The organism is Pseudomonas sp. PONIH3 (assembly GCF_002934345.1).
Taxonomy (GTDB): domain Bacteria; phylum Pseudomonadota; class Gammaproteobacteria; order Pseudomonadales; family Pseudomonadaceae; genus Aquipseudomonas; species Aquipseudomonas soli.
Genome location: NZ_CP026386.1, coordinates 3,084,524 through 3,140,818 on the forward strand (window position 1 = coordinate 3,084,524; position 56,295 = coordinate 3,140,818).

Here is a 56,295-nt window from a genome sequence, read left to right on the forward strand (position 1 = left end):
GGGGCAACGCCCTGCATCAGCGAATCGCCGACCAGGAACACCTCGTCACCGGCGGCCAGGGAGGCCACGGTGCCGGGTTGCAGCAATGCCGGCGCCGGGACTGGTGCCGGAGTTGCCGCTGGCATTGGCGCTGACGCCGGCACTGCCGCGACGGGCTGGGCGACAGCGACGGGCGCGGGCACAGTAGCCGGCGCCGGCGTGTGTGCCGCACCGTGCGGCAGCGGCTTGGCCAGTGCCGCCGGGGTCTGCAGGTCGACCGTGACCACCGGTATCGGTGCGGGCAGCACCTCGGGCAGCGGCGCTTCGACCACCTGCGGCGCTGGCTGCAGGCGCTCGAGCAGGTCGTCGCGGCGCGCCTCGAGCAGTGCCGTCAGTTGCGCGCCCGTGCGCCAGGCCGGCATCTGGCCCAGCAGCGGGATTTCGCAGCTCTGGTGGTACTTCTGCTGGCAGTAGAGCTTGATCGAATCCTGGTTCAGCCAGAACAACAGCGCGGTTGTGACCACGATCGCGTACAGGCCACGGGCGGCGCCCATCTGCACCTGGAACAGCTGTTTGCTATCAGAAGCTTGCATAGATGAACCCCGGCACGCCCGACTGCGAAGCGAAAATCACCAGCGACACGCCGACCCCGAGCGGGATCGGGTACAGCTGCCACGGCAGGCGCTGGAAGGCCGCGCCGCTCTGGCGCAGCAGCACCAGCCATTGTGGATAACTGGCCACGAACAGCACGCAGGCCAGCAGCATCAGGCCCGTGGCACTGTTCAGGCCCGCCAGGCTCAGTTGGGCGATGTCACCGAGCATCTCCAGCGCGCCCTCCAGCGTCGGGCTGCGGAAGAAGATCCAGGCGAACGCCACGTAGTGGAAGGTCATCAACCGCGCCAGCAAGCCCGATCCCGGCAGGCGGGCAAACCCCGGGCACCACTGGCTGAACAGCTTGGAGATGGCCAGGCCCACGCCGTGCAGCGCGCCCCAGATGATGAAATTCACGCTCGCCCCGTGCCACAGCCCGGACACCAGCATCGCCAGCAGCATGTTCAGGTTGCCGCGCCATACCCCCTGGCGGTTACCGCCCAGCGGGATATAGACGTAGTCGCGGATGAAGCGTGACAGGCTGATATGCCAGCGCCCCCAGAATTCCTTGAGGTTGTGCGCGGCATATGGCGCGTCGAAGTTGTCCGGCAGACGGAACCCCAGCAACAGGGCGATGCCGGTGACCAGGTTGGTGTAGCCGCTGAAGTTGAAGTAGATCAGCAGGCTGTAGCCGTACACGCTCAGCAGCACCTGCTCGGGGGTGGCGCTGCCCGGGGTGTCGAACACCGGGTCCACCCACTCGCTGCCCAGCCAGGCACTGAGGAAGAACAGCTTGACCACCGCCATCGCGATCAACCCCAGTGCCCGCTGCGGCTCCAGCACCTGGCGCATGGCTGGCGGGCGGATCTGCGGCAGCATGTGCAGGGCGCGGTTGACCGGCCCGGCCACCAGGCTGGGGAAGAACGCCAGGTATAAGGCCAGGTCCAGCGGCGCCGACGGCGCCAGCTCGCGCCGGTTGATCGACACCAGGTAGCTGACCGAATGGAAGGTATAGAACGACAGCCCGATCGGCACCAGCACTTCCAGCAGCGGCAGCGCCACGTCGAACCCGGCGGTGGCCAGCGCGGCCTGCGCGCCTTCGACGAAGAACGCCTGGTACTTGAACAGGTAGAAACAGCCCAACACCAGCGTCAACAGCAGCACGCGGCTGAACCAGCGCCCGGGGTAGCGCCCCGCCAGCAGGCCGAGCAAGTACACCAACACGCTGTAGCCCAGCAGGATGTAGAGCGACTGCAGACTGAAACTGGCTACCAGGCCATAGCTGGCCGTCAGCAGCAGCAGGTTCTGCAGCCGGACACTCCAGCACAGGCTCCAATAAAGCAGGAAGAACAGCGTGAAACAGAGGCCGAATTCGATCGAGAGGAAGCTCACAACGTAGTCCATTACATGACGTCGGGGAGGGAAGCCGCTGGCCCGCGGGCCAGAGCGCGCGGATTATGGCAGAGGGCCGCCACCCCCACAATTCGATTGCTCCGCAGATTGCAAGACGGGCCGCTGGGGACAAGTGCAACAAAATGCGACGAACTCCCCCTGCAATTTGCTCCCCCTGCCCCGCTCTGCTAGTGTCGCGCCGTTCTGGACACCACCGAGACTGTCGCCATGGCCCGCAAAAAAGCCTCCATCGATTTCGAACAATCCCTCGCCGACCTGCAAGCCCTGGTCGAGCGCTTGGAGAACGGCGAACTGTCGCTGGAAGAGTCGCTGGCCGCCTTCGAGCAAGGCATTGCCCTGACCCGCGATTGCCAGGGCGCCCTGGCCCAGGCCGAGCAGAAGGTGCAGATCCTCCTGGAGCGTGACGGCGAGCTGGCCGCGCAGCCGTTCGACGCGGAGCCCGAGGCATGATCGCCCAGTACCAGGCAAGTGCCCAGGCTCGGGTCGACGCGGCCCTGGAACCCTTGTTCCAAGCCCCCTCCAAGGAGCTCGAGCGCCTCTACGCGGCCATGCGCTACAGCGTGATGAACGGCGGCAAGCGCGTGCGCCCGCTGCTGGCCTACGCCGCCTGCGAGGCCTTCGGCGTGCCGGCGGAGCAGGCCAACGGCGCTGCCTGCGCAGTGGAGCTGATCCACGCCTACTCGCTGGTACACGACGACCTGCCGGCCATGGACGACGACGACCTGCGCCGCGGCCAGCCCACCACTCACAAGGCCTTCGACGAAGCCTGCGCAATCCTCGCCGGCGACGGTTTGCAAAGCCTGGCCTTCAACGCCTTGCTCGACCCGCGCCTGAGCCCGCAGCCAGACGCCATCCGCCTGCAGATGGTCCAGGCCCTGGCCAAGGCGGCCGGCCCCGCGGGCATGGTCGGCGGCCAGGCCATCGACCTCGGCTCGGTGGGCCTGAAGCTCGACCAAAAAGCCCTGGAGTACATGCACCGGCACAAGACCGGCGCGCTGATCGAAGCCAGCGTGCGCCTCGGCGCCCTGGCCAGCGCCCGCGCCGGGCAGGTCCAACTCGATTTGCTGCAGACTTATGCACAGGCCATTGGTCTGGCGTTCCAGGTGCAGGACGATATCCTCGACGTGGAGAGCGACACCGCCACCCTGGGCAAGCGCCAGGGGGCCGATATCGCCCGCGACAAGCCAACCTACCCAGCGCTGCTCGGGATGGAGGCGGCCAAAGCCTATGCCTTGGAGCTGCGCGACCAGGCGCTGGCCGCGCTGGCAGGCTTTGGCGACAATGCCGAGCCACTGCGGGCGCTGGCTCGCTACATCGTCGAGCGCCGCCACTGAGGCACCCGTGGGAGCATTGGCGCACCGCCGCTCCCACGTTGATCAACGACACCTTCACCACACCCGACTGAATGGGCAGCTTTTCCTACAATGGGGTAAACTGCCGCGTCTTCACACCTATAACGACTCGCCTGATGCCCACGACGTTTCAAGAGATCCCCCGCGAACGCCCGGTCACGCCGTTGCTGGACCGCGCCGACACGCCCGCCGGCCTGCGCCGGCTGGCCGAAGCCGACCTGGAGACCCTGGCCGACGAGCTGCGCCAGGACCTGCTCTATACCGTTGGGCAGACCGGTGGGCATTTTGGTGCGGGCCTGGGCGTCATCGAGCTGACGATCGCCCTGCACTACGTCTTCGACACCCCGGATGACCGGCTGGTGTGGGACGTCGGCCACCAGGCCTACCCGCACAAGATCCTCACCGGCCGGCGCGAGCGAATGCTCAGCCTGCGCCAGAAAGACGGCATCGCCGCCTTCCCGCGCCGCAGCGAGAGCGAGTACGACACCTTCGGCGTCGGCCACTCCAGCACCTCGATCAGCGCCGCGCTGGGCATGGCCATCGCCGCCCGCCTGCAGAACGACCCGCGCAAGTCGATCGCGGTGATCGGCGACGGCGCGCTGACCGCCGGCATGGCCTTCGAGGCGCTGAACCACGCCCAGGAAGTCAACGCCGACATGCTGGTGATCCTCAACGACAACGACATGTCGATTTCGCGCAATGTCGGCGGCCTGTCCAACTACCTGGCCAAGATCCTTTCCAGCCGCACCTACGCGAGCATGCGCGAAGGCAGCAAGAAAGTGCTGTCGCGCCTGCCCGGTGCCTGGGAAATCGCCCGCCGCACCGAAGAGTACGCCAAGGGCATGCTGGTGCCGGGCACGCTGTTCGAGGAGCTGGGCTGGAACTACATCGGCCCGATCGACGGCCACGACCTGCCGACCCTGATCGCCACCCTGCGCAACATGCGCGACCTCAAGGGCCCGCAGTTCCTTCACGTGGTGACCAAGAAGGGCAAGGGCTTCGCCCCGGCCGAGGTCGACCCGATCGGCTACCACGCCATCACCAAGCTGGAGCCGGCCGACAAGCCGGTCGCGCCGAAGAAGGCCAGCGGCCCGAAATACGCCTCGGTGTTCGGCCAGTGGCTGTGCGACATGGCCGCCGCCGACAATCGCCTGGTGGGCATCACCCCGGCGATGAAGGAAGGCTCGGACCTGATCGACTTCAGCGAACGCTACCCGGAGCGCTACTTCGACGTCGCCATCGCCGAGCAGCACGCGGTCACCCTGGCCGCGGGCATGGCCTGCGAGGGTGCCAAGCCGGTGGTGGCGATCTACTCGACCTTCCTGCAGCGCGCCTATGACCAGCTGATCCATGACGTGGCGGTGCAGGACCTCGATGTGCTGTTTGCCATCGACCGCGCCGGCCTGGTCGGCGAGGACGGCCCGACCCACGCCGGTGCCTACGACCTGTCCTATCTGCGCTGCATCCCCGGCATGCTGGTGATGACCCCTAGCGACGAGAACGAGCTGCGCAAGATGCTCAGCACCGGCCACCACTACAAGGGCCCGGCCGCCGTGCGTTATCCACGCGGCACCGGCCCCAACGCGCCGATCAGCGGCGACCTGGAGCCACTGGAGATCGGCAAGGGCGTGGTCCGCCGCCAGGGTGGCAAGGTCGCCCTGCTGGTGTTCGGCGTACAGCTGGCCGAAGCCCTGCAGGTAGCCGAGCAGATCGATGCCACCGTGGTCGACATGCGTTTCGTCAAGCCTCTGGACGAGGCGCTGGTGCTGGAAATGGCCGCCAACCATGAGTTGCTGGTGACCATCGAAGAGAATGCCATCATGGGTGGCGCCGGCGCAGCGGTGGGCGAGTTCCTCGCCCGCGAAGCGGTGGTCAAGCCGCTGCTGCACCTGGGCCTGCCGGATATCTATGTCGAGCATGCCAAGCCTGCGCAGATGCTGGCCGAGTGCGGGCTCGATGTGGCAGGGATCGAAGCCTCCGTCAAAGCCCGAATGGCCAAGCTCGGCCTGTAATCCCTGGGACCGCTTTGCGGCCCATCGCCGCGGTTCGTCGCCACGACAAGCCGGCTCCCACAGGGATCGCAGTCCCTTGTGGGAGCCGGCTTGCCGGCGATTGCGCTGGAACTAGCCATGAAACTCCCAAGCCTCACCACCCTGCTCTGCCTGCCCCTCCCGCTAATGGCCGCTGAACGCGACAACGCCCTGAAGCTTCCCGACGTGCTGATCAGCGCCAATCGCCAGGTCGAGTCGCGTACCGCCACCAGTGCGGCCAATACGGTGTTCACCCGTGCCGACATCGACCGCCTGCAACCCAGCAGCGTCACCGATCTGCTCGCCCGCGTGCCCGGCGTGCAGGTCGCGCCCACCGGCGGTCGCGGCAGTCTGCCGGGCATCTTCGTGCGCGGCACCAAGGCCGCCCAGACCCTGGTGCTGGTTGATGGCGTGCGCATCGCCAACGCCACATCCGGCGACAGCGGCCTGCAGTTTCTCGGCATCGACCAGATCGAACGGGTGGAAGTGCTGCGCGGTTCGCGCTCGGCGATTTACGGCAGCGACGCCATCGGCGGGGTGATCCAGATCTTCACCCGGCGTGGCGAGGGCCAGGGCCTGCAACCGCGCCTGCGCCTGGCGGCCGGCAGCAACCAGACCTGGCAGCGCAGCCTGGGCCTGTCCGGTGGCGATGGCGCGACCCGCTTCAACCTCGGCGCCAGCCTGGACGAGACGGCCGGCATCGATTCGACCGGGCCGTCGTATGCCAGCGATGGCGACCATGACGCCTATCGCAACCGCTCGCTGAACCTGAGCTTGAGCCACAGCTTCAACGAGCGCTTCGAAGCGGGCCTGAACCTGCTCGACAGCCGTGGGCGTCGTGAGTTCGACGAACCTCGTGGTAGCAGCCCGCAAGTGCCCTACTCGAACTTCGCCGTCAGCAGCCTGGGCAGTTACTTCGATGCCCAACTTACCGATCTGTGGCATTCCCGACTGGAGATGGCCCACAGCGAGAACCGCGACGACAGCCGCGACAAGCTCACGCACCAAAGCTCGCCATTCAACACCTACCGCGACCAAGTCACCTGGCAGAACGATCTGACCATCGATGACGACAACAGCGTGCTACTGGGTGGCGAGTGGTACGAGGACCGGGTGCATTCGAGTACCGATTTCAATGAGGACAGCCGCTGGAACCGCGCAGTGTTCGCCCAGCATCGCTTCCACAACGAGCACTTCTCGACCGAACTGGGCGTACGCCACGACGAGAACCAGCAGTTCGGCGGCCAGACCACCTGGAGCGGCAGCCTGACCCTGCCATTGAACGCCCGTAATGACTTGCTGTTTTCCTACAGCGAGGGGTTCCGCGCCCCCACGTTCAACGACCTGTACTACCCCGGCTTCAGCAACCCCGATCTCAAGCCGGAACACTCGAAATCCTATGAGGTGCAATGGCGCAGTCAACTGACCGACAGCAGCCGCCTGGAGACCTCGCTCTATCGCACCGACTTGCGAGACGCCATCAGCTACGACGCAGATGCCAATACCATGGGCAACGTTGCCCAGGCCCGTATCAACGGCTTCGAGATGGCGCTGGACCAGCAATGGGGGGCCTGGACATCGACGTTGGGCCTGGCATTGATCGACCCGCGTGACCGGAAGAGTGGCCACACGTTGTCCCGGCGCGCGCGGCGTACGCTGAGCCTGGATATCGACCGTCAATACGACCGCTTCAATGTTGGCGCCAGCTGGCAGGCCGTGAGCAGCAGCTACAACGACGAAACCAACAACGCCCCCATCGGCGGCTACGGGCTGCTGGGCGTTCGCGGTGGCTGGGCTGCCACTCGCGAGCTGAGGCTCGACTTGAAGCTCGACAACCTGCTGGACAAGCGTTACAGCCGCAACCTCTACAACTACCAGGGCAATGACTACGGCTACCGCGAAGAAGGACGCACCTGGCTGTTGAGCCTTACCTGGACACCGGCGCTTTAGCATCGAGCAACGCGCACAGCCGAGCAGTCGCCTCGATCATCTGCCCGCTGGGCCGCTCCAGGCCTTTGTCCGGCACCACCAGTAAGCGCTCGCCCTTCACCGCGCTCAGCCGCGGCCAGTTGCGCCAACTCGCCAGTTGCGCCTCATCGCCCGCCAGGATCACCTCGGGGTCGCGCAGCAGCACCGACTCCACGCTGACCTGCGGGGCGGGCTGGGCCAGGTCGTCGAACACATTGCGTGCCCCACACACACGCAAGGCGTCGCTGACCACCTGGCGGCCACCCAAGGTGTACAGCGGCTTGTCCCAGACCTGGTAAAACACCCGTAGCGGCGCCTCCCGCCGGTAGCGGTCACGCAGCCCCTGCAACCGCTCACGCAGGCTGGCGGCATAGGCGCGGCCTTGCTGGTCACGGCCAATACGTTGGGCGATGGCTTCGATCTGGTCGATCAACTGGTCGAGGTTGCCGGGCTCGCCGCTGAACGTGGCGATGCCCAGGCGCCTGAGCTGGTCGCGCTGGGCCGGAGGCACGCTGCCGGGCCACAGCAGCAAGAGGTCGGGCTCGAGGCTTAACAGACGCTCCATGTCGAGCTGGCCATGACGGCCGACGGAAGGCAACCGGGCCAGCGCCGGCGGACGCTCGCCGCCATCGAGCACACCGACCAGCAACTCGCCGGCGTCCAGTTCCAGAACGATCTCGGTCATCGATGGCGCCAGGCTGACTACCCGCGGCGCAGCCTCGGCCAAAGCACCGAGGCACAACAGCGAAAAACCGGCGAGCAGCGCCCGCATCAACCGAGCTGGCGCGGGATGCGATAGAGGTACAGCAGCACCACGGTGGACAGGGCGAGGAGAATCTGCGGCACTGCCTCCAGCCCGACCAGCACCGACAGCGCGGCAACCCAGGCCGGGAAGCAGGCGAACAGCATGGCCAGGCGGCGCACCCGCGCCAGCTCGATCCAGGCGGCCGGCTCTTCGGCGCTGCCCAGCGCCTTGTCGGTGGCGATCAACGCCCGCTTGTACGCGCTGAAGCGCGGCAGGCTGAGGAACATGCTGGCGGCACCGGCGATGAACAGCGGCATGGCCAACACCGGGATCAGCGCCTCGCCGCCACCGAAGGCCCAGGCCATCACCGGCAGCGGCAGCAATCCCACGGCCAGGTACTGCCACCAGGCCAGCGCCAGCCGCCGCTTCACCTCTGTGCGCGTCACGCCTGGGGCACCTCGCCCTGGTGCTTGTTGCCCATCATGTGGCCGAGCTTGTCGGCCTTGGTGGCCAGGTACAGGCGGTTGTGCGGGTTGTGGCCAGTGTGCAGCGGCACGCGCTCGGCGACCTTGATGCTCATGTCGGTCAGGGCCTTTACCTTGCGCGGGTTGTTGGTCATCAGACGCAGCGACTTCACGCCCAGGTGCTCGAGCATCGGCAGGCACATGGCGTAGTCACGCTGATCAGCGGCGAAGCCCAGGCGCTCGTTGGCCTCGACGGTATCGGCACCGCCGTCCTGCAGCTCGTAGGCGCGGATCTTGTTCAGCAGGCCGATGCCACGGCCTTCCTGGCGCAGGTACAGCAGTACGCCACGGCCTTCACGGGCGATGGCCTGCAATGCAGCCTCCAGCTGCGAGCCGCAGTCGCAACGCTGGCTGAACAGCGCATCGCCGGTCAGGCATTCGGAGTGCAGACGCCCCAGCACCGGCTCGCCGTCGGCGATATCACCCAGGCTGAGCACCACGTGCTCGCGGCCAGTGGCTTCGTCGAGGAAGCCATGCATGGTGAAGGTCGCAAAGGGAGTCGGGAGTTTCGAGGCGGCAACAAAGACGACGGGCACGTTGTGCTCCTGGGCAGTAGGTTTTTTCAGATCGGCCGATTGTATCAGCAGCCCGGCGCAGGTGCGCAGGAGGAATATCGTGGCTTAAGATCGAAAAGTTAGATGCATATGGCCCCACACCGGCCCCTGCGGGAGCAGACTGCGGGTACTTACTGATGAGGCAGGTGATCAACCGTAAACGGGTAAGGCTGCTTCCAGCGCTCGAAGATCGGCTTCAGCTCGCCGCTGCGCACCAGTTGCTCCATGCGCCGGTCGAACAGGTCGCGCAGGACCTTGCCCTGTTCACTGTGGGTGAAGGCCAGGTACAACGGCAGCTCGGCGACGTGGGTGCGGCGAAAGCGCGTGGCATCGGGCGCCTGGCCAAGCACATAGTCGACCTCGGCGAGCGCATCGATGTAGAAGTCGACCCGGTCATGCTCGAGCATCGGCAGGATGCCCTCGCGACGCTGGATCTCGCGGAAGTTGTGGACCTCGGGCAGATAGCTGGCATAGTCGTACCCGCGCACCCAGGCCAGCCGGTACTGGCCGATGGTCTCGAGCGTTGGCACCGGCTTGTCGACCAGGCCCAGGGCATAGATATGGTCCTGGTCGAAGTACCACTGCGGATACAGGTTGTCGGCGTTCTCTTCCTTGTAGGAGCCGACCCAGGCATCCGCCTCGCCGCGCTTCACCAGCCCGACGGCGCGGCTGTAGGGCGCGCTCTTGACCACGACCTTGACCCCGGCCGGCTCGAACACCTTGCGCAACACGTCCCAGGCCAGCCCGGTGCCATCGGCATTGGTGTAGTCGACCCACGCCTCGCTGACCAGACGCACCTGCGCCGGCGCCTCCTGGGCCATCGCACCCGGCCCCGTGACCAACAGCATCGATGCCAGCACCACAGCCTTCAGGCCCATCGCAACGCTCCCTGTATCAGGCCACCGCCCACACCAGAACCTGCATGCCCAGCCAGGCGAACACGCCGGCCAGGATATCGTCGAGCATTATCCCGAACCCCCCATGCACATGGCGGTCGACCCAGCGGATCGGCCACGGCTTGAGGATGTCGAAGAAGCGGAACATCAGGAACCCCGCCAGCAGCCACTGCCAACCTTCCGGCACCAGCCACAGGGTGATCCACATGCCGACGATCTCGTCCCAGACAATGCCCTCATGGTCGTGCACGCGCAAGTCGTTGGCCACCTTGCCGCACAACCACACGCCGAACAGCATGCTGATGCCCAGCAACAGCCAATAGCCCCAGTCGGGCAGCATCTGCCACAGCGGGATGAACGGCAGCGCCACCAGCGAACCCCAGGTCCCCGGTGCCTTGGGCAGGGTGCCCGAGCCGAAGCCGAAGGCGATGAAGTGCCACGGGTTGCGCCAGACCGAAGGCGGAACGAACTCCGCAGGCACCTGGTTGGGGTGGTCGGTCACGGTGTCTCCCTGAAATGTTGATAGCCCCGTTGCACGGGGGTGATGTCCTGGCCTTGCGGGTCACGCAAGGTCACGCCCTGGCCTTCCAATACACGACCGATGACGTGCACCTCGCGGGCCAGGGTCGTCAGTGCACTTTCCGGCACGGTGAACGCCAGCACGTAGTCGTCACCACCAGTGAGCGCTGCATGCAAGGCCGCTTCTCGACCGAGGAAAGCCTGTAAAGGAGCAGACACGGGGACCTGCGCCAGGTTCACCTGCAGCGCCACGCCGGACGCCTTGGCGATATGCCCGCAGTCCGCCAGCAGGCCATCGGAAATATCCAGCGCCGCCGTGGCCAGGCCGCGCAAGCGCTCGCCCAGTTGCAGTTGCGGCACGGGCGACCAGTAATGCTCGAGCAATGGCCCGGCCACATCGGCTGCCGCCTCGCGTTCGCCCAGCACCAACGGCAAGGCCCCTGCCGCATTACCAAGGAAACCACCAACACACAGCAGGTCGCCCGGCTGCGCGCCGCTACGGCGCAGCGCCTGGCCGGTCGGCACCCGGCCGAACACGGTCACGGTAATGCTCAACGGGCCGCGTGTAGTATCGCCACCAATCAGGCTGATAGCGCAGCGCGCGGCCATGCGGCCGAGCCCGTCGGCAAAGCCGGCAAGCCATTGCGCGCCGACCTGGGGCAAGGTGAGGGCAAGGGTGAAGCCGATGGCCGTGGCGCCCATGGCCGCCAGGTCACTGACCGCCACGGCCAGCGCGCGCTGGCCGAGCAGCAACGGGTCGCAGACTGCGGGGAAATGCACACCGGCCACGAGCGTGTCGGTGGAGATCGCCAGCTGCTCGCCGGCAGGCAGGTCCAGCAGGGCACAGTCGTCGCCGATCCCCAGGGCCACACCCACGCCGCCCTGCGCACAGGGCGCGGCGGCGAAGTAGTGACGGATCAGCTCGAACTCACCCATGGCTGGTCAGCGCCGCGATCAGCGCTTGTTCGCCTTGACTTCCGCCTCACGCAGACGCGGAGCCAGCTTGTCGAGCACGCCGTTGACGAACTTGTGCCCGTCGGTGGCACCGAAGACTTTCGCCAGTTCCACACCTTCGTTGATGACCACGCGGTACGGTACGTCGACGCGCATCATGAACTCCCAGGTGGACAGGCGCAGCACGGCCAGTTCGACCGGGTCGAGCTCTTCCAGTGGCGTGTCCAGGCAAGGCTTGAGCGCCTCGTCGATCTCGGCCTTCTTCGCTGGGACCCCGTGCAGGATCTCGCGGAAGTAGGCGCCGTCGATATCGGTGAAATCGTTGTCGACCCGGAACTGCGCTTCGACCTCGTTCAGCGAATGCTTGGCCATGTGCCACTGGTAGAGCGCTTGCGTGGCGAGCTTGCGGGCTTCGCGACGCTTGGCGCTCTTCGAGGGCTTGCCGGCATCCGCGGGTTTTGGATCGCGCGGGTTGAAACGATCGCTTTCGTCGCTAATCACTTGGCCTCCAACTGCGCCAGCAGGCTGACCATTTCCAGAGCGGACAGGGCAGCTTCGGCACCTTTGTTGCCGGCCTTGGTGCCGGAACGCTCGATGGCCTGTTCGATGGAGTCGACGGTCAGTACGCCGAAGGCCACCGGAACACCGAACTCCATGGACACCTGGGCCAGGCCCTTGGTGCACTCGCCCGCCACGTATTCGAAGTGCGGGGTACCGCCACGGATCACCGCGCCCAGGGCGACGATCGCGTCATAAGCACCCTGCTGGGCGACTTTCTGTGCCACCAGCGGGATTTCGAACGCGCCCGGGGCACGGATGATGGTGATGTCGCTTTCGCTGACGCCGTGGCGTACCAGGGCATCGACTGCACCGCTTACCAGGCTTTCGACGACGAAGCTGTTGAAGCGGCCAACCACCAAAGCATAGCGACCTTTGGGGGCGATGAAGGTACCTTCGATGGTCTTCAGGGTCATTCCGGAGTTCTCATCTTCAAGAGCGAGGCCGCGCTGTGGCGGCCTCGGGAGGGTTTTGACTCGAGCTTAGGGGCGATCAGGCCGCCTCAAGTCACTCGGAGGGCACGTATTCTACAACTTCCAGATCGAATCCGGATATCGCATTGAACTTCATCGGCGAACTCATCAGGCGCATCTTGCGCACACCGAGGTCGCGCAGGATCTGCGAACCGGCACCGACGGTGCTGTAGGTGGTGGGTGCCTTGGGCTGCGCATCGCCCGCGCTTTCGCGGATGTGCGCCAGCAGCACGTCGCCGTCCAGCGGGTGGCCCAGCAGCAGGACCACGCCGCTGCCGGCCTCGGCCACCGCGGCCATGGCCGCGCGCAGGCTCCAGCGCCCCGGCTGCTTGACCAGCAGCAGGTCGCGCAGCGGGTCCATGTTGTGCACCCGCACCAGCGTCGGCTCTTCGGCGCAGATCTTGCCCAGTGTCAGGGCCATGTGCACGTCGCCTTCCACCGCGTCACGGTAGGTGACCAGGTTGAATTCGCCCAGCTCGCTCTCGATCGGCTGCTCGGAAACGCGCTGCACGGTGCGCTCGTGGATCATGCGGTAGTGGATCAGGTCGGCGATGGTGCCGATCTTCAAGCCATGCTCGGCAGCGAACACTTCCAGCTCGGCGCGGCGCGACATGGTGCCGTCGTCGTTCATCACCTCGCAGATCACTCCGCTCGGCTCGAAACCGGCCATGCGCGCCAGGTCGCAGGCGGCCTCGGTATGGCCGGCGCGGGCCAGTGTGCCGCCGGGCTGGGCCATCAGCGGGAAGATATGCCCAGGGCTGACGATGTCTTCGGCCTTGGCGTCCTTGGCCGCGGCGGCCTGCACGGTGCGGGCGCGGTCGGCGGCGGAGATGCCGGTGGTGACGCCTTCGGCGGCTTCGATCGACACGGTGAACTTGGTGCCGAAGCCCGAACCGTTGCGCGGCGCCATCAGCGGCAGCTTCAGGGTTTCGCAGCGCTCGCGGGTCATCGGCATGCAGATCAGGCCGCGGGCGTGCTTGGCCATGAAATTGATGTGCTCGGGCAGGCAGCACTCGGCCGCCATGATGATGTCGCCTTCGTTCTCGCGGTCTTCGTCATCCATGAGGATGACCATTTTGCCCTGGCGGATGTCTTCGACCAGTTCTTCGATGCTGTTGAGCGCCACGCGGCACCCCCTTCTCAATCAGGATTTCAAGAAGCCGTTGGCGGCCAGGAAGCTTTCGGTGATGCCACTGCCTTTGCTCGGCTCGGCGGCCTTGTCGCCCAGCAGCAGACGCTCCAGGTAACGGGCCAGCAGGTCGACCTCAAGGTTCACCCGACGCCCTGCGCGGTAGTCGGCCATGATGGTTTCAGACAGGGTGTGCGGGACGATGGTCAGCTCGAACTCGGCGCCATCGACTTCGTTGACCGTCAGGCTGGTGCCGTCGACGGTGATCGAGCCCTTGTGGGCGATGTACTTGGCCAGCTCCTTGGGCGCACGCACGCGGAACTGGATGGCGCGGGCGTTATCAGCGCGCGAAACGATTTCGCCGACACCGTCGACGTGGCCGCTGACCAGGTGTCCGCCCAGGCGAGTGGTCGGGGTCAGGGCCTTTTCCAGGTTGACCCGGCTGCCGCTCTTGAGGTCGACCATGGCGGTACGCTTGAGGGTCTCGACGCTGACGTCGGCCCAGAAGCCGTCGCCAGGCAGCTCGACGGCGGTCAGGCACACGCCGTTGACCGCGATGCTGTCGCCAAGCTTGACGTCGGCCAGGTCGAGCTTGCCGGTTTCAACGTAGACGCGCACATCACCGCCCTTGGGGGTGAGGCTGCGGATGGTGCCGATGGATTCGATGATGCCGGTGAACATACTGTTCTCCTCAAGTACGGGCTGCGCGAAGCAAGCCAGGCATTATACGCCGGGGGCCGGCAGGGGGATGGCAGTGACTCGCCAGTCATCGCCGACCGCGCGCATGTCGGTGATCTTCAGCCGCGGTGCCTCGCTCATTTTCGACAGCGGCCAGTCCAGCAGCGGACGGGCGTCGGAACCGAGGAAGGTGCCGGCGACGAACAACTGGTACTCGTCGACCAGGCCCTGGCGGGCGAAGGCGCCGACCAGACCGGCGCCGGCTTCCAGGAGAATTTCGTTGACGCCCCGCCCGGCCAGCACCCGCAGCAGGGCCGGCAAGTCGACGCGGCCGTCGCTGCCGGGCAGGTCAAGCAACTCATGGCCGGCGGCGGCATAACGAGGGTCCTCGCCGGTGGCGGTCACCACCAGCGCCGGGCCGGCCTGGAAGAACGGCGCGTCCAGTGGCAGGCGCAGGCGCCCGTCGATCAGCACGCGCAGCGGCGGGCGCGACACGGCCAGGGCGGTGAGCGCCTCATCCAGGCCAAGTTCCTCGCCACGCACGGTCATGCGGGCGTTGTCGAACAGCACGCTCTCGGCGCTGGTCAGCACCACGCTGGACCGGGCGCGCAAGCGCTGGACCGCGGCACGAGCGGCGGGGCCGGTGATCCACTGGCTCTCGCCGCTGGCCATGGCGGTGCGACCGTCCAGGCTCATCGCCAGCTTGGCGCGCACGAATGGCAGGCCGTGCTCCATACGCTTGAAGAAGCCTGTGTTGAGGGCGCGAGCCTCGGCTTCGAGCACCCCGCTGGCGACCTCGATGCCGGCCTCGCGCAGACGGCGCAGGCCATTGCCGGCCACTTGCGGGTTGGGGTCCTGCATGGCCGCGACCACCCGCGCCACCCCGGCGTTGACCAGGGCTTCGGCGCACGGCGGCGTGCGGCCATGGTGGCTGCAGGGTTCGAGGGTGACGTAGGCACAGGCGCCTCGGGCGCGCTCGCCGGCCTGGCGCAGGGCATGGACCTCGGCGTGCGGCTCGCCGGCACGCACATGCCAGCCCTCGCCGACCACCTCGCCATCGCGCACGATCACGCAGCCCACGCGGGGGTTTGGGTGGGTGCTGTACAGGCCCTTGCGGGCCAGTTCCACGGCCCGGGCCATGTAGTGGGCATCGAGAATGGCTTGGCTGGACATGCTTACTCTTTGGCTGGCTCGCGGGCCAGGCGGTCGATTTCTTCGCGGAATTCGTCGAGGTCTTGGAAACGTCGGTAGACCGAGGCGAATCGGATGTAGGCCACTTCGTCGAGCTTGCGCAGCTCGGCCATCACCATCTCGCCGACCACCAGCGATTTCACTTCGCGCTCGCCGGTGGCACGCAGGCGGCTCTTGATGTGCGCCAACGCCGCTTCCAGGCGCTCGACGCTGACCGGGCGCTTTTCCAGCGCGCGCTGCATGCCGGCGCGCAGCTTGTCTTCATCGAAGGGCTGGCGCGTGCCGTCCTGCTTGATCAGCCGCGGCAGCACCAGCTCGGCGGTTTCGAAGGTGGTGAAACGTTCGCCGCAGGCGACGCACTCGCGACGGCGACGCACCTGTTCGCCCTCGGCGACCAGGCGCGAGTCGATGACCTTGGTGTCGTTGGCCCCGCAAAACGGACAGTGCATGGTGACAGGCAACAAAAAAAGGGAGGGCCATGGTAGCGCATTGCACTGGCAAGACAAGCCAAAGGGGTTACCATCCATGCAAATCTGCCCGTGAAGGACGACCCCATGTACCCTCGAGCGCTCGTCGTGCTGTGTTGCGCCGCCCTGCTCGCCGCCTGCGGCAGCGACCGCCCAAATCCGGAGCAAGCCCCGGCCCCGGTGCCGGCCAAGGTGGCAAAGAAGACCGAACCCCTGGGCCCGCTGCCGGCCTACCAGCGCGAGCTGAGCGGTACCCTGATGGAAATCCCGGCAGGTGCCGATGTGGAGCTGGCCCTGCTGGTAATCGACGAGCGTGGCCGCCCGCAGCAACTGCTGGCCAGCAGCACCCTGAGCGGCACCGGCCAGGCCTTGCCCTACCGACTGCGCTTCAACCCCGAAGCCTTCCCGGCCGGCGCGCGGGTCGAACTGCGCGGCCGCGCCAGCCGCTCCGGCCAGTTGATCCTGCACCTGCCTCCGGTACCCATCGCCCAGGCCCAGACCCAGGCCACCGGCCCGCTGCGTTTCGAAAAGGCACCATAGATGGCCCCGCTGGCCCTGCAACAGGCCTTGAGCGGCCTGATCGGCGAAGCACGCCTGATCGTCAGTGAACTGCCCGAGTGCGACCTGAAACTCTGGTTGATCGACGACCAGAACATGGATCGCGCATTCAGCAGCGAGGAAACCCGGCGCATTCTCGAAGAGCCTCCCTACTGGAGCTTCTGCTGGGCCAGCGGCCTGGCCATGGCGCGCTACCTGGCCGAGCAACCGCACTGGGTGCGTGGCAAGCGCGTGCTGGACTTCGGCGCCGGCTCCGGCATCGCCGGGATCGCCGCCGCCCGGGCCGGCGCGCTGGAGGTGGTGGCCTGCGACCTCGACCCGCTGGCCCTGGACGCCTGCCGCGCCAACGCCGCACTGAACAACGTGACACTGGGCTACAGCAGCGACTTCTTCGCCGAGGCCGACCGCTTCGACCTGATCCTGGTCGCCGATGTGCTCTACGACCGCGCCAACCTGCCGTTGCTGGACGCATTCCTCGGCCGTGGCCGCCAGGCGCTGGTGGCCGACTCGCGGGTGCGCGATTTCAGCCACCCGCTGTACCGTCCGCTCGGCGTGCTGGAGGCGCTGACCCTGCCGGATCTGGCCGAGCCGCACGAATTCCGCCGGGTCAGCCTGTACCACGCCAGCCGCGAGCCCTTATAGTGGGGGCATTCACGGATTTGCGAGAGTCACGATGAGCCAGGAAACACCATTTATCTTCGATGCCACCGATGCCACCTTCCAGCAGTTGGTCATCGAGAACTCCTTCCACAAGCCGGTACTGGTCGACTTCTGGGCCGAATGGTGCGCGCCGTGCAAGGCGCTGATGCCGCTGTTGGCGAAGATCGCCGAGGGCTACCAGGGCGAGCTGCTGCTGGCCAAGATCAACTGCGACGTCGAGCAGCAGGTCGTCGCCCAGTTCGGCATCCGCAGCCTGCCGACCGTGGTGTTGTTCAAGGATGGCCAACCGGTCGACGGCTTTGCCGGCGCGCAGCCCGAGTCGGCCATCCGCGCCATGCTCGAACCCCATGTGCAGATGCCCGCGCCGCCCGCCGCCGCGCCGCTGGAGCAGGCCAAGGCGCTGTTCGCCGAAAGTCGCTTCAGCGAGGCCGAGGCCCTGCTGCAGGTGCTGCTGGGTGAAGACAACAGCAATGCCGAGGCGCTGATCCTCTACGCCCGCTGCCTGGCCGAGCGTGGCGAGCTGGGCGAGGCCCAGGTGGTGCTCGACGCGGTCAAGACCGACGAGCACAAGGCCGCACTGGCCGGCGCCAAGGCCCAGCTGACCTTCCTGCGCCAGGCCGCCAGCCTGCCGGAAGCCGCGGAGCTGAAGAGCCGCCTGGCGCAGAATCCGCAGGATGACGAAGCAACCTACCAGCTGTGCATCCAACAGTTGGCACGCCAGCAGTACGAGGCCGCAATGGATGGATTGCTGAAGCTGTTTCAGCGCAACCGCGCCTACGAGAACGGCCTGCCGCAGAAGGCGCTGCTACAGGTGTTCGAGCTGCTGGGCAACGAGCATCCGCTGGTCAGTGTGTACCGCCGCAAGCTGTCCTCAGCGTTGTTCTGAGGCTGCTGGGGCTGCTATGCAGCCCCTCATCCCACCCAGCGATACACCGGCGCATCCACGCCACTTTCCACCTTCACCTCACTGCTATGGCGCAACCGCACCAGCAGCCGCTTGCCTGCCGCCACGCTTCCGGCCAAACCTTCCAGACGCTCCAGCAGTTCCGGACCACCCATCTGCCCCGCCTGACGCAGCACTTCACGCGCCGCCACCCACTGTCCGTCATCCTGTCGGGGTACGGGGCTGGCGCTGACCGGCGCAGCTTCCACCGGGGCCTGGACATCCATCCTACGCCCCAGCTGCGCCCACTCATGCGGCTCCAGCTCGACAGTCAGGTCCACCGGCCACGCGCCGATCTGCCCACGAATTCTCACGATTATTTCCTTGTTTCCAGGCTCGATTACGCCATGCTCCCACGAACATGAAACCTGTGCCAGGCAGGCTGGCGGGGCAAATGCAAATTGTTATAACATCACAAATTCATCCTAAGCCGCCTGTGGAGCCGTCCATGCGTCGTCTGTTGCTCGCCCTGCCCTTTGCCCTGCTTCCCCTGGCCGTGGCCCATGCCCACGACGATCACGACCATGATCACGATCACGCCCATGGCACCCTCGGCGCCCATGAGCACGGCGTGGCCAAGCTCAACGCGGTACTCGACGGCAACGTCCTCGAGCTGGCGCTGGACAGCCCGGCAATGAACCTGGTGGGCTTCGAACACGCCGCCAGCAGCGACGCCGACAAAGCCAAGGTCGCCGCCGCCCGCCAGCAGCTCGAACAACCCCTGAAGTTGTTCGCCATCGCCCAGGCCGCCGGTTGCAAGGAGGAGGCCCAGGACCTGGAAAGCCCGCTGTTCGGTAATGCCCCCGAGGCTGGCGGCGACGCGCACCAGCACGCCGACATCAATGCCCGTTACCAACTGACCTGCGCCACCCCGGGCAAACTCACCCAGATCGACCTCGGCCGCCTGTTCAAAACCTTCCCGCAAACCCAGAAGATCAACGTGCAACTGATCGGCCCGAATGGCCAGAAAGGCGTGGAAGCCACCCCCGCCAAGGCCGTGGTCGAGTTCTGAATGAGCCAGCCGCTGATCGAACTGCATGACCTGGTGTTCGCCTGGCCTGGCCAGGCGCCGCTGCTGGAGATCCCGGCGTTTCGCCTGGAGCCCGGCGAGGCGTTGTTCCTCAAGGGCCCCAGCGGCAGTGGCAAGACCACCCTGCTCGGCCTGCTGGGCGGGGTCAACCGCCCAGGCCAGGGCAGCATCCGCCTGCTCGGCCAGGACTTGGCGACCTTGGGCCAGGGCGCGCGCGACCGCTTCCGGGTCGATCACACCGGCTACATCTTCCAGCAGTTCAACCTGCTGCCGTTCCTCTCGGTGCGCGAAAACGTCGAGCTGCCCTGCCGCTTCTCGAAAAGCCGTGCCGCTCGCGCCGCCCAGCGCCACGGCAGCATCGACCAGGCCGCTGCCCAGTTGCTCGCCCACCTGGGTCTGGACGACCCGGCCCTGCTCGCCCGCCGCGCCGACAGCCTGTCGATCGGGCAGCAGCAGCGAGTCGCCGCGGCCAGGGCGCTGATCGGCCAGCCCGAGCTGGTGATCGCCGACGAGCCGACCTCGGCCCTCGACGCCGACACCCGCGAGGCGTTCATCCGCCTGTTGTTCGACGAATGCCGCGACGCCGGCGCCAGCCTGCTGTTCGTCAGTCATGACCAGAGCCTGGCGCCGCTGTTCGACCGCCATCTGTCCCTGGCCGAGCTCAATCGCGCCGCCAAGCCCCGGGAGGCCTGATGTACCTGCTTCGCCTTGCCCTGGCCAGCCTGGCCAACCGCCGTTTCACCGCCCTGCTCACCGCGTTCGCCATCGCCCTGTCGGTGTGCTTGCTGCTGGCCGTCGAGCGGGTACGCACCGAAGCCCGCGCCAGTTTCGCCAGCACCATCAGCGGCACCGACCTGATCGTCGGCGCCCGTTCGGGGTCGGTGAATCTGCTGCTGTACTCGGTGTTCCGCATCGGCAATGCCACCAACAATATCCGCTGGGACAGCTACGAGCATTACGCCAAGGATCCACGGGTGAAGTGGGCGATCCCGATTTCCCTGGGCGATTCGCACCGCGGCTACCGGGTGATGGGCACCAGCGCCGACTACTTCAGCCATTACCAGTTCGGTCGCCGCCAGCACCTGGCACTCGACCAGGGCCGGGCGTTCGCCGACGATCCGTTCGAAGTGGTGCTGGGTGCCGAAGTCGCCGAGGCGCTGCACTACAAACTGGGTGACAAGCTGGTGCTGGCGCACGGCGTGGCCGCCATCAGCCTGGTCAAGCATGACGACAAGCCATTCACCGTGGTCGGCGTGCTCGAGCGCACCGGCACCCCGGTGGACCGCACCCTGCACATCAGCCTGGCAGGGATGGAGGCGATTCACATCGACTGGCACAACGGCGTCCCGGCCCGTGGCGCCGGACGCATCAGTGCCGAGCAGGCCCGCGCCATGGACCTGCAACCCACCGCCATCACCGCCTTCATGCTCGGGCTCAACAGCAAGATCGCCACTTTCAGCCTGCAGCGCGAGATCAACGAGTACCGTGCCGAGCCCCTGCTTGCGATCCTGCCCGGTGTGGCCCTGCAGGAGCTGTGGAGCCTGATGGGCACGGCCGAGCAGGCACTGTTCGTGGTGTCGTTGTTCGTCGTGCTCACCGGCCTGATCGGCATGCTCACCGCGATTCTCACCAGCCTCAACGAACGCCGCCGGGAAATGGCCATCCTGCGCTCGGTGGGGGCCCGTCCCTGGCACATCGCCGGGCTGCTGGTGCTCGAGGCACTGGCCCTGGCATTGTCGGGCATCGCCGCCGGGCTTGGCTTGCTGTATGCCTGCATAGCCCTGGCACAGGGCTATGTGCAGGCCAATTACGGGCTGTACCTGCCATTGGCCTGGCCAAGCGCCCATGAGTGGACGCTGCTGGCTATCATCCTTGGCGCGGCGCTGCTGATGGGCAGCGTGCCGGCCTGGCGCGCCTACCGACAGTCGCTGGCCGATGGCCTGTCGATTCATCTTTGAGAACCTTCATGAGCGCGACGTCCATGGACAAAAGGCAGGCTTCCACCGCTTGGCATTACCTGTTACTGGCAGTGGTGTTGCTGGCATCCACGGTGTGCGCCGCCGAACCTCGTGAACTGGACTGGCCCGCCCTGATCCCCGAAGGCGCGCCGATCATCCCGCCGCAACTGACGCCACTGCACGACCTGTCGCAGATCAGCGACGCGCTGGCCGCCGAGGCCGCCCCCGCCGCGCGCCAGCAGGCGCCCAACGCGCCGGTGGTGAAGGCACTGGACGGCCAGCCGGTGAAGATCCCCGGCTACATCGTGCCACTGGAGGTCAGCGACGAAGGCCGCACCACCGAATTCCTTCTGGTGCCCTACTACGGCGCCTGCATCCACGTGCCACCGCCACCCTCGAACCAGATCGTGCACATCTTCAGCGAGATGGGCGTGCGCATCGAAGACCTCTATCAACCCTACTGGATCGAAGGCACGATGCAGGTCAAGGCGTCCAGCAGCGAGCTGGCGGATGCGGGCTACCAGATGGAAGCCGAGAAAATCTACGCTTATGAGCTGAAGTGAGAACTGTGCACGCCCGTTTGAAGAGGCTTCGTTGAGCTGGGTCAAACTTTCTGTTTAGTCAGCTTCGTACCATTGGACTACTCGATTACTCACGTCCTCTGGGAGCTTCCATGAACAAGTCCTTGCTCAGTGCCTCGCTCGTCGCGTTGGCGCTCGCAGCCCCTGTTGCCCACGCCCACCAGGCGGGGGATTTCATCCTCCGTGCTGGCGCCATCACCACTGCGCCGAACGAAAGCAGCGGTGACATCAAGCTCGATGGCGCCAAGGTGTCGGGCACCAAGGCGACCCTGGACAGCGACACCCAGCTGGGCCTGGCCTTCGCCTACATGCTCACCGACCACATCGGCCTTGAGCTGCTGGCTGCCACGCCGTTCCAGCACACCGTCGGCGTCAAGGGCCTCGGCCCAGGCCTGGACGGCAAGCTGGCCGACATCAAGCAACTGCCACCGACCCTGTCGCTGCAGTACTACCCGATGGAGCCAAGCTCCAAATTCCAGCCCTACGCCGGCGTGGGCATCAACTACACGATGTTCTTCGATGAAGACCTGAAGAGCAATCGTAAGGCCCAGGGCTTCAGCAACATGAAGCTGAAGGACTCGGTGGGTATCGCCGGCCAGCTGGGCATGGACTACATGCTTACCGACAACCTGCTGCTCAACGCCGCGGTCTGGTACGTCGACATCGACACCAAGGCCAGCATCGATGGCCCGAGCGCCCTGGGCGTCGGCAAGACCAAGGTCGACGTGGACGTCGATCCATGGGTCTACATGGTCGGCATCGGCTACAAGTTCTGATCCGCAGGCAAGCCCGTTCCTTCTGGAGCGGGCTTGCCCCGCGCCGTCTCGCCCCACCACAGGTACCCCCAGTAGCCCCAGGCAGCAGCGCTTATCCCCGCCCCCAACCCGCACACCGCCACCCAGCCCCACTGCCCATACACCCAGGTCGCCACGACCGCTCCCACCCCGCTGCCCACCGAATAGCAGCACATGTAGGCACCGATCAGCCGGCTGGCCATCTCGCCGCGCCCCGCCAGCAACAAGCTCTGGTTGGTCACATGCACGGCCTGCACGGCCAGGTCCAGCATCAGCACCCCGATCACCAGCGCCAGCAATGACTGCTCCAGGTAGGCGCTGGGCAGCCATGACAGCGTCAACAGCCCGAGCGCCCAACCGCTCACCCGCCGGCCATGCCCCTGATCCGCCAGGCGCCCGGCACGCGATGCCGCCAGCGCGCCAGCCACGCCGGCCAGGCCGAACAACCCGACCTGGGTGTGATCGAGCGCCAGCGGCGGGGCGCTCAGGGGCAACACCATCGCGCTCCACAGCACGCTGAACGCCGCGAAGATCAGCACCGCAAACACACCGCGCTGACGTAGCAGACGGTCATGCCGGTACAAGCGCAGCACTGAAACCAGCAGTACCCGATAGCGCTGCCTCGGCCCCTGCGGTTTGACAGCAGGCAAGCGCCAGGCCAGCAACAACGCCATGGCCAACGCCAGCCCCGCAGCCACGACGTATACGCCGTGCCAGCCCAGCAGGTCAGCCAGTGCACCCGAGACCAAGCGCGCTGACAGGATGCCCAGCACCACGCCACTGGTGACAGTCCCCACCGCCTGCCCCTGCTGAGCTGGCGTGGCCAGTGTGGCGGCATGCGCGACCATCACCTGCACCACCACCGCAGCCAGGCCGACCATGGCCATCACCGCCAGCAACATGGCCCAGTCCACGGCAAACGCCACGGCCAACAACGCGCCGGCCGATGCCAGCAACTGACCAACGATCAGCCGGCGGCGATCGACCAGGTCGCCCAGCGGCACGATCAGCAACAGACCCAAGGCATAGCCGGCCTGGGTCATGCCCACCACCAGGCCGGCGTGCGCAGCGCTTACGCCGAGGCTTGCGGCCATGGCCTCCAGCAGCGGCTGGGCGAGGTACACCGTGGCCACGGCCAGGGCGCAGGCGGCAGCCAGCAACAGCGTCAATCCGCGGGTGAGCGGTGGCATCAGCAATCCCTCCAAATCTGGTTTCAATTTAAAACCAAGAAACTGGATTTCTAGCAAAAATGGTTTTATTCTGCAACTAGATCACCCCCAAGGAACGCCTCATGCTCGACGAGAACAACCAGCAATGCCCAGTGGCCCGCGCCCTGGAGGTGCTCGGCGACCGCTGGGCGCTGATGATTCTGCGCGATGCCTTCGATGGCCCGTGCCGTTTCAGCGAATTGCAGAAAAACCTCGGGCTGGCGAAGAACATCCTCGCTGCGCGCCTGAAACTGCTGGTGGAGGCCGGGCTACTGGCACAGCAGCCTGCATCCGATGGCAGTGCCTACAAGGAATATGTGCTGACGGAGAAGGGCCGTTCGGTGTTTCCGATCGTGATCGGCTTGCGCCAATGGGGGGAGCGGTACCTGTTCACGTCAGGAGAGTCACGCTCGCAGTTGGTCGATGATCGCGGCCAGGGGCTGGAGACGTTGCAGGTGCGGGCCCGGGACGGGCGAGTGCTGGGGCCGGAGGATTGCCGGCGACAGCTGATCCGGCATTCGTGACATCATCGCGGGGCAAGCCCCGCGAGAGGCTCAAGCTTTGCCGAGCAAGCGGGCGAGGCCTTCGACAAACGGCGTCGGCTCAGGGAAGTCGAAACGTGCCAGCAAACGCGAGTTGTCCGCTCGCGAATGGCGGATGTCCCCCGACCGTGCCTGGCCGTAGCTGATTGCAGGCAAACCGCCCACCACCTGTTCCAGCGCCTTGAGCAACTGGTTCAGCGAGGTCGCCTGGTTCAGGCCGATGTTGACCGCGCCCTCTTCCACCGCCTGCTGCTCGAGCGCCTGCACCATTACCTGGACCAGGTCACCGACAAACAGGAAGTCGCGGGTCTGCTCGCCATCACCGAACACCGTGATCGGTTTGCCACTGGTGGCGCGCTCGCAGAAGATGCTGATCACCCCGGAATACGGCGATGAAGGGTCCTGGCGTGGCCCGAAGATGTTGAAGAAGCGGAACACCACCGGCTCCAACCCGTGTTGGCGGCGGTAGAAGTCCAGGTACTGCTCGCTGGCCAGCTTGTCCACCGCGTAGGGGGTCAGCGGCGCCTTGGGGGTATCTTCGGCAATCGACTGGCCTTCGCCGTTGTTGCCGTACACCGCCGCGCTGGAGGCGAACAGCACGCGGCGGATGCCGTTCAGGCGCATCGCCTCGCACACGTTCAGCGTGCCGATGAAGTTGCTCTGGTGAGTCTTCACCGGGTCTTCCACCGAGGCCTGCACCGAGGCCACCGCTGCCAGGTGCACCACCGCCTGGCAGCCAGCGGCGGCACGGGCCACCAGCGCGGCATCGGCGACATCGCCCTCGAGCAGTTCCAGGCGCGGGTGGCCAAGCTGCAGGTTGTCGCGCTTGCCGGTCGACAGGTCGTCGAGGATACGCACCGCGTAGCCTTTCTCCAGCAACGCATCGCACAGGTGCGAGCCAATGAAGCCGGCACCGCCGGTGATCAGGATGGGGGCGTCAGCCATGTCGGTAGAATCGGTCCAGTAGGGGCGGCAAGCCGGCGCGCCAGGCGCGTGGCTTGATGCCGAAGGTATGAAGGATCTTCTTGCAGGCCAGGACCGCGTGCTGCGGCTCCTCGCTGGCATCCGGGCGGGCGGCGTGGGCCTGGGCGGTAGGCGCCTGCACGGCCAGCTTGCGCCACTGGGTGGCCTCGGTGAGGATCGCCTGGCCGAGCACCAACGGCGTGGTGGCCTCGTTGCCGGCGTAGTGGTAGGTACCCCACAGCGGCGCCTGGCAATCGAGTTGCTTGAGCACTGAGAGAATCACCCGCGCGGCGTCGTCCACCGGCGTCGGGTTGCCGCGGCGATCATCGGCCAGCAGCAGTTCCTGGGGCTGCTCGGCACGGGTCAGGAAACGCCCGAGCGCGCCATCGAGGCTTTCATCAAGCAGCCAGCCGAAACGCAGCAGCACATGCTGCGGGCAGGTGGCGCGCACACTCTGCTCGATGCGCCACAGCGCCTGGCCACGCAGGCCGAGCGGCACCGGCTCGTCCTTCTCGCTGTAGGCCGTGGCGCGCGAACCATCGAACACCCGATAGCTGGACGGCTGCACGAGGATCATCTCGTGGTGCTGGCACAGTTCGGCGAGCCGCTCCACCGCCCGCTCCTGCTGGGCCAGGCGTTGCTCGCTGACCGACTCGGCCTGGAACCAGTCGAAGTAGTAGGCCAGGTTGATCACGGTGTGCGGGCGCTGCTCGTCGAGCAGCAGGGTCAGGCTGGCCGGATCCCAGCCGTTTTCCGGAGGGCGAGGCGCCAGGAAAGCGATATCTTCCTCGGCCCCGAGACGAATCAGCGCTTGCCCGAGGGCATTGCCACCACCCAACAGCATCAGGCGCATACGCATAGAGTCAACAGGTCCGGTCTGGTCGATGGAGGAAAGGGTTCATTTTGCTGTTTCCGACAGGGGAAGTCCAACCCAGGCAAGGCCTGGCGCGCACCGCGTGCCGATTGGCGCCGATCGGACGGGTGTTCCGCCTTTGCCGACAGCTACTTATACTGCGCATGGCCTGTTCAAGGAGATCAACATGGATGCCGAGTCGAACACCGCGCTGCGCGCCAGATGGCAATACGACGAACCCGCTCCCGGCCCGGAACGCTTTATCGACGAGGCTTTCGACGGTTATCGGCAACAGGCCCGCCTGCTGCTCCCGGTACATGAGTGCGCCCCTACTGTCTTTGTGGTCGGCGGCGCCCGCTCCGATTTCACCCGCCTGAACCCTTTGCTCTATCGCCTGCAACAGCAGGGGATCGGCTCGCTGACCGGCAACCTCTCCGGCCACAGCCTGGCCAGCGAGCCTGGTGCAAAGGACGCGTCGTTGGCCAGCAACCTGGAGGAAGCCCTGCGCTTCCACCAGCATCTGGATGCGCGCAGCGACACCCTGGTCGGTCACAGCCTGGGCGCCGCCATCGCCCTCAAGCTGGCCGCCCAGCGCCCCAACGTGCGCAAGCTGGTGCTGATCTGCCCGGCGGTCTATCCCGATGCGGCCCATGTCGCCCCCTTCGGCCCAGCCTTCAGCGAAGCGATTCGCAAGCCTTATGCGTTCCTCGACTGCGACAGCTATGCCTTCCTGCGCCAGTTCCAGGGCCGGGTACTGTTGGTGATCGGCGAATATGACGGGCTCAACTCCAAGGTGCACGGCCAGGGCCCCGGGACCTCTGCCGGCACCCGGCGCCTGGCGGGTGTCGAGCGCTACAGCCCGATCCCCGAGGAAGTCACCCACGCCTTGTTGCGTTCGGTGCCGGCGCCCCATGTGGAATGCCTGATGCTCACCGACTGCGACCACGGCATCGCCGCGCACCTGCGTGACCGGCCACAGGTGGCGGATCAGGTGGCCGACGCGGTGGCGGCGTTCATTCTCGACTAGCTCTGCGGGCGCCCACGAGTCAATGCGCCATCAACGTTGATTCACTCGATCTCGAACAACCCGTTGCTGATCATCCCCGCACTGAGGCGGTCGCGGATATCGTCGTCGATGCGCGGATCGTCCGGGCGGTAAAGCTTGATCTGGCGGAAGGCGTTGATGCGGTTGATCTCCTCGCCCAGGTATTCCCACACCACGCGGGTGCAGGCCGGGTTGCGCCGGTCACCGCTGGAAACCCCGGTCTTGAGGCCGTTCAGGCGGCTGATACGGCTCTTGAAGCTGGGGATGAGCACGGTCTGGCTCATCTCGTTGAGGGTCAGCGACTCGTAGTCGATCAGGAACATCCGGTCCTGCAGCTGGAACGCCGCACCCAGGTAGCGGCAGCGCACCTCGGCATGCCGGTCGAGGCCGCTGCTGCGCTCCTGGCGTTCCTGGCGCTCGAACAGGAAACTGCCGCGCTCCTCCCACAGGTGCACCAGCGACACCAGGATCGAACCGGGCACCGACATGCAGTTGGAGTATTCGAAGTAGTAGCCGCAATAGCGCGAGAGGTTGCCGGCTTCTTTATGCAGTGGCTTGAACAGCTCGCTGATGGGGTCGTCCTGGGGGCCGACAGGCTGCTGCTGGTTGCGTGCGCCGATCAGGCGGGCGAACTGCTCGGGCGGCAGGCCCAGCTCGTAGTCCTCCACACCGAAGAAGTCGCCGATGCGCTTTAGGTTGTAGGCCGTCGGACGGCTCTGGCCGCTCAGGTACTTGTTGAACTGCGCCCGGTTGATCGACAGCTGCCGGCAAACCTCGGAGATAGAGCGGTAATGGCTGCAGGCCAATTTGAGGTTGATAGCGAAATGATCGCCCATGATACGCGGGTCCAGGTGATGCGAGTGGCGTCATTCTAGCATCAACTCGCACCAAAATGGAGCAACCCGCGAAATTGTAACCATAGTTGTCATGGCCAACCATGCGCCCCCAATGAATAGCGGTGCGCCTGCCGTCCGCTGGTCTTTCCACGCGAAGAATAAGAATCGAGGTCATTTTCCAATGCTCGAAGCACTCAACGATTTCCTTTCGGGGAAACTCCTCATCGTGCTGATCGTCGGACTCGGCGGTTACTTCACCATCCGCTCGCGGTTCGTCCAGTTCCGTCACTTCGGCCACATGTTCGGCGTCTTCAAGGAATCCCTTCGCGGCCAGGCAGGCCAACTGAGCTCGTTCCAGGCCCTGATGCTGAGCCTCGCCGGCCGCGTCGGCGCCGGTAACATCGCCGGTGTCGGTATCGCCGTGACCCTCGGCGGCCCAGGCGCCGTGTTCTGGATGTGGGTCACCGCACTGGTGGGCATGTCCAGCAGCTTCTTCGAATGCACCCTGGCCCAGGTCTACAAGCGCGCCGACGGCGACGGCCTGTACCGCGGCGGCCCGGCGTACTACATCCAGCACGGCCTGAAGCTGAAAAGCATGGCCATCGTGTTCTCGATCCTGCTGCTGGTCACCTACGGCTTCGCCTTCATCGGCCTGCAGTCGTACACCGTGACCCACTCGCTGCAGAACGCCTTCGCCTTCGATCCCAAGCAGACCGGCATCGTCCTCGCCGTGCTGCTGGCCATCACCTTCATCGGCGGCATCAAGCGCATCGCCGCAGTGTCCGACCTGCTGGTACCGGTCAAGACCCTGGCCTACATCGGCGTGACCCTGTACGTGATCGGCACCCAGATCGAACACGTGCCAGCCATGCTGGAAACCATCTTCAAGAGCGCCTTCGGCCTCGACCCGGCGTTCGGCGGCCTGCTCGGCAGCGCCATCGTCATGGGCGTGAAGCGTGGCGTGTTCGCCAACGAAGCGGGCCTGGGCAGCGCACCGAACGTGGCCGCCGTGGCTGCCGTGAAGCACCCGGGCGCCCAGGGCGTGGTCCAGGCCTTCAGCGTGTTCCTCGACACCTTCGTGATCTGCACCTGCACCGCGCTGCTGATCCTGCTGTCGGGCTTCTACACCCCGGGCTTCGAAGGTGACGGCATCGTCCTGACCCAGAACTCGCTGGCCGCCGTGGTCGGTGACTGGGGCCGCATCTTCGTCAGCGTCGCGCTGTCGCTGTTCGTCTTCACCTGCATTCTCTACAACTACTACCTGGGCGAGAACAGCCTGCAGTTCCTCAGCCGCAACCGTGCCGTGCTGATGACCTTCCGTGGCCTGGTGCTGGCGCTGGTGGTGTGGGGTTCGACCCAGGACCTGTCGACCGTGTTCGCCTTCGCCGACATCACCATGACCTGCCTGGCCTTCGTCAACCTGATCGCCCTGGCCATGCTGTTCAAGGTCGGCCTGCGCGTGATGCGCGACTACGACGCACAACGCAAGGCGGGCATCAAGCAGCCGGTGTTCGACTCCAGCAAGTTCGCCGACCTGGACCTGGACCGCGCCGCCTGGCCGGCCAACCCGCAGGCTGAAACAGCCGCTGACAAAGCCGCCGCCCCGGCGTCAGCGCAGCACTGATACCCTGCCCTGCCACAACCGCCCCGCCCGGGGCGGTTGTCTCTTTCTTTCGCTACATCGCTACGGAATACTTCCATGCGTGCAGTCAAGAATCTGCTTGTCCTATACACCGGTGGCACCATCGGCATGCTGCAGACCGCCGAAGGCCTCGCGCCGGCCGGTGGCTTCGAAGCGCGCATGCGCGAACACTTTGCCGCCTGCGGCGATGCGCCCAAGGTGCAATGGGCGCTGCGTGAACTCAATCCGCTGATCGACAGCGCCAACATGCAACAGGCCAACTGGCTGGCGATGCGCGATGCCATCGTCGAGGCGGTCGAACGCGACGGGCATGACGGCGTGCTGGTGCTGCATGGCACCGACACCCTGGCGTACAGCGCCGCTGCCCTGTCGTTCCTGCTGCTGGGCCTGCCGGTGCCGGTGCTGCTTACCGGCTCGATGCTGCCGGCCGGCGCGCCGGACAGCGATGCCTGGGCCAACCTGGTCGGCGCGCTCAATCTGTTCGAAAACGGGCTGGAAGACGGCGTGCAGCTGTATTTCCATGGCCAGTTGCTGCACGGCTGCCGCGCCTCGAAACTGCGCAGCGAGGCGTTCGACGCCTTCACCGTGCTGCCGCGCCATCGTGATGGCGAGCGTGCCGCGGAACTGCCAACCCGCCTGGACTACCGCCAGCCACGCCAGCCGGTCAAGCTGGCGGTCATGCCGGTGTTCCCGGGCCTTGCGGCCGAACACCTGCGCGGCCTGTTCGACAGCGGCATCCAGGGCCTGGTGCTGGAGTGCTACGGCAGCGGCACCGGCCCGTCGGATGACCAGGCGCTGCTCGACGCGCTGCACGACGCCCGCCAGGGTGGCGTGATGATCGTTGCCATCAGCCAGTGCCCGGAAGGCTCGGTGGTGTTCGACACCTACGCCGCCGGCAGCCGCCTGCGCGACACCGGGCTGGTCAGTGGCGGCGGCATGACCCGCGAGGCGGCGCTGGGCAAGCTGTTCGCGTTGCTGGGCTCGGGGCTGGATGTACAGGCGGCGGAGCACTGGTTCGCGCTGGACCTGTGCGGCGAGCGCGCCTGACTCGCAGATCTTCCGTTCGCCATCGCGGGGCAAGCCCGCTCCCACAAATCCGTGGGAGCGGGCTTGCCCCGCGATGGTTTCAGCATCTGGAAAAGTGGCGGAAGGCAGCGGGAGTCGAACCTGCCCGGGAACGGCTGCCGTCCCCAACCGGGTTTGAAGCCCGGCCGCGCCACCGGGCGCGATTGCCTTCCTTGAAATCAGGGCCCGTGTTGCGGTTGGGCCAGGGCGCTGTCGACGCGAATATGACGCAGGTCGCCAACTCGTCGGGTCAAGCCAACGCGGTCGAAATACTCGAGAATCTGCACACTGCGCTTGCGACCGATGGCCAAACCATCGCGAAACGCCGCGACCTGCACTATCGGCGATGTCGCGGCCTGGCGCAACAGCAGCTCTGCCATGCGCCTGAGCGTCGTCTCCGGGTAGAACAGGTCACGCACCACCTGATGCACAACGCCCAATCGGGCCAGCTTGCGCAACAACAGCCGGACATCAGCCTCTTCGCAGCCCTCCTCGCCGGCCAGGGTCCTTACCCAGGGCGGGTCGAACTCACCTGCCAACAGGCGCGGCAACAGCCGCTCCCACAACGCGTTGTCCGCGTCGCTCAACTGGACCCGGTGGTCCGGCAGGTGCAGCCATGGGCCACTGCTGCTGATCGCACCTGCGCCCAGCAACTCATCCAGCAAGCTGACAAACGCGGGGCGCTCCAATGGCAAGGCGGTAAAGCGGCGCAAGCGATCCCGGTCCGGGCCAAGCTGGTCAGGTTCCTGCTCATGGAACTGCGCCAGACGCTCCAGCACCTGTCGCTTGAGTGCCTGCCACTGTAAGCGATCGAACAACAGCTGACCTTGACGGGTGGCAATCACCAGCACCGAATCCGGCAACTGCCAGGTCTCGCGCAGGCGGTTGAACTGGCGCTCCAGACGCCGGGGCTCGAGACCGCCGGGGGCCGCCTCGAGCAGGGCCGACAGCGCTTGCTCGAGATTGTCGGCTTCGCGCAGCACCTGCAACTGACGCAAGCGCGCCTCGCTGCGCCGTTGCCGACTCGGGGCGAACGGGTCGAGCACACGCCCACCACCCAGCGTGCACTGGGCGCGTTGGTCACGCAGTACCAGGCGATCCCCATGCACCGCCTGCAGCGGGGCATTGAGCAGCAACTGGGCGAACATGCGCTGGCCGGCGGCGAGCCGTTCACCTTCGAGCAAGGCAACCCGGGCGGTGACATCCTGGGTGCCCAGGTGCACGTGCACCGCGCTGAAATGCTCGAAGGTGCGGGTTTCGCCCGGCAGCAGGGTGAAGTCGATATCGACCCGCACGCTGGGCGCATGCAGCCACTGCGGCACAAGCCAGTCGCCACGATGCACCTGCTCGGCCGAAAGCTTTTCCGCGCTGATGTTCAAGGCCACCCGCTGCCCGGCTGCGGCGACCAGGGCCGCCTGGTTCTGGGCATGCAGGCCACGCACCCGCACCGCTTTGCCGGCCTTGCCCAGCAGCAAGGTATCACCGACGCTGACCTGCCCGGCCAGCGCCGTGCCGGTGACCACAACTCCCGCTCCGGAAACCGCGAAAGCCCGGTCTACCGCCAGGCGGAAACCGCCACGCACGCTGCGCTGGCGAACATGCGCTTCAGCCGCCAGCAAAGCCTCGCGCAGGGCGTCGATCCCCTCGCCGGACAGGCTCGAAACCGCAAACTGCCTAGCCCCGGCGAAGGGGCCGGGCGCGAGCAGTTCGGTGACCTGGGCCCGGACTTCGCTCAACCGCGACGGCTCGACCCGGTCGCACTTGCTGATCACCACCAACGCCTGGGGAATGCCCAGCAACTCGATGATCGAGAGGTGCTCACGGGTCTGTGGCATCACCCCATCGTCAGCAGCTACCACCAGCAGTACCAGGTCGATGCCATGGGCACCGGCCAGCATGTTGTGGATAAACCGCTCGTGGCCCGGCACATCGATGAAACCGGTCAGCGGCGCTCCTTCCGTCAGCGCCGCGTAGCGATAACCGAGGTCGATGGTCATGCCCCGGTCGCGCTCCTCCCGGCGGGTGTCGCCGGCCTGGCCGGTCAGGGCCTGGAGCAGCGCGGTCTTGCCATGGTCGATGTGGCCGGCAGTCCCGACAATCACTGCACCGGCCCCAGTTGCAACGCCGGCAGTTGCGCCAGCCACTGGGCCTCGTCGTCCAGCTGGCGCAGGTCGAGCCACAGGGCATCGTCGTCGATACGCCCGAGCACCGGCACCGGCAGGTCGCGCAACGCGCGCTCCAGCACATGCAAGCTACGCCCGCGCAGTTTCTTCGACACCTGCGGGCGCAGGCATAGCGCCGCGCTGGGCAGCCGCGCCACCGGCTGGCTGCCGCTGCCGATCATGCCCAGGGCCGGCTCGACGCTCACCACCCATTGCGCGCCGAGACGAGCAGCCAACTCAGGCGCCAGACGCTCGGCCTGGGCGGCGATCTCGGCTTGCGCACGGGTCAGCAGGCGCAGGCTGGGCAGGCGGTCAGCCAGGCGATCGGGGTTGCGATAGAGCTGCAGCACCGCCTCCAACGCGGCAAGGGTAATCTTGTCGACCCGCAGGGCACGCTTGAGCGGGTTCTTCTTGATCTTCGCGATCAGTTCCTTGCGCCCGACGATGATCCCCGCCTGCGGCCCCCCCAGCAGCTTGTCGCCGCTGAAGGTGACGATGTCGGCGCCGTCGGCCAGCGCCTGGCGCACCGTCGGCTCGGCCGGCAGGCCCCAGCGGGTCAGGTCGAGCAGGCTGCCGCTGCCCAGGTCTTCGAGCAGCGGCAACTGATGGTCGTGGGCGATGCGCGCCAGCTCGGCGGTGGGTACCTGGGTGGTGAAGCCCTGGATGCTGTAGTTGCTGCAATGCACACGCATCAGCAGGCCGGTACGCGGGTTGATCGCGCCTTCGTAGTCGCGGGCGTGGGTGCGGTTGGTGGTGCCGATCTCGTGCAGCTTGACCCCGGCGCGGGCCATGATGTCGGGGATGCGGAACGCACCGCCGATCTCGATCAGCTCGCCGCGGGAGATGATGCCCTCCTTGCGTGCGCCCAGGCTGTTGAGCGCCAGCAGCACGGCGGCGGCATTGTTGTTGACCACGGTGACGGCTTCGGCGCCGGTCAGCTCGCGGATCAGGCCTTCGATCAGGTCGTCGCGGTCACCCCGCTTGCCGGTGGCCAGGTCGAACTCTAGGTTCAGCGGATAGCGGGCAGCGACCTGCATCGCCTCCACCGCCTCCTCCGGCAGCAAGGCGCGGCCGAGGTTGGTGTGCAGTACCGTGCCGGTGAGGTTGAAGACCCGGCGCACCTGGCTGCGTTGCTGGATGGCCAGGCGCTCGCCCGTGCGGCCGAGCAGGACGTCGGCGCTCAGTTCCACGGCACCAAGCTGACCCAGACGAGCCGGTTCGCGCAAGTCGTCGAGGAGCTGGCGCAGGGTGGCCAGGGTAGCGTCGCGGCCATGACGGTCGAGCAGCGGCTGGCAGGCCGGATGGCGCAGCAGGGTGTCGATGGAGGGCAAGCGTGGGGTGTCGCTGGCGGGGCTTGGAGACATGCGGTACTACCTGTGACTGATCCGTTGTCTGTTCGGGCCCTATCGCTGGCAAGCCAGCTCCCACAGCTCCAGCGCCAGACTCGAGGCTTGCGCTGTACCTGTGGGAGCCGGCTTGCCGGCGATGGGGGCAACTCGATAGCGAAGTGTAGACACTCACCCACCACCCGGTGCCAACATAAGGTTCGGCGCCAGCCGATGGAAGCCCTCCTCGTCCAGCCGCATGTCCAGCGCCAGGCTCGCCAGGTCATCGGCCAACGGCTCGGCCGCCGCGTCGTTCTCCAGGTAGCTCTGCTTCAGGTAGCCCTGGCACCCCGGACAGCACTCGGCGCGTAGCGGTGCCTTTCCCGGTGCATGGCGGTCATCCTCGAGGCTGCTGTAGCGCAGGTCCTTGCTCGACTCGCAGTACACGCACTTGACCCGCACCACATGCCATTCGCAGGCACACAGCGAACAGGCCAGGTAGCGCAGGCCGTTGTGCTTGCCACGATTGCGCACCACACCGGCCATGGCCGGCGAGCCGCAGGCCGGGCACTGGGCCAGGCTGCCACCAGGCTTGAGCTCAGGCTCTGGCAGCGCCAGCAACCAGCTCGACCAGGCGGCCTGCAACGCCGCGCCCAAGAAGGGCACCAAGGCCGCCGGTACGGCGTCGTACTGGCCACCGAGCAGCGCGACGGCCCAGCCCTTGCGCTGCTCGTCACCACTCTCGCGCAGGCTGCCCAGCGCCGCTGCCAGTGGCCCTTCGGGCGCCGGCTCGCAGCGATCGAGCAGCGCTTGCAGCCACACCAGCCACTGCCTTTCGCGCACCAGGCCGTCCGCTGCCAGGGGTGGCAGGCCATGACTTACGCAAAGGCGCTGACGCTCCTCGGCCACCGGCAAGCCACCGGGCGGGTTATCCACAAGCTGCTGCTGGATCCGGCACAGCCGCGCGACCAGACGCAGGTACTCACCAAGGGCATTGCCCTCGGCCAGGTGCTCCAGGCGCTCGGCCCGCACTGCGAACAAGTTGGTGGGCGGCAGATGCAAGAACGGCGGCATTACCGCCGACGCTTCGATCTGCCCTGGTTCAAGAATCGTGCTCAAACGCTCATCCTTCTTTTCTACCGTGGTTGTGCGGCGTCTTTTCGCCGGTGACTTCCCGGTACCAAAGTTCATGGTGCTTGCGTGCCCAGGCGCGGCTGACCCAGCCATGCAGCATGGCGCCGATCGAGCCCTTGATCCAGATCCCGGCGTAGATGTGCACGATGATGCTGAGGATCAGCACGAACGCCGCCAGGGCATGCAGCAGCGCCGACAGGCGAATGACGTCGATGCCGAACCAATGGCTGAAATACGCGCGCCAGATCACCACGCCACTGACCAGCAGTACCAGCATGCACGCCAGCAACGTCCAGAACAGCAGCTTCTGCCCGGCGTTGTACTTGCCGATCGGCGGCACGCCCTCTTCCTTGTTGAGCATCACCCGGTCGATGCGGCGCAGCCACAGGCGGTCGTTGGCGGTGATGAAGTTGGCGCGCCAGAAGCGCAATACCAGGCCAAGGAAGAACACGAACATCGCCACGCCGATGAACGGGTGGAGGATCCGTGTCCACGGCCCGCCGCCGAACAGGTGGCTGAGCCAGAACAGCGCCGGGTGGAACAGCGCCAGCCCCGACAGGCCGGCCAGCACGAACAGGATCGCGACGATCCAGTGGTTGCTCCGCTCGTTGGCGTTGTAGCGCAGGATAGGCTTGTTGTCGTTCATGGCCGCTGCTCCCCCTGCCCGCCCGGGCGGTTCGGATCATAGACATGCACCGCCGGGTCCACCTGGTGGACATCGTTATCCACAGGTGCCGGATGCTCGTCTTCCTCGACCCGCTGCGGGCCGACACGTACGTAGTGGAAGAACCCAGCCAGCACCGCCGCGCCCATGGCCAGCAGCGCCAACGGCTTGCTGAAGCCCTTCCACAACCCGACCAGCGGGCTGATCACCGGTTGGTCCGGCAGGCCGGCGTAGATCCGCGGTGTGTCGGCATGGTGCAGCACGTACATCACGTGGGTGCCGCCGACACCGTCCGGGTCATACAGCCCGGCGTTGTCGTAGCCCCGCGACTTCAGGTCGACGATGCGCTCGTCGGCGTGCACCTTCATCTCCTCCTTGCTGCCGAAGACGATCGCCCCGGTCGGGCAGGTCTTCACGCAGGCCGGCTCCAGGCCCACGCTCACGCGGTCGGAACACAGGGTGCACTTGTACGCCTTGTGATCCTTCTGCGAAATGCGCGGGATGTTGAACGGGCAGCCGGTGATGCAGTAGCCGCAACCGATGCAGTGGTCCTGGTTGAAGTCGACGATACCGTTGGCATGCTTGATGATCGCCCCCGGGCTCGGGCACGCTTTCAGACAACCCGGATCGGCGCAGTGCATGCAGCCATCCTTGCGGATCAGCCACTCCAGGTTGCCGTCGTCGCGCTCATGCTCGGTGAAACGCATCAAGGTCCAGGTTTCGGCACTGAGGTCCTGAGGGTTGTCGTAGGTGCCATGGTTGTGGCCGACCTCGTCACGCAGTTCGTTCCACTCCGAGCACGCCACCTGGCAGGCCTTGCAGCCGATGCACTTGGTGGTGTCGATCAGCTTGGCGACTTCCTGCTGCTGGCGTACCGAAGGCGGCACGGTGGTGGTGGCCGAGCGGGCAATGATGTCTTGGCTGGCCATCAGAGTTTCTCCACTTTGACGAGGAACGACTTGGACTCCGGCGTCTGCGTGTTGCCATCACCGAGGAACGGCACCAGGGTGTTGGTCAGGTAACCGTGTCGCGTGGCGCCGGTGAACCCCCAATGCAACGGGATGCCGATCTGGTGCACGGTCTGGTTGTTGACCTGCAGCGGACGGATCCGCTTGGTCACCACCGCCACCGCGTCAATATGCCCGCGCTTGCTCGACACCCGCACCCGGTCGCCGGCCTTGATGCCCTTCTCGTTCGCCAGCACCTCGCCGATCTCGACGAACTGCTCGGGCTGGGCGATGGCGTTGAGCCGGCAATGCTTGCTCCAGAAGTGGAAGTGCTCGGTCAGCCGGTAGGTGGTCGCCGCATGGGGGAACTCGTCGTGGGTGCCCAAGGTGTCCCACACCGAATCGAAGATGCGCCCGGCCGGGTTGCTGGTGGCCTTCTTGTTCTGCGGGTGCAGCGGGTTGATGCCGATCGGCGTCTCGAACGGTTCGTAATGCTCGGGGAACGGCCCTTCGGCCATCTTGTCGATGGCGAAGAAACGCGCCACGCCCTCAGGGTTCATGATGAATGGGTTCATCCCCGCTTCCGGCGGCGAGTCGACCTTGAAGTCGGGCACGTCGGTGCCGGTCCAGGCCTTGCCGTTCCACCACACCAGGCGCTTCTTCTCCGGATCCCACGGTTTGCCCTGCGGGTCGCTGGAGGCGCGGTTGTAGAGGATGCGGCGGTTGGCCGGCCAGGCCCAGGCCCAGTTCTGCACCTGGTGCATGCCATAGGGGTCGCTGTTGTCGCGACGGGCCATCTGGTTGCCCTGCTCGGTCCAGCTGCCGGCAAAGATCCAGCAACCGGAGGCGGTGCTGCCATCGTCCTTCAGCTGGGCGAATCCGGCGAGCTGTTGCCCGGCCTTGAGCGTGGCGCCGGTGGCGTCGGTGAGATCGCTGACCGCCCAGCCGTTCATCTCCTTGGCCAGTTCTTCCGGCGAAGGCTCCTCAGGGACCTTGTACGGCCAGCTGATGTTGAGCAGCGGGTCCGGATAGGCGCCGCCCTCGGCCTGGTAGCGCTTGCGCAGGCGCAGGAACAGCTCGCTCATGATGTGCACGTCGGTACGGGTCTGGCCCGGCCCATCGGCGCCCTTCCAGTGCCACTGCAGCCAGCGGCTGCTGTTGACCAGCGAACCGTCCTCTTCGGCGAAGCAGGTGGTGGGCAGGCGGATCACCTCGGTCTGGATGTTGGCCGTGTCGACGTCGTTGAACGGGCCGGCGTTGCGCCAGAACTCGGAGGTTTCGGTGGCCAGCGGGTCCATGATCACCAGCCACTTGAGCTTGGCCAGCGCGGCGGTGACGCGGTTCTTGTCCGGCAACGCGGCGATCGGGTTGAAGCCCTGGCACATGTAGCCGTTGACCTTGCCCTGGCCCATCATCTCGAACATGCGCAGCACGTCGTAGGCCGGCACGTCGAGCTTGGGCAGCCAGTCATAGCCCCAGTTGTTCTCCGCCGTGGCATTGGCGCCGTACCAGGCCTTCATCAGGCTGACGTGGAACTTGCCGTAGTTCTGCCAGTACGACAGCTGCCCCGGGCGCAACGGCTTGGAGGCGCGCTTGTCGATGTAGGTGGCGTAATCCTGCTCGGCGTCGCCGGCCAGCGTGAGGTAGCCCGGCAGCGAGTTCGACAGCAGGCCCAGGTCGGTCAGGCCCTGGATGTTGGAGTGCCCGCGCAGGGCGTTGACCCCGCCGCCGGGCATGCCGACGTTGCCCAGCAGCAACTGCACCATCGCCGCGCTGCGGATGATCTGCGCGCCGATCGAGTGCTGGGTCCAGCCCAGGGCATAGAGGATCGTCATGGTCTTGCCCGGCACCGAGCAGGTGGCGATCTCTTCCCAGACTTTCATCATCTGGTCCTGGGGCATGCCGCAGGTCATGCTCGCCAGCTCCGGCGTGTAGCGGCTGTAGTGCTGCTTCATCAACTGGTACACGCAACGCGGGTGCTGCAGGGTCGGGTCGACCTTGGCAAAACCGTCCTCGCCCAGCTCATAGCCCCAGCCGGACTTGTCGGCATACACGCGCTTGGCCGCGTCGTAGCCGCTGAACAGCCCGTCCTCGAAGCCATAGCTCTCTTTGACGATGAACGACACATCGGTGTAGTTGCGCACGTACTCGTGCTGGATCTTGTCGTTGCTCAGCAGGTAGTTGATCAGCCCGCCCATGAAGGCGATGTCGCTGCCGGTACGGATCGGCGCGTAGTAATCGGCCACCGAGGCAGTACGGGTGAACCGCGGATCGACCACGATCAGCCGCGCCTTGTTGTGCGCCTTGGCTTCGGTCACCCACTTGAAGCCGCACGGGTGCGCTTCAGCGGCGTTGCCGCCCATCACCAGGACCAGATTTGCGTTGGCGATATCAGACCAGTGATTGGTCATCGCGCCACGGCCATACGTCGGGGCAAGACTTGCCACCGTCGGGCCGTGTCAGACACGCGCCTGGTTATCGAACCCCAGCATGCCGGTTGCACGGACCACCTTGTGCGTCAGGTAGCCCGCTTCGCTGGAAGCGGCGGACGCAGCAAGGAACCCGGTGGTGAGCCAGCGGTTGACCGTCTGGCCTTGGGCGTTCTTCTCGATGAAGTTGGCGTCGCGGTCCTGTTTCATCAGGTCGGCGATGCGGTCGAGGGCTTCGTCCCACTCGATGCGGGTCCACTCGTTGCTGCCCGGCTTGCGCACCTCGGGGTACTGCAGGCGGCTCGGGCTGTGGATAAAGTCCAGCAGGCCCGCGCCTTTCGGGCATAGGGTGCCGCGGTTGACCGGATGGTCCGCGTCGCCCTCGATATGGATGATGTTCTGTTTGACGTTCTTGCCCGCGTCACCCTGGCTGTACATGATCAGGCCGCAGCCGACCGAGCAGTAGGGGCAGGTGTTACGGGTTTCTTTGGTGTGCGCCAGCTTGAAGTGGCGCACCTGCTCGGCGAACGCGGGGGTCGGGGCCATGCCCAACGCCGCGAGGCTCGAGCCTCCAAGGCCGACGGCGGCGACCTTGAAGAATTGCCGACGGTTGAGGTCCATCGTGCACTCCTGATCAGGTTCTCGGGCGCACAGGACTTGGCCGGCGCCTCAGGGACTTCACGGTGGCGGTGGACAGAGACCGCCAACTGTTAAGCCTAGTCAAGAATCTGGGAAGTGGGGTGACATGGATCATGGAAAGGTAATGCAATCCCACATTGCGATCAGAAACGGACTACATCTCAAGCCAGCTTTTGCTTGCTAGGTTGCTGAATCCACATGGACGAGGCACGTATGAATGAACACGAAACACTTCATGGTCGGGCTCTTGCTCGCCCTCCCGATGCACGTAACGCCCACACTGGCGGCCCCACCCAACCGGCCCGACACCCCTGCCATTTCGCCCATTAGCGCCGAGAAGGCTCGAAGCCTGGCCGCCGCCGCCGAGCGCGCCGCCCGTGCCCAGGGCTTCGCCATCGTCATCAGCATCGTCGACAACCACGGCAATCTGAAGCATTTCCACCGCATGGACGGCACCAGCAGCGGTAGTGTCCAGGTAGCGCAGCTCAAAGCCGCTACATCTGCACGCTTTCCACTTTCATCCCGCTCACTGGGTGAACGCAGCGCCGGATTGCCAGCCAATCCCTACGCTTCGCTGCCCGGTTTCACTTTGCTGGAAGGCGGGTTGCCAATCATGGATGCGAACGGCAGGCATATCGGCGGTATAGGCATCAGCGGAGCAACACCAGAGCTTGATGCACAGTTTGCCCAGGCGGCGCTCGAAGAAAGCTGACAGGCAAAAAGAAACCCGCTTCATGCCTGAAGCGGGTTTCTTGTCACAGCTCCGTTCACCTGTGGCACCTAGTGCCCACAGGCAAGGATCAGAACGGTTCTGTATACCTAGGCATAGTAAACAGGTCGAATCCACCTTTAGAACCAGTGTATTAGGTACGTATAACGATCTCCGAAAAGAAAAAACGTAAACAACTCCCCAGCAACAGGCGGATTGTTTACATTATGATTGTGTCAGCATCAGTGGTCCCGCGTCGTCTGAAGCGCCCCATCCCCACTCTCGTCGATGCAACATCATCCAACGCATGCGTGACGAAAGCGCACGCTATGGAATCAACGCACATGCGAAGCCAAAAATGGCTATTTTGCTATTGAGCTTCCCGCTTACTCATCACCCTCTACTCGACGAAGCCAAAATGCTACGCTCAACTCTAGACAACAGTAGTGGGGACAACTCACCGCTAATTTTGCATATCCCCGTCCGGGAAAACCCCACCTGACCGCTCAGACTGTTATGCCTGACGGAATAAGACGCAGATTCGACAGTAACGCCTTCCAATCCAAAGCTATCCAGATGTTCTTTATCCAACCCGACCTTCGAAGCCAGTTCTACACGCCCTACAGCAACGATACTTGGAATTCCCCCAGACATCTTTATGGAGCTTAATAATATCGGCGAGAATCCCGAAATAGCATTTAAAATAATATTTTCAGTTACCAAAACAGGCTGACAAACAAAGCCAAACCCCACTATATTCTCAAGGCAATTTAACATCTCCTTGGAAGATCTAGGCGGATTCTCCAATCTTAGCAACAACTTATCCTCTCCGACTATCTGTGCTTTCTGACGATTAGTAGAAAAAAACTCACTTCTCTGCTCCTGCCCATCAACATCAATAGATGTTGCGTACAAAGGGGTACGCCAGAAAAACTCAAAGGAAGAGGATGCTATATCCGTCATAAAGCTGCGCGTCTGACCGTCGTCTTGACGATAAGCATCTAGACGAGCAAACGTCTCTGGCAACGGCCTAGGGAATCTAATCGTATACCATTTGTACCTAGCTAACATAGCGCCTCACTTTGAGCCCGTATGCGTCTGTACAATTGATTTGGCAGCTGCCTCGACGACCCTAGTTAGCTCTTCAATCTCGAGTGCCATAGGGGGACGATATTTAGTGAACTTATTATCCGTATTAGGGTAGACCGTTTTTAACAAAACAGAGAAGCCTTCACAGTTCCTAGGGTCTGCAAACGACGCCTCCATTTTATAAACATCACCATTCCCCATCACGCGCTTGGCCAACCAACAAATTTTGACGATATAATAATCGTCTGCACCAACCAGATCCTGGAGAATGGAAGATCTGGTCACTCCGTTTCCGCGTAGAAGCACCTTCTCAATATGAGTTTCATCATCATCCGAAGACAAATCCTCATCTGAGTCCTTTGCCGGTTTCGGCTTATACACATATACATCCGTTACATCCCTGCGAGAGAATCCATTCATCTTACTCATCAATTCGATGAAAAATTCCGTACGACTCTTCGGCAATGGGACGTGGAAAAGCGATACAGTAAATTTCTCAACAGGCTGGTCCGACTTGGCCTCGACCCCATTGGCTAAATCATCTCGTAGCCCGTTAACAAATTCGTTTTGAGGCGCCACGATTGTGTAGCCGAGGTCGGTCTTGCGGATATTTATCACCGCATCTTTAACAATCAACTGGGAGAACTCAGATTTTTTATAATCATACCTAGAGTACTGAACCTCTAAGATAAAATCGTCCCCATTTCGAGTGACTTTTGCAACATCCCCGACCTTAAGAATCTGTTTCTTTAGCTCCTCAACCGCAGCCTGCACTGACTCCGGTTTTACGTCGCCCACCAGCTCTACTGTAGTAGCTCGCTCGCGACGCGGAGCAACACCGAGCTTTGAAGAAATAATCTTATGATCATAGTAGTCGTGTGTAAGCCTGGAAAAATGCTCTGCCAGGTCATCTCGCTCGGTCTTTTTAGAAACAATCGTGTTTCGATTTCTAAAGAGCTGAGCGATTGTAGCCGAGTCAACCTTATGCTTCTGCACCAGTGCATCAAAGACATTCTTGTCCGAGGCGAAGTATAGGGCTGGACCATAACTTCTATTTTTTTTCATTCTCTCCACCCCATCCACCCAGGACTGTAACCATCAACCATTGCGGGAATAGTGGTTATTTTAACGTCACCCAGCACTTGCTCCCGGATAGGATCGAATCCCCATACCCTTGCGTACTTTTCTTTCGCCGCATTAAAATTTGCAACTAGATTTTTATGGGGGTCACGGGCCGTTACACGCACCTGCACCGTCTTGTTTGATTCGAGCATCTGATAGCGAGACAAGCTATCCAGAAAATACTCAAACTCCGCAGATGATGCCCCCGTGCGGTTATAATAAACCACATAGCCAACTTGTGGATTATCTTCAGCCCCCTTGTGCTGAATAATCACGTAAGGGCTGGTGAGTGCCTCAACCGTTGCAGGCTGTGCCCACACATCGCCTTGGCGATGCCTCATAACCAGATCGGGATAGTAGAAAGAATATTCTGAGGATATCTTCTTCTGCGCAATCAAACGCATAATATCGTTCCCAATACTCACCATCCGCAAAATGTCATCAGGCCCCAGCCAATGGAGACATACATTTTCGGGAATAGGAATTGAGTCGAAACCTACTTTCTCAATCAGGCTTGAAAAAGTCGCTCTGTATTCATGATCGTGATTGTGCACGAATAGGAGACCGCGAACCTCGTACTCCTCGGAGGTGTCTATGCTGAAGGTTTCGCACCAAGATTGCGACTGCCTTGCGCACTCAATAGTCATTCCAAGAGACTTAAAGGCATCTCTTATTTTACTTTTTGTTATGGAGTCCTTTGCATAGCTTTTTAAATCTGTATGCAGGTAGATTGTGGACCCCAAATACGGATCTTGATAGTGAAAAATCAGATCGCAGGGATGTTGAGTCTTAGCATCCCCACTAGGTGTTTGATGATGCGGGCAATGGCAGTCAAAATTCTCATTGGTCCGAGGTTTTATTTCCCAAAAAAAGTAGGAAAAAATATCATCAACTAATTTTTCGGCAATTTCGCCAATGTTTACTGTTTCGGCCATCACGCATCCCTACAGAAGTCAGCCATCGTACAGGCGTATGGCCATCATAGCAGCATCTGCACCCTTCGAGCGGTCCTTCGAGCCATAGCGAAAAGGGCTGCTCCCCCCCCGCAAAAATCGAGCCCCGATCAGCTTCAAGGCTTCCTATTAGTGCTTTCTACCCTCAGGATAGCCATGCTCGCAGGCGGAGTACGTTATCCCTCAGATGCATCCAAGGAGCCGAAAATCATGAGTGTCGCATCATCCGTGAGGACCTAATCTCAGAGGCACTCAACCTTTATAACCTCTCCGAGCCACACGATACTTGGACTTGCCCCTACACGACCCCCCGTTAAATTGATGCGGCTACCAAGCGCCTGAACTCCCTCGGTGAGCGGTCGCCCTCCGCAAGTGATACGCACTGCAGTAAAGCGAATTAGAGATTAGGAACCGGGAACTCCAAGATCGGCGATTTGCTGGATATCGTAAGAGAGTGCCTGGCCCTAGAAATAGCCACGTAGAACAGTTTCGCAGCGGCAAATCTCTGCTTGGTGTAATGCGCAGCGTCAGGAATCAGCACGTGGTCAAACTCCAACCCTTTCAAGAGCAGAGGGGTTGAGATAGTTCTGGCCACTGGAGCCCTGCCCGTCAGGCTCAGGCGCTGCCTAACAGCTTCAGAGGCCGTAACCAAGCTATGATGCCGTCCTTCGACAAGCTCATTCAAAGCACGCCTCGTGTCGGCAATGAGTTCGCCACGAAATGTCCTTGAGAGAGGATGGCTCCTTTCCAACGTCAGAACGTCCAAAGCGTTCATTGCGGAGCCGTCGACCGAGAGCTTTGCCCATGCGGCATAGGTCTCGACGTCGAGCACTGGATCAGAGTGTTTCTCAGGGCTGGGGGCCGCGCGGGTAATCGCGTCATCGACCAACGACCTCAGCGCATCAGCACGTGCCTGGGGTGTTGATTCCGGCATATCCCAGATATCTGCGAAGTCCATCAGACGCCGTGCAGCAATCTCTTCGATCGCTTGAAAGGCACCTTTGGTACTTTTGGCCAGTTGATCACATGTCTTACGCCAACAATTAATCGCCGCTGTGGTACCAGATCTAGATTCGAACCCATCGAAGAACAATGACATGTCAAAAGCATCATTGCTCTGGATGTAGGTGATAGGCCCGTCTCGAAGGTCAATCGGGTGACCGACCATGAGCTTCTGCCGAGTCTCAGCAATCCATCGCCCTAGCTCCGTATTCGCGCTCGCCCAGCGGTGAGGCACTACGAGATCGAATGCTGGAGTAAAACTGGTTGCAACAGTGGTGTTCCAGGAAATTTTGGTCTCAACAAACTCAAAAATCCCCTGCATCGGATCCCCAAACACCACGGTAGGGACGATGCATGAGAGCCACATGGCAATGGAATGCTGATATTGCTCGCAATCTTGGTATTCGTCGATCAGTACTCGGTCGTAGGAGGCCTTGATTACCTCCTGAACCACAGGGCTTTGCAGGATTGATACAGCACCGAGATAAACATCGTCCCAGTTGGGCTTGGTGGGATGAAGCGCCTGCCTCCCTGAGCGACTCGGAAAGGCCTGTACATATCTCCGCGCCCACGAAGCGATGGTATCCACCACCACCGACTCACTGGGCACATGCATTCGTTTCAGGCGTGACCTAATAGCATGCACGCCCGCATGCGTATGGGTGAGCACCAAAGTCCTGCGGCCTAGCCCAGCGACCTTGGCTATCAGCTCCGTCTTCCCATGGCCGGCTGGAGCAACTACAGCCCTTCGGCTCAGGGCCAAAATCGACTCAGGCGTCACCATATAGCCACTGCTCGACAGAGTTGAGGCAAACCCCTAGAGGGGCTGCTGGCGCGCAGGCCACTATTTTCGTAACCAGGAAGGATATTGCCCGACCCCGCTCGGCATTCTTGAGCCAGCTTTTTGCTGCGGCCAGATCACTCATACGCTTACGAAATTCGGCGTGATCACTCACCAACCCCCAGTCGTTGAAGCTTTCCGAGGTATCCACCTCCGGAAACTCTTTCGCAAGGTGATCATTGAGCGTCGGCTCGCTCACAAATCCTGCGACCAAATCCAGCAGGCCATCAACCTGGTCGTTCGAAGCTGATAGAAAAACCGCCCTCTCGGTATTCAAATCCCCACCGTACTCAATGACGCGCACACCCTGGGATTTGAGTTTGGTGACAAAATGAGCTTCCAACTTACGATCGGAATCCCGGAACAGGCCAACTTGATACCCAAGAGCTCGTAGAGCTAGAGCTAGAGGCGGCCCCGCTGATCCGCCACCATCAATGATGGCGGCACCTAACTGCTCAATAGGTACGCCATCGTGCTGATCTGGGTAATGCTCTCGTATACCGAGCATCAACCCCAATTCTGTTGCCCCCTCGCAAAGAAGGATTCGGCGGGCGAATAGTGCTCGTGGAGCGCCCTTCAGAACGCGGGAAACATCCCCGCTTGAAGAGGCATGCTTGATATCAGTGATAGCTGTCGGCGATCGAGATACGATGAATAGCGAGGGCGGTGGCAACTCAGCCAGAACAACGTCCGAGTGCGTGGTCATCAAGATCTGACCTATCGCGAGCTGAGTTTTTTCCGCCTCTTTTTGCCATTTCTTCAGCTGCGCCATGGCCCCGAGGACTCGATGAGGCTCAAGTCCTTGCTCCAGCTCGTCGACCAGCACAATTGCCCCTTCATTGATGGCTGAGCGCTGCACTGCCAGGGTGGCCAAGCGCCTGGTTCCGAGCCCTGCCAAACGCAACGGTACGGAACCATCATGCAGTGCGATAGATCCGGAACTGAACCCCCCACGTCCCAGTTCAAGATCAGGGCCGTAATTCTGATTGACGTAGGCCCCCAAAGCCCGCGCAGCAGTTTCCGCAGAGGCAGCCGCTTGTGCTAGCTCAGGAATAGAACTCAAATTGGCACTTTGTCTAGCGGAGCGATAGGCATGAGCCAACATCTGCGCGGTCTCATCGTTCGCCTCAGTCATTTTAGAGAGGACTGAGCCCTGAGCCCAGGTGAGATGCCGCGCCTCGTCCCCTGCGAGGCGGACAAGACAGAACATTGCCCTATCTCTATTCGACAGCACCCTCGGAACCGGGTACCTATCGCAGACCAAAGACCACACCGGCTCCATAGTTGCGTCTACAGAAAGCCTCACTGTGAGAACAGGCTCATCGGCGTCTTCAGGCTCATCGTTCAGTTGGCCACCTTGAGAAAGGCCGCGCAGATACAGGCCGAATCGACCATCTGAAAGCAGCGCACGCGACAACTCGCCGATTGTGACTTCGACCTCGATGCCCTCAGCCGTATTGGCATGGTGGAAGTCAGACTCATTGAAGGTCATCCACCGTGGGGAAAGCGCTGCCTCAACTGCATCCAGAACGGTGGTCTTGGCACTGTCGCCTACGCCGATCAGACAGCAGATTGACTGCTCCATCAGGTTCCATTCGAGATGCTTGATGCCCCTGAAATTCTTGACCTTCAACTGCTCAACGCGCATCAATCACCTGAAAAAAGTGGCCCAATGCAATCAAGGTTAGCTGGCTCCCTAAAATTCTCCATAATCAAGTCTGCTGTCGCAGAGGCCTACAAGCAGGCAGGCCATGGAATTGACAACCTAACGATGGTTGATCAAAAATGGTCAAAGGCACCTAGTCTTTCCCTAAGGTGCCTAATCTGCATATGGAGGTGTCTATGCCCAAGGTTTCGATCGCGATGATCAAAGAAAGCAACAAGATGCTTTCTTCGTTTTCGTCGAAGAAGGTAACTGCGCGCACCTCCAACATGTCGAAGGAAGTGATCAATTCGATCATGAAGAAGGCATATGAGCGCCTGGCGCGCTGATCTGGCTGCCAGCACCTTGTCTTCAGAACCTACCGAAGCATCGAACGTATCGCCCATTTCCCCGTCCGCCACACCTGGTTCTCGGGCAGAGGCGGGAGCGGGCTCTCGCTCAATCCAAAACGATGTTTTCAACAACCTAGTGGAGTCAAATGACGACTTCCTCGGGTTGTTATCTTACTCATTGTACAAACGGCACAAGATCGAATGGATGAATGCTCATCCAGGCGAAGACTTCGAGTCGTTCAAGAAATTCGCATGTACTGCCACGCAAGTGACCATGTACAAAAACGAAGCAGAACAGATGTTCAAAAACATCGTTGACCTGACGCTGGAACAGTGTGGCAATGAGATGCGGGAGGGCATCCAGCAAAGCGAGATGGTCGCCTCAATCAACCGCCTGAATCCCACCTTCAGCGCCAAGCTAGGCAACCACCTGGTGGGTGGCGTCTGCTCCGTACTCGTTGCCCTCACATTCTATGGCATCTTCGCACTTTACTCGGCCTTCCAAGGTGGCGGTGGAGTGGAAGGCGGTGCAAAAAAAGCCATCGAATCTTACATGGAAGCTGGCAAACCAGTGGAAGCGACCCGCGAGACACTGCAGGCTCCGCCTCCATCGCAAAAGCGGCAATAACGCGCCTATTAGGTGCCCATGGACTATCCAGCATCCACCAGCTTCCTGAGAGCAGCCTTACGTGAAAAAGCTTTTGGCGCCCGCTCAACAGCATCCCTGACTGCCATCGCATCCCCGACCAAGATCACCTGAACATGTGCGCGCGTAAACATGCAAACTATGACCAGAGATGCAGGGCAAGACAATATTTGCCTGGGACGATAACGCCCCAGGCAACATAGAAGGTTCCGCCTCTTATCAGGCTGAGCGAGGTCGTGCCGCAGGCTTTTTATCAGCAGAGCAAGGCTCACGAAAACTAACTTGATCAGCCGGCATATGGTTTTTTAATCATTGCCCCCAAACCCCAACTTAACCTAGCTATTAATACGAACCTGTCGATTAGTGAAAATATTTTTAATGGTGGCCGGCTCAGCTTGCACACATGTTTTCCTTCGAACCACCTCTAAAGCCAACTCAATTCTATAATCTTCAAAATACCTGAACATATCCTCCATCGACTCCTCTACGACCAAGCCTTCATTTTTGGCAAACAGGATATGAATAATAGCTACCAGCGGCAGGGACATGCAGCCATTACTGTCAGAGTCATCTGCATCGTCGAGACCTTCAAACAGCTGCTCCAAACTCCTCTGGAGCTCATCAATCCAAAAATCATTCAAATTTGAGGGCAACGTAGCGTCACAACCTTGCTTCATGACTTCTTCCTGAAAACGTTTGAGCATATGAGCATTACTCATAGGGCACCCCTCAATTTGTAAGATATATGTTCACTACGCCAGCAGCCGAAGCATCCGAAACTCCCTCCACCTCAGCCAAAACCTATTTATGCCGCGCAACCTTAGTTACCTCTCGGTCTACTCGAGGAAGCGGAGTATTCAGGTATTCTTTTGTTAAACCCTTTAGATACGCATTATAGCCCCACGTAACGAACTGCTCGAGCAGCCGCTCATTTTCAATCTTTAATCGACTATTTTCTGCCTCTAGCCGACTAACTCGCTGACTTAACACCCCGGCTTCTACAGCAGATGGTTTTTGACCAGCCTTATAACTAGACTCGCCACCAACTCGCTGCTTAGCGACTTGATAAGCCATTTTTACACGAGCTCGCTTGTCCAGTGCCTGGCGTGTATAACGAACAAGTAGGCGCCTCTCAATCATGTCAATTAAGAGATCCCAGGTGAGCTTGCCTGACCACCCATCCAATATGGCGACGATGACTCCAATGGCATCTTCATTGAGGTTCTTTGCTCGCCCTTTAGTCATTGCCATTGTCTATTCCTTTCAAGTGGCGGGGGGGCGAAGCCTCCAAGTGGGTTTTCGCCGAACGCCCGTCCAGTGCAACCCCATCCTCTAAAGCGTGCTCCCCCCATGAGACAACGGGAACATCAGCCAACTGAATTACAGCGCCGACTGGAACCGCTGGGTTATCGAGAATCTCTGTAAGCTGTGTCAGACGTAGAACCGTTTTCTTGTGGTGATCCATCCATCGATCCGCTCCGTAGTAGCCTTTCGCGGTCGCAGCTTCAGCACGCTCCAGCAATTCTTGCGCGTCCTGTAGCCGGTGCTTCACCATCATGGCCTTGCCTTTATCACCCTTCACGCATACATGCTCATTGCAGTTGACGCAGTCCGCATGCCGTTCACATGGCGTCATCGTATAATCATGCACACAGAAGCCGAAATCAGTTGTATGGGCCGTCGGAATCTTGAGCCGTGCAAACTCATCTCGTGAAATCGGGATATTCTTTGGCAGCTTTGCCAGGGGGCCAAACATCAGAGTCTGGTCACCAATGGACTCACGAATCTTCGCCACCATTTGATCTGCGGTCACGTGGTCATACGCCTCGTTTTGACGGACATCCAGGCGACCCGACCACTTCGCAATGTCCAACTGACTCATCCCCCCTATCTGAGCCAGGGTGTTCAGGTAGTGACGGAACTGATGGGTAGATACTCGAATTCGACTACCGTCTGGTTCAGTGAGACCAAGGCGATCAAATATCGACTCAACACCATGCTTGCTTCTCGTTCCGAGTGCTGTATTGACCTGGTTGATGTTGACCGGCTCAATGACACAGCCAAATGTACCTTTTGCAGAGTGCAGCTCATTACGCCGTACTACAATGAGCGCCTCCGAGAACTTAATGCCCACCTCCGCGTTTAACAGCGGAAATCCGGCCGGCAGAAGCGCTATTGCTGCTCTTTCGACATCAGCAAATCGCGCGTACACACGGCTATCTCTCTTAATCAATAACACGTTATTTGCGGAGCACCATAGCCTCGCAAATGAGGGAGCCCCCTCCTCCAGCAAGATCGCTCGCTGAATCTCATCTAATGTCAGAAGCTCCCGACTCCTCAGATATTCCAAACCCTGAGGTAAATAAAGCCTTTCTGGATTTATCTCGTACCACAGAGCAATACGTCGAGCGCCTGCAGTCAAATTCCTGATTTTGGCAATGGCCTCCACGACAATTGGAGCCATCGACGGAATGACCCATTTAACCATTGGGTCGGCCCCCTTGGCGGGCTGCCATCGTAGGCCATAGGCACCTTTACCGCTTGACGTTTTGTCATGAACCTCACAGTTCTCAGCAAGCAATAAAACCTCATTGATACGATCAGGCGCTGAGCAAAGAATCGCGGCAATCGACGAGAACAGAACGTCATTAGGTTGGGTCGAAATATGAAACGCCTTGGGAAGCGCCTCCAATGCGGCTTGAGATGGCATTTTTTCGCTACGGCGCGTATCAAACTCAGGCCCAACACGGGTCGTGTCAATTGGTCGTTTAATAGGGTTTCGCCACGCGAGTGGAACACCGGTCAAACGGTGTTCGGACATGAACTTAGCGATCAGCTCAAGCTGAGCACCCACTCGATAGGCCGTAACGCCTGTAAGCCGCTCAGCGATAGCTCGCGCCGCTCGATTAAACGTGTCGCCATCCATCATCACCGGGCCCAGGCGACCGCTCTGCCGATGAGCCGCATCTAAGGCGCGTAACGCAGTGACACGAAAAGCAGGATTCTTCGTCGGCCGCATACCCTGCATGTAGCGGACGTAAGCCTTTGCAAAGGATACAAACGGCTCAGCCATCTGAGCCGGCAACCTGTCGTCTACCGTTTCTTGAGTAGAGAAGTAGATGCGGACCCGCTGGTTCCCACGCGCCTTCTGCTGCGTAGTGTTAGTGACGTCCCAGGCAATATCGTCAAAAGGAAGATCGGCACCGAAGATACTCAGTTGAGACCGGCTCATCGCGATAAACTCGGCGGCGGCAAAAACTGAGTGCAACACCTGACCTTTCCGGTACGGTGCTGCCACTATGTCTTATACCGAACTCAGCGTTGAAGAGCGCGCCACCATTCAAATCGGTCGTACTCAAGGCTTCAGCCTGCGTAGGATTGCCTGCTTGATCAACCGATCCCCTTCGACCATCAGCCGGGAGCTGCGCCGCAATCGAGATGTCTGTGGCGGCTACTCGGCCCACGCGGCCCAGCAGCAGATGCAGGCTCGCCGCCAGGTGTGTCGACCGAAGCGAAAGCTGTTGCCGGGTGGTGAGCGCTTCGAGTTGGTGGCGCATATGCTCCGTGAGCGTTTGTCTCCCGAGCAGATTGCCGGCAAGCTGCGCAGCATGAACATTCCCAGCCTCAGAGATGCCTACGTCTGTCGCGAGACGATCTATAACGCGATCTATGCCCTGCCGGTCGGTGAACTGCGCAAGGAGCTGATCATCTGCCTGCGGCAAAGCAAGACGACACGCCGACCGCGCTCTGGTGGTGTGGATCGGCGCGGCCAGATCCCCGAGATGGTCAGTATTCATGTGCGCCCGCCGGAGATTGAAGACAGGCAGATGCCGGGGCATTGGGAAGGCGACCTCATCAAGGGTAAGGCCAACGCCTCGTCCGTCGGTACGCTGGTGGAACGCACCAGTGGCTACCTGATGCTGGTAAAGATGAACGACGCGACGGCGACTTCGGCGCTGGAAGGCTTCAGCGCCGCGCTCAATGGCATGCCGCTGGAGATGCGAAAGAGCATGACTTACGACCAGGGCCGGGAGATGGCGCGACACGCCGAGATCACCCAAAGAACCGGCGTGGCGATCTACTTCTGCGACCCGCACAGCCCTTGGCAGCGCGGTAGCAACGAAAACATCAATGGCCTGATCCGCCAGTACCTGCCCAAAGGCACAGACCTGTCGGTACACAGCCAGGAAGAACTGAATGCCATCGCACTGCAACTGAACATGCGTCCGCGTAAGCGCTTCGACTTCAAATGCCCAATCGAAGTTATGGGCGAGGTGATGCAGAAGGCCATGGCTATGCGGCATGATGCTCCAGTTTCAATTCAATGACCGTGTTGCACTCAGCTCCTGCAACCGCCCTCGCCCATGTTTTCCGCAGCATCCCGTTCTGCCTTGGGGGTAAATACCACTAGGCTGTCAGGCATCCTTCATCTCCTCACGTCTCTCTCGAGCGAGCTGAACCACCTCGGCAACGGCAAGAATTGTTCGGTCATTTACTGTCGCTATGCGCGCATCCACCTGTGCGATCAGACGGCCACGCTCGACCAGCAGGTAGTCCAACACCGCTTCATGAGGACCATCCACCCAGGCCTGGAAGTTTTTACAGGTGTAGCACGCGATCGGAGCCATAAAACCACACGGTCCGTCACGACCACAGTTTCCCATCGGCTTCATTGTTTCATCGAAGCGGGGGTCCACAATGCGACTCGTTGGGTCATCGCCCCGGATCGCCACTGACTCGTTACCAATGACGACACCGGCAAAAGCATGAGCAAGCGGAGCCATTCGAAGCGCCACGGCACGATCAATCCGCTCGATAATTTCAGGCATGGCTTTTACATAGATGCCGACATTCTGAGTATCGCTGTGGTCGAGCAATTCAGCGATGATGAGTTCGCCATGTCCCTCTCTCGCCGCGGACGTAGCCACCGTTTGGCGGAGCCGTTTACTAGTAACCTTGATGGGTTAACCAGTGCGCTCCGAATACACCTGTAGAGCTTCGAATACCGATTTGACTCTCTTGCCGATACCCTCTGGTGACATGTGATAATGAAAGCCCGGACGAGCCTTCTTCGTCGTCTTTTTTTGAGGAAACAGGGGCGCCTGCGATGACCCAATAGAGAGCGTGTCGTCGCCCCCGAATCGTGCGCGAACATTACTCGCGTAGTCCATGAGCATTTTCCCAATAACGGGGGTGATCAGCCGCTCCTTGAATTGTTCCCGTCGCCCCGCAGCACTCCCCTGTTTAACCCGAGGCACGCGGAGCACATACTCAGTAGCTCCATCAGCCTTCGCAATTTCCCTGACATCGCATACCTTCAACAATGCGAACTGGATGTTTCGCTGCCCCAAGAGCAAACAAAGCCAGGCCAGAAGATAGTCATCCAGTGCAACCGTCCCGGCAGCAAAGGCGTCGTTAAGCGCTGCTTGCGTGGCAGAGCGCTCGATGTCAGTAAGCGGCCCCATGAGCGGGTCCATCGTCAGGACTGCAACCCCCTTGCGGTTTCCTTTGAGGCGAACGCTTTTCAGCAAGCGCACTGCATCCTTCGTTACGCCCGGGACGCCTAGACTCTCCCACTTCTTGAAAAAAGCGCTTAAGCCTCCCAGCTTCCACTCTGTTTCCCATGTCAGAGAAGCTCGATAGGTGGCGAGCTGTGGCGCATCAATGATGCCGACAGGCTGGCCCTGTGCAGCCGATACTGATAAAAGTAATCGCCTCAAATTGTCAAACAGGTTGACAGTAGTTACTGCCTGGGCGTTTTCGGCATACCAAATCAAGGGAAATTTCGCTGCCGCAATCAACTCATCTGTCGCACAACCGCTCAGCCTTTCGAAATTCACATTGATTGACTGGAGGCCATCATGGAACGTCCAACGTTTGGCATTCGGATCGAAAACTGCTCCGCTGAGCGTTCTCACTGTGGTCGGCAGGCTTAAACGAATCGACGATTGACACGTCATCGCTCGGTGTTCAGTCATCACTTGATACACCTTCTACTTGCGTACTTTGCATCGCCAAGGACACCTGCTGAGCTTTCAGTCGGACATGTCGACGGGTGTAATTCACAGAGGTCTTTGAGGTAGGTGCCCACCCCATCAAGTATGAACGCATGCGCTCTTCCTCAGCTTCGGAGACCTTCGCCTTGTCCATTACCGTCGAGAAACGGTCATTCCAAGTGTGGCGAAGAACATGCGGAGTTACAGCATCAAACTCGCCATTAAAGGCATTGCGAAGTTTCACGAAGATCGCATTCAAGGCACTGAGCGACAGAGGCGCCCCTGTGCCCATGGCGATGAACAGAAATGGGTGACGTCTTGCGCCCTCAGTGGCTCGGCGTGTGTTCGTTATGTATTCGTGCGTCAGCTTGCAAAGGCCTGGGGATAAGGGAATCTTTCGATCGCGAGTTTTGACCAATGGCTGGTCTTTTCGAGGATCCTCTGGATCGTCTGCTCGCCTGACAACCGTCAGCTCTTCCGACTGAAAGTTAATGTCGGGAATCTTTACGTTCAAAACCTCGCCACGACGCAGGCCAAGCTCATAGAACCAGCGGACCAGGAGAGCGTTTCGAATGCATGTGCCTTTCCCTTTCCAGGGGTTCTCCGGCGATGTTGGCGACGTAACATTGAGAAGTCGCTCCGCAACCTCTGGCTGAAGCCCTTCACGCTGCCCGATGGTATTTCGGCCTTTATGACGCGGCAGCCGCGCGTTCAGCGCATCTTTGCATGACGCCCATTCATTCCAAAGCCGCTCTCCCTCAGTTGCACCCAAGTGATAGCGAGCCATGTGGTATCTCACCAGCCAATCAAGATAGTCGCGAATGACCCGAATACGGTTAGCGGCGGTATGTGTTAATGGCCAATTAAACTGACCCACCTCTGGCCAACAATTTTGACCCACCCATAGTGGCATTGGCCACCGACCATGTAGCGTCACCCGCCTTATGCACAGGCCGGGGACAGATCATTGAAGGAGTGGGTTGTGATTCACAAGATCAAGGGGTTGTATGACCAGGGCCGAGGCCTGTCGGTCCGTGCCATCAGTCGTGAGCTGGGGATTTCCCGGAACACCGTACGCAAGTATCTCCACCTGGATGAGATGCAGATCAGCGCTACCATTGCTGACCCTTCACGCACCAAGGTGCTCGACGAGCACCGCGATTATCTGATTAATCAGTTGGGTCAGTTTCCAGCCCTGAGCGCAGTCAAGCTGGCCCGTCGCCTGAGGGAGCGCACCACCGAGCTGGCGGTGTCAGACCGGAGCATTCGCCGCTATGTGCAAGCGCTCAAGCAGCAGGTTGCCAGTGGCCAGTTGCGCTATTACGAGCCGGTCGTTGAGTCAGTGCCTGGCGTGCAGTGTCAGGTCGACCCCGGTGAGCTGCGAGGCGTCATGATTGGCGGCCTGGAGCGTGTCGTTCATTTTGTGGTGTTTGTGCTGTCCTGTTCACGGCTGATGTATGTCGGTCTGAACTTCCGGCCGCTGGATACCGAACGGTTTATCCAGATGCACGACGAGGCCTTCCGCTACTTCGGCGGCGTCACCGAGGAGTGCATCTACGATCAGACCAAGATGGTGGTGATCAACGAGCAGTACCGTGAGCTGACGCTGAACCAGCGCTTCCACCAGTATGCGACTACCGTCGGGTACCGCATCCATGCCTGCGAGGGCTATGACCCGGAGAGCAAGGGCAAGGTGGAGGCCGGGGTCAAGTACGTCAAGCGTGACTGCTTCTACGGCGAGCACTTCCAGGACGAGGCCGCCGTCCGACAGCACCTGAATGATTGGCTCGAGACTGTCGCCAACGCACGCGTGCACGGCACGACGGGGCAGCATCCAAGAGCGCATTTCGAGGCACTGGAGCGTAGTCAGCTCAAGCCCTATCTCGTCCCGCAGAACCTGCTGCACGTGGCGCCGACAAGGGAGACCCGCAAGGTCGACAAGA

The 56,295-nt window shown here is 62.4% G+C and carries 56 protein-coding genes, 1 tRNA gene and 1 pseudogene (2 of these 58 only partly in view); 21 read left to right on the forward strand and 37 right to left on the reverse strand.

The window, feature by feature from the left end; translation table 11 throughout:
- Together C3F42_RS14260 and C3F42_RS14265 are read right to left on the reverse strand one after the other, a co-directional pair.
- On the reverse strand, positions 1–572 hold the beginning of the coding sequence (locus C3F42_RS14260; protein WP_232888215.1) for an SGNH family hydrolase. 592 nt of this gene lie to the left of the window's left edge; 572 of the gene's 1,164 nt are visible here — the first part of the coding sequence; its start codon is at positions 570–572; the stop codon falls past the left edge of the window.
- Entirely contained in the window at positions 559–1,974 is a 1,416-nt protein-coding gene (locus tag C3F42_RS14265) for an MBOAT family protein (RefSeq protein WP_052062238.1), read from the reverse strand. Before C3F42_RS14265 ends, C3F42_RS14260 begins: the two co-directional genes overlap by 14 nt.
- 216 nt (positions 1,975–2,190) lie before the next feature.
- Between C3F42_RS14265 and C3F42_RS14270 the strand changes: the two genes are divergently transcribed.
- The 4 genes from C3F42_RS14270 (at position 2,191) to C3F42_RS14285 (ending at position 7,315) form a co-directional block, all read left to right on the forward strand.
- Positions 2,191–2,433 carry an exodeoxyribonuclease VII small subunit gene (locus tag C3F42_RS14270; protein ID WP_011531978.1) on the forward strand — a complete coding sequence of 81 codons (243 nt, stop codon included), beginning with the start codon at positions 2,191–2,193 and terminating at the stop codon, positions 2,431–2,433.
- On the forward strand, positions 2,430–3,317 hold the full coding sequence (gene ispA / locus C3F42_RS14275; protein ID WP_094012304.1) for a (2E,6E)-farnesyl diphosphate synthase: 888 nt from the start codon (positions 2,430–2,432) through the stop codon (positions 3,315–3,317). The genes C3F42_RS14270 and ispA overlap by 4 nt, the downstream gene beginning before the upstream one ends.
- A gap of 134 nt (positions 3,318–3,451) precedes the next feature.
- Complete coding sequence (gene dxs / locus C3F42_RS14280) at positions 3,452–5,347, forward strand: 1-deoxy-D-xylulose-5-phosphate synthase (protein ID WP_094012305.1); 1,896 nt, start codon at positions 3,452–3,454, stop codon at positions 5,345–5,347.
- A gap of 117 nt (positions 5,348–5,464) precedes the next feature.
- Positions 5,465–7,315 (forward strand): TonB-dependent receptor domain-containing protein, encoded by a 1,851-nt coding sequence (locus C3F42_RS14285; RefSeq protein WP_094012306.1) that lies wholly within the window; start codon positions 5,465–5,467, stop codon positions 7,313–7,315.
- On the opposite strand, the gene C3F42_RS14290 is transcribed toward C3F42_RS14285, so the two are convergent.
- From C3F42_RS14290 to nrdR, 12 genes are all read right to left on the reverse strand, one after another.
- Entirely contained in the window at positions 7,293–8,105 is an 813-nt protein-coding gene (locus C3F42_RS14290; RefSeq protein WP_094012307.1) for a cobalamin-binding protein, read from the reverse strand. The genes C3F42_RS14285 and C3F42_RS14290 overlap by 23 nt on opposite strands.
- A complete protein-coding gene (locus C3F42_RS14295; RefSeq protein ID WP_023631164.1) occupies positions 8,105–8,524 on the reverse strand; it encodes a hypothetical protein in 420 nt (139 codons plus the stop codon). Before C3F42_RS14295 ends, C3F42_RS14290 begins: the two co-directional genes overlap by 1 nt.
- A complete protein-coding gene (gene ribA / locus C3F42_RS14300; RefSeq protein WP_023631163.1) occupies positions 8,521–9,138 on the reverse strand; it encodes a GTP cyclohydrolase II in 618 nt (205 codons plus the stop codon). The genes C3F42_RS14295 and ribA overlap by 4 nt, the downstream gene beginning before the upstream one ends.
- A 149-nt stretch (positions 9,139–9,287) precedes the next feature.
- Entirely contained in the window at positions 9,288–10,004 is a 717-nt protein-coding gene (locus tag C3F42_RS14305) for a substrate-binding periplasmic protein (protein ID WP_371041539.1), read from the reverse strand.
- A 46-nt stretch (positions 10,005–10,050) separates the two neighbouring features.
- Positions 10,051–10,554 (reverse strand): phosphatidylglycerophosphatase A, encoded by a 504-nt coding sequence (locus tag C3F42_RS14310; protein ID WP_023632630.1) that lies wholly within the window; start codon positions 10,552–10,554, stop codon positions 10,051–10,053.
- Positions 10,551–11,507: a thiamine-phosphate kinase gene (gene thiL, locus C3F42_RS14315; RefSeq protein WP_094012309.1), complete on the reverse strand. Its 957-nt coding sequence runs from the start codon at positions 11,505–11,507 to the stop codon at positions 10,551–10,553. The genes C3F42_RS14310 and thiL overlap by 4 nt, the downstream gene beginning before the upstream one ends.
- 18 nt (positions 11,508–11,525) lie before the next feature.
- Positions 11,526–12,026 carry a transcription antitermination factor NusB gene (nusB, locus tag C3F42_RS14320; RefSeq protein WP_023631200.1) on the reverse strand — a complete coding sequence of 167 codons (501 nt, stop codon included), beginning with the start codon at positions 12,024–12,026 and terminating at the stop codon, positions 11,526–11,528.
- A complete protein-coding gene (gene ribE / locus C3F42_RS14325) occupies positions 12,023–12,499 on the reverse strand; it encodes a 6,7-dimethyl-8-ribityllumazine synthase (protein ID WP_023631199.1) in 477 nt (158 codons plus the stop codon). Before ribE ends, nusB begins: the two co-directional genes overlap by 4 nt.
- 91 nt (positions 12,500–12,590) lie before the next feature.
- Complete coding sequence (gene ribBA, locus C3F42_RS14330; RefSeq protein WP_038707258.1) at positions 12,591–13,682, reverse strand: bifunctional 3,4-dihydroxy-2-butanone-4-phosphate synthase/GTP cyclohydrolase II; 1,092 nt, start codon at positions 13,680–13,682, stop codon at positions 12,591–12,593.
- A gap of 18 nt (positions 13,683–13,700) precedes the next feature.
- Entirely contained in the window at positions 13,701–14,366 is a 666-nt protein-coding gene (locus C3F42_RS14335) for a riboflavin synthase (RefSeq protein ID WP_023632720.1), read from the reverse strand.
- Between the two features lie 42 nt (positions 14,367–14,408).
- Positions 14,409–15,536 (reverse strand): bifunctional diaminohydroxyphosphoribosylaminopyrimidine deaminase/5-amino-6-(5-phosphoribosylamino)uracil reductase RibD, encoded by a 1,128-nt coding sequence (gene ribD / locus C3F42_RS14340; protein ID WP_094012310.1) that lies wholly within the window; start codon positions 15,534–15,536, stop codon positions 14,409–14,411.
- Between the two features lie 2 nt (positions 15,537–15,538).
- A complete protein-coding gene (nrdR, locus tag C3F42_RS14345) occupies positions 15,539–16,003 on the reverse strand; it encodes a transcriptional regulator NrdR (protein WP_009685710.1) in 465 nt (154 codons plus the stop codon).
- Positions 16,004–16,108: 105 nt separating this feature from the next.
- On the opposite strand from nrdR, the gene C3F42_RS14350 reads away from it, so the two are divergent.
- From C3F42_RS14350 to trxA, 3 genes are read left to right on the forward strand one after another with little or no spacing between them, the layout of a single operon-like run.
- Positions 16,109–16,561, forward strand: a complete 453-nt coding sequence (locus tag C3F42_RS14350) for a YbaY family lipoprotein (RefSeq protein WP_094012311.1) — start codon at positions 16,109–16,111, stop codon at positions 16,559–16,561.
- Complete coding sequence (locus tag C3F42_RS14355) at positions 16,562–17,221, forward strand: methyltransferase (protein WP_094012312.1); 660 nt, start codon at positions 16,562–16,564, stop codon at positions 17,219–17,221.
- 31 nt (positions 17,222–17,252) lie between these two features.
- The gene (gene trxA, locus C3F42_RS14360) at positions 17,253–18,125 is read left to right on the forward strand and encodes a thioredoxin (RefSeq protein ID WP_038707255.1); all 873 of its coding nucleotides are present in this window, start codon (positions 17,253–17,255) and stop codon (positions 18,123–18,125) included.
- A 26-nt stretch (positions 18,126–18,151) separates the two neighbouring features.
- Here trxA and C3F42_RS14365 read toward each other — a convergent pair whose 3' ends face one another.
- Positions 18,152–18,496: a hypothetical protein gene (locus C3F42_RS14365; RefSeq protein ID WP_023632921.1), complete on the reverse strand. Its 345-nt coding sequence runs from the start codon at positions 18,494–18,496 to the stop codon at positions 18,152–18,154.
- 134 nt (positions 18,497–18,630) lie between these two features.
- On the opposite strand from C3F42_RS14365, the gene C3F42_RS14370 reads away from it, so the two are divergent.
- From C3F42_RS14370 to C3F42_RS14390, 5 genes are all read left to right on the forward strand, one after another.
- Positions 18,631–19,194, forward strand: coding sequence for a DUF2796 domain-containing protein (locus C3F42_RS14370; protein ID WP_023632922.1), 564 nt, complete (start codon positions 18,631–18,633; stop codon positions 19,192–19,194).
- A complete protein-coding gene (locus tag C3F42_RS14375; protein WP_046857325.1) occupies positions 19,195–19,905 on the forward strand; it encodes an ABC transporter ATP-binding protein in 711 nt (236 codons plus the stop codon).
- The gene (locus tag C3F42_RS14380; RefSeq protein ID WP_094012313.1) at positions 19,905–21,170 is read left to right on the forward strand and encodes an ABC transporter permease; all 1,266 of its coding nucleotides are present in this window, start codon (positions 19,905–19,907) and stop codon (positions 21,168–21,170) included. The genes C3F42_RS14375 and C3F42_RS14380 overlap by 1 nt, the downstream gene beginning before the upstream one ends.
- Positions 21,171–21,178: 8 nt before the next feature.
- Positions 21,179–21,733, forward strand: coding sequence for a DUF3299 domain-containing protein (locus C3F42_RS14385; protein ID WP_371041537.1), 555 nt, complete (start codon positions 21,179–21,181; stop codon positions 21,731–21,733).
- Between the two features lie 110 nt (positions 21,734–21,843).
- Positions 21,844–22,527, forward strand: coding sequence for an OmpW family protein (locus tag C3F42_RS14390; RefSeq protein WP_023631912.1), 684 nt, complete (start codon positions 21,844–21,846; stop codon positions 22,525–22,527).
- On the opposite strand, the gene C3F42_RS14395 is transcribed toward C3F42_RS14390, so the two are convergent.
- Entirely contained in the window at positions 22,515–23,738 is a 1,224-nt protein-coding gene (locus C3F42_RS14395) for an MFS transporter (RefSeq protein WP_104445314.1), read from the reverse strand. The two genes, C3F42_RS14390 and C3F42_RS14395, sit on opposite strands and share 13 nt — an antisense overlap.
- A gap of 98 nt (positions 23,739–23,836) precedes the next feature.
- On the opposite strand from C3F42_RS14395, the gene C3F42_RS14400 reads away from it, so the two are divergent.
- A complete protein-coding gene (locus tag C3F42_RS14400; RefSeq protein ID WP_094012316.1) occupies positions 23,837–24,277 on the forward strand; it encodes a helix-turn-helix domain-containing protein in 441 nt (146 codons plus the stop codon).
- Positions 24,278–24,307: 30 nt separating this feature from the next.
- On the opposite strand, the gene C3F42_RS14405 is transcribed toward C3F42_RS14400, so the two are convergent.
- Both C3F42_RS14405 and C3F42_RS14410 read right to left on the reverse strand, forming a co-directional pair.
- Positions 24,308–25,240: an NAD-dependent epimerase/dehydratase family protein gene (locus tag C3F42_RS14405; RefSeq protein WP_094012317.1), complete on the reverse strand. Its 933-nt coding sequence runs from the start codon at positions 25,238–25,240 to the stop codon at positions 24,308–24,310.
- On the reverse strand, positions 25,233–26,117 hold the full coding sequence (locus tag C3F42_RS14410) for a sugar nucleotide-binding protein (RefSeq protein WP_038707252.1): 885 nt from the start codon (positions 26,115–26,117) through the stop codon (positions 25,233–25,235). Before C3F42_RS14410 ends, C3F42_RS14405 begins: the two co-directional genes overlap by 8 nt.
- A 181-nt stretch (positions 26,118–26,298) precedes the next feature.
- Between C3F42_RS14410 and C3F42_RS14415 the strand changes: the two genes are divergently transcribed.
- Complete coding sequence (locus C3F42_RS14415; protein ID WP_094012318.1) at positions 26,299–27,138, forward strand: alpha/beta hydrolase; 840 nt, start codon at positions 26,299–26,301, stop codon at positions 27,136–27,138.
- Between the two features lie 41 nt (positions 27,139–27,179).
- On the opposite strand, the gene C3F42_RS14420 is transcribed toward C3F42_RS14415, so the two are convergent.
- Positions 27,180–27,992, reverse strand: a complete 813-nt coding sequence (locus C3F42_RS14420; RefSeq protein ID WP_023632678.1) for a helix-turn-helix transcriptional regulator — start codon at positions 27,990–27,992, stop codon at positions 27,180–27,182.
- Positions 27,993–28,173: 181 nt separating this feature from the next.
- On the opposite strand from C3F42_RS14420, the gene C3F42_RS14425 reads away from it, so the two are divergent.
- Together C3F42_RS14425 and C3F42_RS14430 are read left to right on the forward strand one after the other, a co-directional pair.
- Entirely contained in the window at positions 28,174–29,616 is a 1,443-nt protein-coding gene (locus tag C3F42_RS14425; RefSeq protein ID WP_094012319.1) for a sodium:alanine symporter family protein, read from the forward strand.
- Between the two features lie 75 nt (positions 29,617–29,691).
- Positions 29,692–30,681 carry an asparaginase gene (locus C3F42_RS14430; protein WP_038707250.1) on the forward strand — a complete coding sequence of 330 codons (990 nt, stop codon included), beginning with the start codon at positions 29,692–29,694 and terminating at the stop codon, positions 30,679–30,681.
- A gap of 95 nt (positions 30,682–30,776) precedes the next feature.
- Here the strand turns inward: C3F42_RS14430 and C3F42_RS14435 are convergent.
- From C3F42_RS14435 to fdnG, 7 genes are all read right to left on the reverse strand, one after another.
- Positions 30,777–30,872 (reverse strand) — tRNA-Sec (locus tag C3F42_RS14435).
- A gap of 6 nt (positions 30,873–30,878) precedes the next feature.
- Positions 30,879–32,801, reverse strand: a complete 1,923-nt coding sequence (gene selB / locus C3F42_RS14440) for a selenocysteine-specific translation elongation factor (protein ID WP_094012320.1) — start codon at positions 32,799–32,801, stop codon at positions 30,879–30,881.
- On the reverse strand, positions 32,798–34,225 hold the full coding sequence (selA, locus tag C3F42_RS14445) for an L-seryl-tRNA(Sec) selenium transferase (protein WP_104444566.1): 1,428 nt from the start codon (positions 34,223–34,225) through the stop codon (positions 32,798–32,800). The genes selB and selA overlap by 4 nt, the downstream gene beginning before the upstream one ends.
- A 153-nt stretch (positions 34,226–34,378) precedes the next feature.
- Positions 34,379–35,305 carry a formate dehydrogenase accessory protein FdhE gene (gene fdhE, locus C3F42_RS14450; RefSeq protein ID WP_038707247.1) on the reverse strand — a complete coding sequence of 309 codons (927 nt, stop codon included), beginning with the start codon at positions 35,303–35,305 and terminating at the stop codon, positions 34,379–34,381.
- 4 nt (positions 35,306–35,309) lie between these two features.
- Positions 35,310–35,966, reverse strand: coding sequence for a formate dehydrogenase subunit gamma (locus C3F42_RS14455; RefSeq protein WP_094012322.1), 657 nt, complete (start codon positions 35,964–35,966; stop codon positions 35,310–35,312).
- Positions 35,963–36,913, reverse strand: a complete 951-nt coding sequence (gene fdxH, locus C3F42_RS14460) for a formate dehydrogenase subunit beta (RefSeq protein WP_038707246.1) — start codon at positions 36,911–36,913, stop codon at positions 35,963–35,965. Before fdxH ends, C3F42_RS14455 begins: the two co-directional genes overlap by 4 nt.
- A complete protein-coding gene (gene fdnG / locus C3F42_RS14465) occupies positions 36,913–39,981 on the reverse strand; it encodes a formate dehydrogenase-N subunit alpha (protein WP_143067575.1) in 3,069 nt (1,022 codons plus the stop codon). Before fdnG ends, fdxH begins: the two co-directional genes overlap by 1 nt.
- Positions 39,982–40,216: 235 nt before the next feature.
- On the opposite strand from fdnG, the gene C3F42_RS14475 reads away from it, so the two are divergent.
- A complete protein-coding gene (locus C3F42_RS14475; protein ID WP_232888212.1) occupies positions 40,217–40,711 on the forward strand; it encodes a heme-binding protein in 495 nt (164 codons plus the stop codon).
- A 390-nt stretch (positions 40,712–41,101) separates the two neighbouring features.
- Here the strand turns inward: C3F42_RS14475 and C3F42_RS29370 are convergent, their stop codons facing one another.
- The 5 genes from C3F42_RS29370 to C3F42_RS14495 all read right to left on the reverse strand — a co-directional run bounded on the left by C3F42_RS29370 (position 41,102) and on the right by C3F42_RS14495 (position 47,363).
- A complete protein-coding gene (locus C3F42_RS29370) occupies positions 41,102–41,671 on the reverse strand; it encodes a hypothetical protein (RefSeq protein WP_158659568.1) in 570 nt (189 codons plus the stop codon).
- Positions 41,672–41,785: 114 nt separating this feature from the next.
- On the reverse strand, positions 41,786–42,862 hold the full coding sequence (locus tag C3F42_RS14480; RefSeq protein WP_218277426.1) for a hypothetical protein: 1,077 nt from the start codon (positions 42,860–42,862) through the stop codon (positions 41,786–41,788).
- Complete coding sequence (locus tag C3F42_RS14485; RefSeq protein ID WP_104444567.1) at positions 42,859–43,854, reverse strand: hypothetical protein; 996 nt, start codon at positions 43,852–43,854, stop codon at positions 42,859–42,861. Before C3F42_RS14485 ends, C3F42_RS14480 begins: the two co-directional genes overlap by 4 nt.
- Positions 43,855–44,269: 415 nt before the next feature.
- The gene (locus C3F42_RS14490) at positions 44,270–45,544 is read right to left on the reverse strand and encodes a UvrD-helicase domain-containing protein (RefSeq protein WP_371920587.1); all 1,275 of its coding nucleotides are present in this window, start codon (positions 45,542–45,544) and stop codon (positions 44,270–44,272) included.
- A gap of 100 nt (positions 45,545–45,644) precedes the next feature.
- Positions 45,645–47,363, reverse strand: coding sequence for an ATP-dependent endonuclease (locus tag C3F42_RS14495; protein ID WP_104444569.1), 1,719 nt, complete (start codon positions 47,361–47,363; stop codon positions 45,645–45,647).
- A gap of 194 nt (positions 47,364–47,557) precedes the next feature.
- On the opposite strand from C3F42_RS14495, the gene C3F42_RS29375 reads away from it, so the two are divergent.
- On the forward strand, positions 47,558–47,707 hold the full coding sequence (locus C3F42_RS29375; RefSeq protein ID WP_158659569.1) for a hypothetical protein: 150 nt from the start codon (positions 47,558–47,560) through the stop codon (positions 47,705–47,707).
- Positions 47,688–48,338 (forward strand): hypothetical protein, encoded by a 651-nt coding sequence (locus tag C3F42_RS29380; RefSeq protein WP_158659570.1) that lies wholly within the window; start codon positions 47,688–47,690, stop codon positions 48,336–48,338. Before C3F42_RS29375 ends, C3F42_RS29380 begins: the two co-directional genes overlap by 20 nt.
- 353 nt (positions 48,339–48,691) lie before the next feature.
- Here the strand turns inward: C3F42_RS29380 and C3F42_RS14505 are convergent, their stop codons facing one another.
- The 3 genes from C3F42_RS14505 to C3F42_RS14515 all read right to left on the reverse strand — a co-directional run bounded on the left by C3F42_RS14505 (position 48,692) and on the right by C3F42_RS14515 (position 51,627).
- The gene (locus C3F42_RS14505; RefSeq protein ID WP_104444571.1) at positions 48,692–49,075 is read right to left on the reverse strand and encodes a hypothetical protein; all 384 of its coding nucleotides are present in this window, start codon (positions 49,073–49,075) and stop codon (positions 48,692–48,694) included.
- Between the two features lie 82 nt (positions 49,076–49,157).
- Positions 49,158–49,607, reverse strand: a complete 450-nt coding sequence (locus C3F42_RS14510; RefSeq protein ID WP_104444572.1) for a hypothetical protein — start codon at positions 49,605–49,607, stop codon at positions 49,158–49,160.
- Positions 49,594–51,627: an integrase gene (locus C3F42_RS14515; RefSeq protein WP_256586305.1), complete on the reverse strand. Its 2,034-nt coding sequence runs from the start codon at positions 51,625–51,627 to the stop codon at positions 49,594–49,596. The genes C3F42_RS14510 and C3F42_RS14515 overlap by 14 nt, the downstream gene beginning before the upstream one ends.
- A gap of 28 nt (positions 51,628–51,655) precedes the next feature.
- Between C3F42_RS14515 and C3F42_RS14520 the strand changes: the two genes are divergently transcribed.
- Positions 51,656–52,684: an IS30 family transposase gene (locus tag C3F42_RS14520; RefSeq protein ID WP_100774681.1), complete on the forward strand. Its 1,029-nt coding sequence runs from the start codon at positions 51,656–51,658 to the stop codon at positions 52,682–52,684.
- 87 nt (positions 52,685–52,771) lie between these two features.
- Here the strand turns inward: C3F42_RS14520 and C3F42_RS29930 are convergent, their stop codons facing one another.
- The 3 genes and pseudogenes from C3F42_RS29930 to C3F42_RS14530 form a co-directional block, all read right to left on the reverse strand.
- Positions 52,772–53,284 carry a hypothetical protein gene (locus C3F42_RS29930; protein ID WP_256586306.1) on the reverse strand — a complete coding sequence of 171 codons (513 nt, stop codon included), beginning with the start codon at positions 53,282–53,284 and terminating at the stop codon, positions 52,772–52,774.
- Positions 53,285–53,320: 36 nt separating this feature from the next.
- On the reverse strand, positions 53,321–54,334 hold the full coding sequence (locus C3F42_RS29935; protein ID WP_256586307.1) for a hypothetical protein: 1,014 nt from the start codon (positions 54,332–54,334) through the stop codon (positions 53,321–53,323).
- A pseudogene (locus C3F42_RS14530) lies at positions 54,327–55,202 on the reverse strand (tyrosine-type recombinase/integrase); the annotation flags it as partial. The pseudogene C3F42_RS14530 and the gene C3F42_RS29935, both read right to left, overlap by 8 nt.
- Before the next feature lie 132 nt (positions 55,203–55,334).
- On the opposite strand from C3F42_RS14530, the gene istA reads away from it, so the two are divergent.
- On the forward strand, positions 55,335–56,295 hold the 5' portion of the coding sequence (istA, locus tag C3F42_RS14535) for an IS21 family transposase (RefSeq protein ID WP_081273177.1). It continues 560 nt past the right edge of the window; 961 of the gene's 1,521 nt are visible here — the first part of the coding sequence; its start codon is at positions 55,335–55,337; the stop codon falls past the right edge of the window.

Excerpts from the sequence above, each read along its gene's own strand:
- C3F42_RS14265 (WP_052062238.1), bottom strand. The coding sequence starts at position 1,974 with ATGGACTACGTTGTGAGCTTCCTCTCGATCGAATTCGGCCTCTGTTTC.
- C3F42_RS14270 (WP_011531978.1), top strand. The coding sequence starts at position 2,191 with ATGGCCCGCAAAAAAGCCTCCATCGATTTCGAACAATCCCTCGCCGAC.
- ispA (WP_094012304.1), top strand. The coding sequence starts at position 2,430 with ATGATCGCCCAGTACCAGGCAAGTGCCCAGGCTCGGGTCGACGCGGCC.
- dxs (WP_094012305.1), top strand. The coding sequence starts at position 3,452 with ATGCCCACGACGTTTCAAGAGATCCCCCGCGAACGCCCGGTCACGCCG.
- C3F42_RS14285 (WP_094012306.1), top strand. The coding sequence starts at position 5,465 with ATGAAACTCCCAAGCCTCACCACCCTGCTCTGCCTGCCCCTCCCGCTA.
- C3F42_RS14290 (WP_094012307.1), bottom strand. The coding sequence starts at position 8,105 with ATGCGGGCGCTGCTCGCCGGTTTTTCGCTGTTGTGCCTCGGTGCTTTG.
- C3F42_RS14305 (WP_371041539.1), bottom strand. The coding sequence starts at position 10,004 with ATGCTGTTGGTCACGGGGCCGGGTGCGATGGCCCAGGAGGCGCCGGCG.
- thiL (WP_094012309.1), bottom strand. The coding sequence starts at position 11,507 with ATGGGTGAGTTCGAGCTGATCCGTCACTACTTCGCCGCCGCGCCCTGT.
- ribE (WP_023631199.1), bottom strand. The coding sequence starts at position 12,499 with ATGACCCTGAAGACCATCGAAGGTACCTTCATCGCCCCCAAAGGTCGC.
- C3F42_RS14335 (WP_023632720.1), bottom strand. The coding sequence starts at position 14,366 with ATGTTCACCGGCATCATCGAATCCATCGGCACCATCCGCAGCCTCACC.
- ribD (WP_094012310.1), bottom strand. The coding sequence starts at position 15,536 with ATGTCCAGCCAAGCCATTCTCGATGCCCACTACATGGCCCGGGCCGTG.
- nrdR (WP_009685710.1), bottom strand. The coding sequence starts at position 16,003 with ATGCACTGTCCGTTTTGCGGGGCCAACGACACCAAGGTCATCGACTCG.
- C3F42_RS14350 (WP_094012311.1), top strand. The coding sequence starts at position 16,109 with ATGTACCCTCGAGCGCTCGTCGTGCTGTGTTGCGCCGCCCTGCTCGCC.
- C3F42_RS14355 (WP_094012312.1), top strand. The coding sequence starts at position 16,562 with ATGGCCCCGCTGGCCCTGCAACAGGCCTTGAGCGGCCTGATCGGCGAA.
- trxA (WP_038707255.1), top strand. The coding sequence starts at position 17,253 with ATGAGCCAGGAAACACCATTTATCTTCGATGCCACCGATGCCACCTTC.
- C3F42_RS14370 (WP_023632922.1), top strand. The coding sequence starts at position 18,631 with ATGCGTCGTCTGTTGCTCGCCCTGCCCTTTGCCCTGCTTCCCCTGGCC.
- C3F42_RS14375 (WP_046857325.1), top strand. The coding sequence starts at position 19,195 with ATGAGCCAGCCGCTGATCGAACTGCATGACCTGGTGTTCGCCTGGCCT.
- C3F42_RS14380 (WP_094012313.1), top strand. The coding sequence starts at position 19,905 with ATGTACCTGCTTCGCCTTGCCCTGGCCAGCCTGGCCAACCGCCGTTTC.
- C3F42_RS14385 (WP_371041537.1), top strand. The coding sequence starts at position 21,179 with ATGAGCGCGACGTCCATGGACAAAAGGCAGGCTTCCACCGCTTGGCAT.
- C3F42_RS14390 (WP_023631912.1), top strand. The coding sequence starts at position 21,844 with ATGAACAAGTCCTTGCTCAGTGCCTCGCTCGTCGCGTTGGCGCTCGCA.
- C3F42_RS14400 (WP_094012316.1), top strand. The coding sequence starts at position 23,837 with ATGCTCGACGAGAACAACCAGCAATGCCCAGTGGCCCGCGCCCTGGAG.
- C3F42_RS14405 (WP_094012317.1), bottom strand. The coding sequence starts at position 25,240 with ATGGCTGACGCCCCCATCCTGATCACCGGCGGTGCCGGCTTCATTGGC.
- C3F42_RS14410 (WP_038707252.1), bottom strand. The coding sequence starts at position 26,117 with ATGCGTATGCGCCTGATGCTGTTGGGTGGTGGCAATGCCCTCGGGCAA.
- C3F42_RS14415 (WP_094012318.1), top strand. The coding sequence starts at position 26,299 with ATGGATGCCGAGTCGAACACCGCGCTGCGCGCCAGATGGCAATACGAC.
- C3F42_RS14420 (WP_023632678.1), bottom strand. The coding sequence starts at position 27,992 with ATGGGCGATCATTTCGCTATCAACCTCAAATTGGCCTGCAGCCATTAC.
- C3F42_RS14425 (WP_094012319.1), top strand. The coding sequence starts at position 28,174 with ATGCTCGAAGCACTCAACGATTTCCTTTCGGGGAAACTCCTCATCGTG.
- C3F42_RS14430 (WP_038707250.1), top strand. The coding sequence starts at position 29,692 with ATGCGTGCAGTCAAGAATCTGCTTGTCCTATACACCGGTGGCACCATC.
- selA (WP_104444566.1), bottom strand. The coding sequence starts at position 34,225 with ATGTCTCCAAGCCCCGCCAGCGACACCCCACGCTTGCCCTCCATCGAC.
- C3F42_RS14455 (WP_094012322.1), bottom strand. The coding sequence starts at position 35,966 with ATGAACGACAACAAGCCTATCCTGCGCTACAACGCCAACGAGCGGAGC.
- fdxH (WP_038707246.1), bottom strand. The coding sequence starts at position 36,913 with ATGGCCAGCCAAGACATCATTGCCCGCTCGGCCACCACCACCGTGCCG.
- C3F42_RS14475 (WP_232888212.1), top strand. The coding sequence starts at position 40,217 with ATGAACACGAAACACTTCATGGTCGGGCTCTTGCTCGCCCTCCCGATG.
- C3F42_RS29370 (WP_158659568.1), bottom strand. The coding sequence starts at position 41,671 with ATGACGGATATAGCATCCTCTTCCTTTGAGTTTTTCTGGCGTACCCCT.
- C3F42_RS14480 (WP_218277426.1), bottom strand. The coding sequence starts at position 42,862 with ATGAAAAAAAATAGAAGTTATGGTCCAGCCCTATACTTCGCCTCGGAC.
- C3F42_RS14485 (WP_104444567.1), bottom strand. The coding sequence starts at position 43,854 with ATGGCCGAAACAGTAAACATTGGCGAAATTGCCGAAAAATTAGTTGAT.
- C3F42_RS14495 (WP_104444569.1), bottom strand. The coding sequence starts at position 47,363 with ATGCGCGTTGAGCAGTTGAAGGTCAAGAATTTCAGGGGCATCAAGCAT.
- C3F42_RS29375 (WP_158659569.1), top strand. The coding sequence starts at position 47,558 with ATGCCCAAGGTTTCGATCGCGATGATCAAAGAAAGCAACAAGATGCTT.
- C3F42_RS29380 (WP_158659570.1), top strand. The coding sequence starts at position 47,688 with ATGAGCGCCTGGCGCGCTGATCTGGCTGCCAGCACCTTGTCTTCAGAA.
- C3F42_RS14505 (WP_104444571.1), bottom strand. The coding sequence starts at position 49,075 with ATGAGTAATGCTCATATGCTCAAACGTTTTCAGGAAGAAGTCATGAAG.
- C3F42_RS14510 (WP_104444572.1), bottom strand. The coding sequence starts at position 49,607 with ATGGCAATGACTAAAGGGCGAGCAAAGAACCTCAATGAAGATGCCATT.
- C3F42_RS14520 (WP_100774681.1), top strand. The coding sequence starts at position 51,656 with ATGTCTTATACCGAACTCAGCGTTGAAGAGCGCGCCACCATTCAAATC.
- C3F42_RS29935 (WP_256586307.1), bottom strand. The coding sequence starts at position 54,334 with ATGACTGAACACCGAGCGATGACGTGTCAATCGTCGATTCGTTTAAGC.